This window comes from Tunturibacter psychrotolerans, from assembly GCF_040359615.1.
In the GTDB taxonomy this organism is placed as follows: domain Bacteria; phylum Acidobacteriota; class Terriglobia; order Terriglobales; family Acidobacteriaceae; genus Edaphobacter; species Edaphobacter psychrotolerans.
The window spans coordinates 173,015-230,528 of record NZ_CP132942.1 but is presented as its reverse complement, the minus strand read 5'-3'; the positions used below and the strand labels follow the sequence as shown (position 1 = coordinate 230,528).

The following is a 57,514-nucleotide window of genomic DNA, read 5'->3' as shown; positions in this document are numbered from 1 at the left end:
GCCTCGCAATGCAACGGCACGCGCTCAAGCGCAGTTTGTTGCAAAGTATTTTGTGCAGAACCATCCTGTATCGACAATGATAAACGCGCCTCGTGGTGTTTCGCCCCGCCATGCTAAAGGTACTCATGCTCTCAACCCTGCGATGAACTGCCCTATGGCTGTTGCTGCTTCCTCCGCCGGGCTTTTCTCGATGAGCGCCACCAATGCGCTGCCGATGATCGCCGCGTCCGCAAACTCACCCACCGCCCTCACGTGTGCAGCATTGGAGATCCCGAACCCCACCGCAATCGGCAACTTCGTAAACTGCCGCAGTCGCGACACCAACTCCGAAGCATCTCCGGCCACCCTCTGTTGCGTCCCGGTGATCCCAACCCTTGAGATTGCATACACAAACCCTTGCGACACCCCCGCAATCGCCTTCAGCCGAGCGTCCGGACTCGTAGGCGCCGCCAGAAAGATGGGCGCCAGCCCATTGACCTTCATCTCCGCAAGATACTCGCCCGCCTCTTCGACGATCATGTCGGTCAACAGCACGCCATCAGCGCCAGTCTCAGCAGCGCGTGCACAAAACCTCTTCATCCCCATCCGCACCACAGGGTTCAGGTAAGAAAACAGCACCAACCCCGCGGCTGGCCTTGCCGCACGCAGCTCCTTCGCCAAGTCGAGGACATCGGTCAGCCTCACTCCTCGCGCTACAGCCCGCTCACTGGCTCGCTGAATCACTGGCCCATCCGCCAGCGGATCGCTGAACGGAACACCCAACTCAATCACGTCCGCGCCGTTATCGATCGCAGCCAGCGCAATGTCCCTGGTCGTCGCCAGGTCAGGATCCCCAGCCGTCAAATAAGCAACAATTCCCGGCTTCTTTCTAAATTCAATCGCCATCGTTCTGTACTTAGCCTTTCACGCTCTCACTGCCCTTCAAATCAAGCTCCCGCGCCAGGATCCCCATATCCTTATCGCCGCGTCCCGACAGGTTCACCATCAGTACATCCGTCTTCGCCATCGTCGGAGCCAGTCGAATCGCCTCTGCCACCGCATGAGCGCTCTCGAGAGCCGGCAAAATCCCCTCAGTTCGCGACAGCGTCACCGTAGCCTTCAACGCATCATCATCCGAGCACGAGACATAGCTCGCCCGTCCCGAATCGTGGAGCATCGCATGCTCGGGCCCCACGCTCGCATAGTCCAAACCTGCAGAAACAGAATGGGTGCTGCTAACCTGTCCGGCATCATTTTGTAACACATACGAGTACGTACCCTGCAGCACGCCCGGCAAGCCACCACCAACTTTTTGGAATCGTGCCGCGTGTTCTCCTAGAGCGGTTCCGCGCCCACCTGCTTCAACGCCGATCAACTGCACATTCGTATCCGGCAAAAACTCATAAAACGCGCCAATCGCGTTCGACCCGCCACCCACGCACGCCACAACCGCAGTCGGCAGTTTTCCTTCCTGCTCGAGCATCTGCGCTCGCGCTTCACGGCTAATTACACGGTGGAAGTCCCGTACCATCGTCGGATAGGGATGCGCCCCAAGCGCACTGCCGAGAATGTAATAGGTCGTCCGAACATTCGTCACCCAATCCCGCATCGCCTCATTGATCGCGTCCTTAAGCGTCGCTGATCCAGCCGAAACGCCGCGCACCTCCGCGCCCAGCAGCCGCATGCGGTACACATTCAGTTCCTGCCGCCGCATATCCTCCTCGCCCATGTAGACAACGCACTCCAGGCCCAGCAGCGCGCAAACCGTCGCCGTCGCCACCCCATGTTGCCCCGCTCCAGTCTCGGCGATAATCCTCTGCTTTCCCATCCGCCGCGCCAGCAGCCCCTGCCCCAGTGCGTTATTGATCTTGTGCGCGCCGGTATGCAGCAGGTCTTCTCGCTTTAAATAAATCTTTGCCCCACCCATCTGTTCCGTCAGCCGCTTTGCAAAATACAGTGGAGTAGGCCTGCCGCAGTAGTGATGCAACAGATCATCTAACTCCGCCTGAAACGCCGCATCTTTCTGAGCCACGGAATACGCATGTTCAAGCTCCTCCAACGCAGCCATCAGCGTCTCCGGAACATACCTCCCGCCATACGCACCAAACCGCCCTGCCACCGTCGCCGTCGCACCTGTCGTTGAACTCGCACTCATCGGTCACTCCTGAAATCTCGCCTTACACAAAACAAAAGCCGCGACTTGGAAGGGTCGCGGCTCGTATGGATGTCGAATCAACTGAAGCTACTGCTATCTCTCAGATGAAGCTACTCCGCCGATGCCGCTATTGTGCGCCAATAGCGGAGAATAAACGAAATTCGGCTGGACTGAAGAATCATCTTGCTTTCAACCATACATCCTGCTCGTTCGCTCTGCAACCTCGCAAAGGCATTTTCAGTCCCACCTCAATCTATTTCCATCCGTCGAGCGAATCCTCTAATCAACTTTTGATTGCTTCCCCCAATTGAACCGCCGCCCCACAATCCCTTTCACAATGAGATGATCCGTTGCCGCTGTCGGCCCTATTCCCACGCCAAAATTGATCTCCCACTTCGGAGAGACATTCAGGTCCGTCACCGCAAAGATCTGCTGTTGCTGTCCATGCAGCGAGTCAAAAGATCCAATCCGACCATAGTCTGCATAGTATTCAAACCCCGCGCTGACCTGCCTCGTAAAGTCATAACTAACCTTCGCCGCCGGCGAGAACCCCAGCCCCAGCGCGACATCCGGCCCGTGGAAGGTTCTCTCTAACGCGGGATTCACCGCAAAGTACCATCGCCCAATGGACTTATCGATGATCGGCCGCAACTCCCAGGTCCATGTATCCGGCGAATACGCTGCCCTCTGATATCCGATTTCGGTCGACAAACTCACCCCAACAGGCCAGTGCCACGAGTCCGGCACCTTCACCCGCGGTCGAATATGATCGCCGACCCACTGCACTCCGTGCCCATCCTGCCAACTGGTAAAAACGTAGAACCCGATCTCGGCCCATGACGTCAACCCCTCAGTCAACTCCAAAGTCTCGTGCTGCTGATGATTGGTCGGATACACGCCATCAACAGTGCGAATCTGGCCATCCGGCGTAAAGTTCGAGTGCACCTCCACCATCAGGTTCTTCGGCGGAACAGTGTCAGCGCCATACACCTGGATCTCATAGTTCCCCTGTGCGTGGGCGCACACGTTCGAACAGACGATCACTCCAAGGCAGCAAAGAAAAATCGCCATGCGAAGCCGTCGATACCACAACAAGAGATCCAACTTCTACTCCATTCAAACGTAGCGAAACAGCATCATGAAGCCATCGTCCATATGATTCTGCTGATGACAATGAAACAGCGTCAGTCCGGGATGACTCGCCGTAAACTCGACCTCAACTTCTGTTCCTCCGGCGACAAGGACCACATCCTTCAAAATCCCACGCGTTTGCGGCTGATCCGCAATGCGTCGTAGCTCAAAGGTATGCCGATGAAGATGAACCGGATGATCGTCTGTACTTTTGTTTCGAAAAATCAGACGATATCGTTGATCGTGTGTCAGCGCTATCGTCTCAGTGTCAGGAAACGATTTGCCGTTGATGGTAAAGCGATCCATCGCTCCATGCCCCGCGAACTTCGACTCGAACACCAGCGGAATCTCAACAGCCCCCGTCTCCGCGACAGACACAGCCACCGTCGTACCAAACTGCAAATAGTCCCACACCAGATCGTTGGGCTGATCCCATCGTGGCTTCCCCTGAGCGCCGGCATACTCCACAACCACGCCCATCCCAGCAGCCATCACATGCTTTCTCACCTCACCCAGCGTCCACACGCCAGGATTGTTCATCTCCACCACTGCGCTAACCCGCTCAGCCGGAGCAAGCCGCAGCATCGAAACCGTCGCAGGATTTGGCACCTCATTACCGTCCAGCGCGATTACATGAAACGAATGTCCCGCGAACGAAATCCAGTGCACCTCCGTCGCGCTGCTGTTGAGCACATGAAAGAGCACTCGCTGTCCCTGCTTCACCCGCAGCGGCTCGCCAAAGCCCATCGTCCGCCCGTTGATCGTCGAAATGTCGTACACGGGATTCATCGACCCATCATCGCTGGCAAGCAGGCTGCCTCTCCAGTCATGCAGCGCCAGAAATATTTCCTGGTCATACCGCGCCGGATTCTCGCGCGGCTCAATCATCAAAAATCCATGCTGTCCCGTGTACTGCCCCTTGTTCAAATCTCTTCCAGCGAAGGTATGCGTGTGATACCAGCGAAAACCCGCAGGGCTTGGCGTAAAGGTGTAGCGCGTGGTCGCTCCCTTCGCGATGTGCGGAGTGCCCTCTTCCATCGCGCCGTCAACTTCAGGCGGAAGAAACATCCCATGCCAATGCACGATCTCATCGTTGCCAGAGTGATTCGTGACATCAATCGTCACCGGTCGGCCCTCTTGCATGCGCAACAAAGCGCCGGGAACCTGCTGGTTGTATGCAATTGTTTTGAGGAAGCGTCCACGCGAAACTTCAAGCGAATAGGGCGCAATGTCGATCTTGGCATCCGCCTCGCTCAGCAACTCAGCACCGACGGGCAGCGCAGCGGAAAGCGCCGCCATTCCAGCCATCTGTAAAACGTCTCGTCGGCTAACCACGTACCATTTTACCAAGAGACAACTGACCATCAGCCTCAAACAAAGTCATCTATTTGTCATTTTTAGGGATCCGATTTTTTAGATCTTTTGCACCCGCTGAACATCCCGCACCCCAGGGACCTTCCGCAGATTCTGCACCAGCTTATTCAGATGCCGCACATCCACCGTCTCCACCACAAAGTCCACCACCACCTGGCCATCTGGCATTGGCTTCGTATCTACACTGCGAATATTCGTCCCGTCGTCCGAGATGATCGCCGTAAACTCCTTCAACATCCCCGACCGGTCGTCACACAGCACCGTCAGCTTCACCGGATATGTCTGCGCCTTCGTTGTTCCTGGCTCCGTCGGAGAAGGCGACCACTCTACCTGAATCCTTCTATCCGACTCGTACAACAAATTCTGCACATTCGGACAGCTTCTCGCATGTACCGCCACCCCCTTGCCCCGCGTCACGTACCCGACAATCTCCTCACCACGAATTGGGTTACAACAACGCGCCCGGTACACCAGCAGATCGTCCTGCCCCTCCACCTGCAGCGAGTCAGATCCCTTCCCGAAGAAGACCCGCTTCACCGCCTCCGACATCTGCCCCACAGTATTGCCGACTCCACCCTCCGGCAATGCAGGCTCGGCCGACATCGTCGAACCCGGCTCCAGCTTATTCAATACCTGCCGGGCCGAAAACTTCCCAAATCCAACCCCCGCCAGCAACTCCGCCTCCGTTCCCAGACCATACTCACTGGCGACCTTGTCGTAGTCCGCCTCGTGGAACTTACCCAGCGACAGCTTGTACTTCCTCGCTTCGCGGTCCAGCAGCTTCTTGCCGATCTCGATCGCCCGTTCGCGCTGGTGTTCATTCAGCCAGTGCTTGATCTTGTTTCGTGCCCGCGAACTCTTCGTAAAGCTAAGCCAGTCGCGGCTCGGAGCATGCCCTGCCTGTGTCGTGATCTCGACGATGTCCCCATTTCGCAGCTTGGTCCGCAGCGGAACGATCCGCCCATTCACCTTTGCGCCAACCGTCGTATTCCCGACCTCGGTATGAATCGCGTAAGCAAAATCAATCGGGCTCGCATCCTTCGGCAGCACCACCACCTTCCCCTTAGGAGTAAAGGTGTAAACCTCCTCCGGGTACAGATCGATCTTCAGCGTCGACATGAACTCATTGGGATCGGTCATCTCCCGCTGCCATTCCATCAACTGCCGCACCCACGCCAGTCGCTGCTCGTCTTTGGCGCTCACATTGTCTGAGGCCTTGTACTTCCAGTGCGCCGCGATCCCTTCCTCCGCGACACGATGCATATCCTCCGTGCGAATCTGTACCTCGAACTGATGACCACCTTCTGCAATCAGCGTCGTATGCAGCGACTGATAAAGATTTGGCCGAGGCATCGCAATGAAATCTTTAATCCTCCCCGGCACCGGCCGCCAGATCGAGTGCAGCAGTCCCAGCAACGCGTAGCAATCCTGCACCGAATTACAAATCACGCGAATCGCCAAAAGATCATAGACCTGATCGACAGGAATCTTCTGGTCCACCAGCTTCTGCTGAATCGAATACAGTCGCTTAATCCGCGACTCCACCCGCCCCTCAATCTTGAACTCCTTCAGCTTCGCCTCAAGCTGTTTCACGATCTTCTGCAAAAACTCTTCACCAGCCCCGCGCAGCGCATCAACTTCCGTAGACACCTGCTCATACGCATAAGGATCGGTATACCGAAAGGCCAGATCCTCCAACTCGCCGCGCAGCTTGCCCATTCCCAGCCGATGCGCCAGCGGTGCGTAGATATCCAGCGTCTCCCGCGCAATCTTCTGCTGCTTCTCCGGCTTCAAATGCTCCAGTGTCCGCATATTATGTAACCGATCAGCGAGCTTAATAATCACCACGCGAACATCGGTCACCATCGCCAGCAGCATCTTGCGAATGTTCTCCGCCTGATGGTCCTCGCGATTGGCAAACTTGATCTTCTCCAGCTTCGTCACACCCTCGACGATGTGTGCGACCTGGTCTCCAAACCGCTTCGCAATTTCAGCAGAGGTAACATCCGTGTCTTCCACCGCATCATGCAGCAACCCCGCCGCGATCGCCGTCGAATCCATCTTCAATTCGGCCAGTACCTGCGCTACTTCGAGAGGATGAATGATGTATGGCTCGCCACTGGCCCGCTTCTGTCCCTCATGCTGCTGCAGGCAGAACGCCCACGCCTTGCGAATAATCTCCAAATCATCCGCCGGCCGGTTCTCATGCACCGTCTCCAGCAGACGATGAAACTTCGCATCCACCACATGAATATCCTTCGCCGAGCTACCCGCCAGATGGCTCGCCGAAGACTCATCCACACCGGCAATCACAAGAGCGGAGCTATCAGGTGTCACCGGCTGCTTCTTTCGTTTCGCGCGAGGGGTCGCGTCCGATGCCACCGGTGGTTCCGCGACCGGAAGAGCTGCCTCCAGCTCGATCCCCGTCTCGGTATGTTCCACATCCGGTTGGCTCTTCGGTTCTTCGTGCGGCTTCGGCTGCGGGCCAGCCTGCGAAGAGGCCGGAGGAGCGATTGCCATAGTTCATTATAGGCTGTCGCTCCAAACAAGCCCACCATCGATACGTACGGTGCAAATCCCGCACTCGTGCGTCAGGCGTATAAGACCCGTCAGATCGCCGTCCCACTAAGGCAGTGGGGCAAGAGAGATAGCTGGCACACCCGCCATCCTCTGCGTAATATGCCCGCCCAACCTATTCGCAAACGCGTCCGCGCCCTGGGTTGTGTTGCACAAAACAACCAAAGCGAAGTCTTTCTCAGGGTTGAATACAGAGTACGAGCTGTAACCTCCGGTCGCGCCGTCGTGAAAGTAATTTCCCGTCGCATCGTCTCGAAACCAGTTCAACCCAATCTTTATGCCGGGGCTGATCTCCGCATGGATGAAATGCGAAGCTTTGATCGCAGCACCCAGCGTCTTGCTCTCGACGCCAACGCCGCCAACCGGAAGATGGTCGGGATGAAGTTGTGCCTCCAGATAAGTCAACATATCCGCAGCTGTCGATCGAACCGCGCCGGCGCCCGCCAGCGCGGTAAGGTCCCAGGTCCCGACGGGTTGGCCCTTCACATCATGCCCCTGCGCAAGATGCGCCCGCATCTCCGCGCTTAATGCGATGCCGGTGCTCCGCATCTGCAGCGGACCCGTAATCTGCGCATGCAAAAGTTCGGCATACGACTCTCCCGACCGAACCGCCAGAGCTTGCCCCAGCAACCCCACCCCAAGATTGCTGTAGCCAAACGCTACACCCGGAGCGACTCCAACGCCATGCTGAGCGATATACGCATACAAAAGGCTCTCGTCATAGTCAGCATACGGATTCCGTGGGTCCGCAGGCTTCAAATTTTCCGGCAAGCGAGGCAGACCGGAGTGTTGATCGCTCAATTCCAGCAGCGTAATCTCTGCGCCCGACGTCGGCTTCGCGACCGTCCCTGGCGGCAAAAGCTCCCGTACCGGCTCGTCCAGGCGAACCTTTCCCTGTTCCACCATCTGCGCGAGTATCAGCCCCGTAAAGGTCTTCGTAATCGACCCAATCTCAAACACATCGTCCGGAGAAGCCGCGCCATAGTTGAAGATACGTTTCACCCCACGCTGCACCACACCAATTGTCACGCCGCCATGATTCTGCGGAGCCAGCATACCGTCCTTCAAAGCTGCCACGAGATCGTGATCCAGAACCGGCTTCAAATCCGTCACCGCAACCGCTGCCATCGCCGGGTCAAACACCAACGCCGCAGTCTCCGAAGGCCCAATCGCTGTCGCCTGATGCTGCATCACCAGTCGCCAGGAGCCTCCGCCCTGCATCCACGTGCCCGTCAGCGTCTTTCCATCCGCAGAGATGCGCCCGCTCCAGCTTCCGCCCACCGTTGGCACCTCGAAAGAAAGCTTCTCCCCCTTCACCTCCACGTGGTCGCAAACGATCCTGAATCCATTCTGATCAAGACTGTCCAGCGTGCAACTCCCCGTCACGCCCGTCTGAAGATGTAATTGAAGCCGAAGCGTCTGCGCTCCCACATTCAGCGTGCCCAACCACACGCCATCAAACATAGTCGAACCGGATTGAGCCAAGAGAGAAGTCTCCATCAACAGAAAAGCGCCAAAGAGCACAGCGACGCGAACGAGGCGGATTGTCATAGTCAAAACAGCGTACAACAGGCTGTGCTGTCGTCCCCGCAGCTTCACCGCACAACTACAACGCCGCGAAGCTGACGCGAAACCCCACCTCCTGCAATCCAGAAAAGCAATTGCAAAAGATATAGGACTGAAGGAGTCTGAGTTCAAGTAAAGCAAGACTCCCTAATCCATCTGTCTTTTGGCGAAGCGCTGGACCCGGGGTTGAGATCGGCAATCACGTCCCCTTCCTGGGACGCACAAAAGGATGACGCATGAGCCATAGAACGAAGTTCAAGATGCAGCGTGCCCTCGAGCTCGAACTGCCCGGCCTCGGCAAGCCAGGAGCGCTTGCTACACGAAGCTACCCACCTGGCCAGCACGGCCAAACTAAGAACAAAAAACTCTCCGAGTTCGCCTCACAACTCCGCGAAAAGCAGAAGCTCCTCTTCCACTACGGCCTCCGCGAAGAGCAACTCCGCCGCTTCGTCCGGGACGCACGCACCTTCCAGCAGTCCAATTGGATCGAAAGTCTCATCGGCCTTCTCGAGCGGCGCCTCGACAACGTCGTCTTCCGCCTCGGCTTTGCCCGCAGCATGGCCTCTGCCCGTCAGCTGGTCAACCACGGCCACGTTATGGTCAACGGCCGCATCCTCACCATTGGCTCTGCCGTTCTCCGCGTCGGCGACTTCGTCAAACTCACCGCCTTCGCCAGCGACATGCAGGCCACGCTCGAATCCCGCCAGTCACCTCGCCTAGCCCTCCCCAACTATCTCCAGTTCGCAACCGACGGAGCCACCGATCATGGCGTCCTCCGCATGCTTCCCAACTCGCAGCACGTTCCCTTCGAGCTCGACCCACGCCCGGTCGCCGAGTACTACGCAAAACAAGGAGTCTAGTCATGTGCACTGAAGACAAGCACCAAACCCTCGCCTCCTCCGCAGGACTGGGCAGCATCTCGGTCTGTGGTTGTGGAACCCTCAGCCTCCACGTCGGCGGCGTCTCTGTCCGGATGGATCTCACGGCCTTCGTCCAGACCGCCGAAATGTTTCGAATCGCTGTAGCCCATCTAGAAGCTCAGGCTCGCAACCTACAAGCATCGACGGCGAAGTTACCGAGCATGCTCACCCAGTGACTTAAAAATTGAAGATTCCGACCAACGGGAGGACCGCGGTAGATCATCCAGCCAAGACCGGTACACAAGTCACGAAGTGACCGCTCCACGCGAAGTGGGCTCGTCCGGCAGGACAAGGAGTTTCTGAAATTAAAGAGAAGAACCCCCGCAGCTGTCTTTTTGGCGAAGCGCCACGAGGGTTCCGAGATCGGCAACCTGAAAGGCTGACGAATGCAAACAGTATAGTCGCTCGGTTACGCCTTCCCGGCCAACTGCCGCAGCACATACTGCAGAATCCCGCCGTTCTGGTAGTACAGAATCTCCTGCGGCGTATCGATTCTCACCGTCGCCGAGAACTCGATCGTCTTCCCCAGGTCCGACTCCGCAAACACCGTCACCACCTTGCCATCGGCGAACTTGCTATCGAGCATCGCCTTCAACTGCCCCGGCGTCTCCCCAATCGCAAATATTTCCTCGCCCGTCAGGCGCAGCGACTCCACATTCTGTCCCGGCAAAAACTGCAGCGGCAGAATCCCCATCCCGACAAGGTTCGACCGGTGAATCCGCTCATAGCTCTCTGCGATCACAAACTTGATCCCAAGCAGCCGCGGACCCTTAGCCGCCCAGTCACGCGAAGACCCCGACCCATACTCCTTACCCGCCAGAATCGCCAACGGCGTCTTGCGCTTCGCATACTCCACGCTCGCATCGTAGATCGACATCGGCACATCATCCGGCAGCAGCCGCGTCACGCCGCCTTCAGTCCCAGGAGCGAGTTTGTTCCGCAGCCGCACATTCGCAAACGTCCCGCGCACCATCACCTCATGGTTGCCGCGTCGAGAACCATAGCTGTTGAAGTCCGAAGGCTTCACTCCATGCTCGGTCAGATACTTTCCTGCAGGCCCATTCTGTTTGATCGAACCCGCCGGCGAAATGTGATCTGTCGTCACCGAATCCCCGAGCACCGCCAGCACGCGCGCCCCATGAATATCCTCGACAGGAGCCGGCGTAGCCGGCATGCCATCGAAGTACGGGGCCTTGCGGATGTAAGTCGAATCCGGCTCCCACCCATACGTCTCCCCGTCGGGAAACTTCAGGCTCTTCCAATTGTTATCGCCATCCGAAACCGTGCTGTACTGACGCCGGAACATCTCCGAGTCGATCGAAGAGTTCACCGCCGACGAAACCTCTTCCTGCGTAGGCCATATATCCCGCAGGAAAACAGGCTTTCCATCCAGATCGCGCCCTAACGCTTCCTTCTCGAAATCATGTGTAATGTGCCCTGCCAGCGCATACGCCACCACTAGCGGAGGACTCATCAGGTAGTTCGCTCTCACCTCCGGCGAAATTCTTCCCTCAAAGTTCCGATTACCCGACAACACCGACACAGCCACCAGCCCATGGTCTTCAATCGTCTTCGAAACATCCGTGGGCAGCGGGCCCGAGTTTCCAATGCAGGTCGTACATCCATACCCCACCACTTGAAAACGCAGCTTATCGAGATAAGGCATCAGTCCAGCCTTCACGTAGTAGTCCGTTACCACACGAGAACCCGGCGCAAGCGAAGTCTTCACCCACGGTGGAGTACTCAGTCCCTTCTCCACAGCCTTCTTCGCAAGCAGACCCGCCGCCATCATCACGTAGGGGTTCGAAGTATTCGTGCAGGAAGTAATCGCCGCGATCACAATCGATCCATGATCGAGATACTGCTCCGGATCAACTCCAAACCTGGTGCGAATCGACACGTGCGGAGCCTCCAGTTGAGGCATCTTCTCATCGCTGATTGTGATCACCGAAACCACAGGCGCTTCCACGACAGGCGCCGAAACCCCCACGCTGCTGCTCAAATCGCCAGTTGCCGAAGCCGTGCCACCCTCACCCTCCCAACGCACCATTTGCCGAATCACGTGCTTGTTCCCATTCGGTCCCAGAAGTGAAGGCAACTGCTCTTTGAAGCTTGCCGCCGCGCCTGACAGCGCAACCCGATCCTGCGGCCTCTTCGGCCCCGCAACACTCGACTCCACCGTCGCCAGATCCAGCGAAATCGTCGCCGAGTAAACAGCCTCCTTCGCATCCGCCGTATGAAACAGTCCCTGCTCCCGGTAGTAAGCCTCCACTAGCGCAATCTGTTCTTCGCTGCGCCCTGTCAGTCGCAGATACTTCAGCGTCTCCGCATCCACCGGAAAGATTCCGCACGTCGCCCCGTACTCCGGAGCCATATTCGCAATCGTCGCCCGATCAGCCAGCGGCAGTTCAGTGATGCCCGACCCATAGAACTCCACAAACTTACCCACCACTCCCAGCTTGCGCAGCATCTCCGTCACAGTCAGCACGAGGTCTGTAGCAGTCGTGCCTTCCTTCAACTTGCCCGTCAGCTTGAACCCAACCACCTGTGGCACCAGCATGCTCACGGGCTGCCCGAGCATCGCTGCCTCGGCTTCAATTCCACCCACACCCCAGCCCAGCACGCCCAGTCCATTCACCATCGTCGTGTGCGAGTCAGTTCCCACCAGCGTATCCGGGTAAGCAAACACCTTGCCCTGCGCATCCGGCGTCGTCGTAAACACAACTCGCGCAAGATACTCCAGGTTCACCTGGTGACAGATTCCCATTCCCGGTGGCACTGCAGAAAAATTATTGAACGCCGTCTGTCCCCACTTCAAAAACGCATACCGCTCGCGGTTCCGCTGAAACTCCAACGCCGCATTCAGGTCATACGCCCTCTGCGTGCCAAACTCATCCACCTGCACCGAGTGATCGATCACCAGCTCCGCCGGCTGCAGCGGATTAATCTTCTCCGGATCGCCCCCCAGAGCCTTCATCGCATCGCGCATCGCAGCGAGATCGACCACAGCAGGCACGCCGGTAAAGTCCTGCATCAGCACTCGCGCCGGCATGTAGGCAATCTCGCGCGAGGGCTCCGCATTCGGATCCCAACAAGCCAGAAACTGAATGTCCTCCGCCGTCACCGTGCGGCCGTCTTCATGCCGGAGCAGATTCTCCAGCAAAATTCGCAGCGAGAAGGGAAGTCGACCGAGATCGACACCCGTCCCCTCCAGCGCTTTCAGACGAAACAGATCGTACGTAGTCTTCCCCACAGACAGGGTAGACAAGCTCTTAAACGAATCAGGATGCGATTGAGTCGGCATGGTATCTTCTCCGAGGCGCGCTCTTGGAAGCGCGATGGTTGGGGCCGTGGTCACATCTTCGAACCGCAGACGGCAACGGCTGAAGCCTATCAAGTTTTCAGGGGAGGGGTCGAACTAGCAGCAGCGTCCGCGGTCAGGGCGACCGTGGCGAAAGCGCTTCGTGTTGGGAAGGCAGCCTGCCATCAAATAATTTTACTGCGTTTCAGCCCCTCGCGGTAAAGCGCCGACCATCCCACCGATGGGTCATTGCATCCGCCACCTAAATATTCCCCAATCACTGTAACTCTTAGACTTCACAACAGAATCGCTCGCGTTGGCGCTATCGTCCTCGCCCGCGAAAACGGCAATTTATAGAAAAGTGCATCTCATTTAGGAAGTTCGTGTTTATACCAGCAGCAGGTACGAGGAGACTGGCAGTATGTACAAATCATTTCCCAAAATTTTTCTAGGTCTGGCACTTGGCACTGCATCACTTGCGGCAACGGTGACACTCTCAGGCTGTCACAAAGACGTAGAGCCCGCCGCCATCCCCGATAACTCCGGCCCCGACCCAGCCGATGCCAACATGGCTCCTGTCAGCGGCACGCAACCCGCGCCAGCTCCTCAACCCGCTCCGGCAAGGGTTCTCGGCATCCGTTCCCAGTCCACGCCCGAGCAAAGCTCCGAGCAGTACGTTCAGCAGCCTGCCGCATCGCCGCAAAACGAGGCCATCGGCGCTGCACAGACCGCTCAGCCCTCTGACCAAAACTACGATCAGAACTACGACTACAACGCCCCCACCAACTACGATGAGTCTCAGATAGACGCCGGACAGCAGGCCCTCGAAGAGGCCAACCAGCCGCCGCCGCCCCTCCCCGTCTACCAACAGCCCGAAGCCCCCGCACCCAACTATCTCTGGACCCCCGGCTACTGGGGATACGCCCCCGTCGGCTACTACTGGGTCCCCGGAGCCTGGTGCGCGCCGCCCTTCTACGGTGCTCTCTGGACCCCCGGCTACTGGGGTTTCTTCGGCGGCCGCTATCTCTTTCACCGCGGCTTCTGGGGCCAGCACATCGGCTTCTACGGCGGTGTGAACTACGGCTACGGATACACCGGCAGCGGCTATCACGGCGGCTACTGGCAGGGTCGCAACTTCTACTACAACCGCTCGGTCAACAACGTCAACGTCACGCGCATCACCAACGTCTATAACCGCACGGTCGTCGTCAACAACACCACCATCAACCGCGTCTCCTACAACGGCGGTCGTGGCGGCATCAACGTCCGTCCTCAGGCCGCCGAACTCGCAGCCAGCCGCGGCCCCCGCGTTCCGCCTATGTCCACGCAGTATCAGAACCAGCGCGAAGCCGCACAAAATCGCCAGCAGTTCTACAACGTGAACAAGGGCCGTCCTGCTCTGGTCGCCTCACCGCGTCCCATCGCAGCCGTCGCTCGTCCCGCAGTGCAGCCGATCAGCCGCCCTGGCCAGCCAGCGGTCCAACCCGGCCGCCCCGGCGAAATCAATCGCCCCGGTCAACCGGCAATTCAACCCGCTCGGCCAGGCCAACCTGAAAATCGTCCAGGTCAGCCCGCTGTGCAGCCCAACCGCCCAGGTCAGCCAGCCGTGCAACCTACCCGCCCAGGTCAGCCCACGGTTCACCCGGACAATCGCCCAGCAGTTCAGCCCACCCGTCCTACGCAACCGGAGAACCGTCCCGGCCAACCGCAAACGCGGCCTGAGCAACCTCAGGTGCGCCCGACTCAACCCGAGACAAGGCCGACCCAACCCCAGGTTCGCCCCACTCAACCCGAAACACGTCCGGTTCAGCCTCAACCACAACCTCAAAATCGTCCCGCTCAACCGCAGGTCCGCCCAGAGCAACCCCAAAATCGTCCTGCACCAGAGACTCGCCCGCAACCTCAACCGCGGCCTCAAGAGGTCCAACGGCCCGCGCCGCAACCCCAACAGCGCCCAGCCCCTCAACCTCAATCGCGTCCATCACCGCAGCCTCAGCAACGTCCCGCGCCGCAGAATGAATCGCGTCCTCAGCCCCAGCCGCGGCAGGTTTCGCAGCCAAGACCACGTCCTCAACCCCAACCAAGACAGGTTGCGCAATCAAGACCACCAGCCCAACCGCATTCCGAAGAAAAACACCGCTAACCTCAGTTCAGTGAGAGATCATTCAAAGACAAAAAGACCCGCTTCCAAGCGGGTCTTTCTCTGCTCCGAAGAAATGCTCTCAACGCTCCTGCGAAACATCATCCTCCAACCAGTCATGTCCACAGTCGTCGCAGCGCCACTGGTTCGCCGGATCCACCGCCTCCAGCAAAGTCTCATGGCTCCCGCACTTCGGACACTGCGGCACATCAAACTCTTGCGGCACGGCCTCCTCAACCTCTCTCCTGAATCTCTCAGCCAACGGCTGTGACAGCACCATCGCCGCAGCCGCCGCATCTTCAGGAGCCACCACCACGCGAGGCCCGCGCGCATCCGTCCACGATCCATCAGGTTGCACAACGATCGATTGAATTCCCGCCTCTTGAAGCGCCAACGAAGCTGCCGAAGCTCCTCTCCCAACTTCGTACACAAACACGCACTCCGCCGGTGCCAGTGTGGCAAACGCTCGCAAATCCGCCAGATCATCCTCACTCAACACCCTCGGCTCTGCACGCTCCGGCGACGACGAAGCCTTCAACCCGCGCTTTGAAATCTCCCCGCGCAAAGCCTCCTGCGCCATCTCCGTCAGATCGCTCATCCCCCGAGCCAGCGCCAACAACTCTTCATCGCCGTAGCTCGCATAGAGCGTCATCAACTCCTGATACTGTGCCGCGTCGCCCATCGTCCTCAGTCTCCCGCTCAGACAGCTTACCGCGTCCCGGTTTGACTTCACCCGCGACGATGCCTAGCCTCGAAGTTGCGAAGCAAATTCGCATCCTGTCCGCAAATCAACGAATGAAGGTCTCTGAATGAAGGTTCTGGTAATCGGTGGTGGTGGCCGCGAGCACGCCATCGTATGGGCTCTGCTCAAATCGTCTCAAGTCACAGAGGTTCTCTGCGCTCCCGGCAACGGCGGCATCGCATCCATCGCCCGCTGCATCCCTTGCGACGCCGGCAACCTCCACGAGCTCGTCAATATCGTCACCATCGAGCAGCCCGCCCTCACCGTCATCGGCCCCGAGGTCCCTCTCTCCCTCGGCCTCGTCGACGAGCTCACCAAACGCGGACATCGCGTCTTTGGCCCCACCCAGGCCGCGGCCCAGCTCGAATCGAGCAAAGCCTTCGCCAAAGAATTCATGCAGCGCCACGACCTCCCCACCGCCGAGTACGGCATCTGCACCACACTCGACCAGGTCCGCGAAGAGCTCCCCCGCTTCTCCGTCCCCATCGTTGTCAAAGCCTCAGGCCTCGCCGCAGGCAAAGGCGTCGTCATCTGCGAGACCCACCTCCAAGCCGAAACCGCCGCCGCCGAGATGTTCAGCGGTTCCCTCCTCGGCACTACAGAAGAAGCCGTCGTCCTCGAAGAGTTCCTCACCGGCGAAGAGCTGTCCTTCTTCGCTCTCTGCGACGGCACCCACGCCATCGAGATCGCCTCCGCGCAAGACCACAAGCGCGTCGGCGAAGGCGACACCGGCCTCAACACCGGCGGCATGGGCGCCTACTCCACCGACGGCATCGCCACTCCGGCCATGCGCACCTGGCTCCTCCACAACGTAGCGCAAAAAGTCGTCGACGGCATGCGCTCCGAGGGCGAACCCTTCAAAGGCATTCTCTTCTGCGGCATCATGATGTCCCCCCGCGGCCCCATGGTCCTCGAGTTCAACACCCGCTTCGGCGACCCCGAGACAGAAGCCATCCTCCTCCGCCTCGAGACCGACATCCTCGATCTCTTCAACGCCTCTATTGACGGCACCGCGAACGAACTCAGCATCAACCTGCGTCCCGGAGCCAGCGTCTGCGTCATCGCAGCCAGCGGCGGCTACCCCGGCAAATACGTCTCAGGCAAACCCATCTCCGGCCTCCCAACAGGCAACGATCAACCCGCCGAAGACGTAGTCATCTTCCACTCCGGCACTGCCCTCAAAGACGGAAGGATCGTCACCGCCGGAGGCCGTGTCCTCGCTATCTCCGCCGCAGCCCCCGACCTCCAGACCGCACTCGACAAGGCCTACGCCGAACTCGCGAAGATCTCCTTCGAAGGCATGCAATTCCGCCGCGACATAGGCCACCGCGCGCTACGCAAGTAGCCGATGCCGCGGTTATCGTTTCAGCTTTCTTCTCCTGTTGAAGCCTCCACACCTCGAGACACGTCCAATCGAACATGGACAAGAAACAACTAGGCAACTCTGATCTCCTTCTCTCCCCCATCGGCTTCGGCGCATGGGCCATCGGTGGCGGCGACTGGCCCTTCTCCTGGGGCCCTCAAGACGATAACGACTCCATCGCTGCAATCCACAAAGCCCTCGACCTCGGCATCAACTGGATCGACACCGCCGCCGTCTACGGCCTCGGCCACTCGGAAGAGATCGTCGGCAAAGCCGTAAAATCCGCCTCGCAAAAGCCCTACCTCTTCACCAAAAGCTCTATGGTCTGGGACGACAAGCGCGAGATCACCAACAACCTGAAGCAAATTCGTCGTGAGTGCGAAGACAGCCTCCGCCGTCTCCAGGTCGAAGCCATCGATCTCTACCAGGTTCACTGGCCCAAGCCCGATGAAGATATCGAAGAAGGTTGGACCGTAATGGCTGACCTGCAGCGCGAAGGAAAAGTCCGCTGGATCGGCGTCTCCAACTTCAGCGTCTCGCAGATGGAGCGCGCCCTCAAAATCGCCCCCATCACCTCCAACCAGCCGCCTTACTCCATGCTCAACCGAGCCGTAGAAGCCGAAATCCTCCCTTTCACGCACAAGCACAACATCGGCACCATCAACTACGCCCCCATGCACTCCGGCCTGCTCACCGGAGCCATGACCAAAGAGCGCGTCGCCGCTTTTCCCAAGGACGACTTCCGCCGCAACGCAAAGAACTACCAGGAGCCGTTGCTCTCCCGCAACCTCGCCGTGGCCGACTTCCTCAAAACCGTCGGCACGCGTCACAACGTCACTGCGGGAGTAGTAGCTATTGCCTGGACGCTCCATAATCCCTCCATCACCGCAGCCATCGTCGGAGGCCGCAACGCCCGTCAGGTCGAAGGCGTCATCCCCGCCATCACCTTCCGGCTCACCGAAGCCGAGTACGCGGAGATCAGCGCATTCCTCGCCGCGCATCCATAAACCAAAACATCGAGACAGGGCTGCCGCATTACAGAAGTTCGTATGCCAGCCCTGTCGAGATACCCTTGTCACGTTCGAACATTCTTATGGCATCTTTCGTAAATAGAAAGAGGGAGAAAAGACCGTGACCCAACCCGCACTCACCGCCAACGAACTCATCGCCTGGGTAGAAAAAACCTCAACCGGCTGGCGCAATCTTCTGGCTGCCCACCCCGAAGTGCTCGCTCTCCCCTGCGACATCATGAAGGTCGAATCCGTCGCACAGCTCCTGCAGCACATCGTCGCCGTGGAGCTCCGCTTCGCCGAGCGCCTATCCGATCTCCCCGCGACCGACTACACCAGTATCCCCTACGACTCAGTCGAAAAAATCTACGCTACCCACGACCACGCCTTCGCACTCGTCCACAAGGTTCTCGCCTCGAATATTGACTGGGACCATCCCATCGAGTTTTCCACTCGGGTCATGGGCCCAGCCCGTTCCACCCCCAAAACCATCCTGTTTCACCTTCTCCTGCACAGCATTCGCCACTACGCACAACTCGCCACTCTCGCCCGTCAGCAAGGCATCAAGCCCGACTGGGGGATGGACTACCTCCTCATGAACCTCGAGGCTGTTTAATTCAGTTCTGCAATCAACCCTCGCTGTACGCGGTTTTTTGACAAAGGTCGGACCACCAACTAAAGTTGTCTCCCATGCGCAGACCCGTGCCATCTATCCCGCTCCTGACGGTAGTTTGCCTCCTCCTCTCCCTCTCAATCTTCACGCGTGCCGAGCAGCGACCTGCCATCACCGGCATCGCCTTCGTCCGCATGTACACCGGCGACCCCAACGCCTCCGCAACCTTCTACGGTAAAACCCTCGGCTACGGACACGCCAACTCGGACGGCATCACACGCTACTCCGTCAACGATCTGCAATGGCTCGAAGTGGAAGCTCTCCCAACCCCGGCTCCCACTAGCCGCCTCGCCGCCGTAGCCTTCACCACCCGCGACGTCGCAGCCCTCCAGCGCTATCTCGAAGCCCACAACATCGCGATCGAGCACCCGCTATCCCACGGAGCCTTCGCGGTTCGCGACCCCGAAGGCAATCTCATCTACTTCGTTCAGGAGGGAACCAAGGTTACCGGCCTTCCCGTTGCCTCGCCCAACGCTCCCTCTCACCGAATCATCCATGCTGGCTTCCTCGTCAAAGATGCCGACGCCGAAAACCGCTTCTACCGCGACCTGCTCGGCTTTCGCCCCTACTGGCACGGAGGCATGAAAGAAGGCAAGATCGACTGGGTCAGCCAGCAGGTCCCTGACGGCACCGACTGGCTCGAGTACATGCTCGAGGGCGGACCCGACCCTTCAGCCAAAACCCTCGGCGTCCTCAACCACTTCTCGCTCGGGACTCCCCACATGCCCGACGTGATCGCAGCTCTCGCCCGCAACCAGTGCGAAGGCCCCAACTGCACCAAATCCCAGATGGGCAAAGACGGCAAGGTCCAGCTCAACCTCTTCGACCCCGATCTCACCCGCGTCGAATACATGGAGTTTCAACCCTCCGGCACCCCTTGCTGCTCCCCAATCCTCGGCAAGCCGCCCACCGAGACCGAAAATCGCTAACATCTCCGCAGCCAGTCAGAAATCAGGAGCATCGACCATGCCCACCCGCCGCGACTTCCTCCGTCTCTCCGCCCTCGCCACCGCCGCCGGCTGCACCCTCGGCCGCACCAGCTTCGCATTCGCAGCCGGCGCCCCATTCGCCTACGGCGTCCAGCTCTACATGGTCCGCAAGCAGGCCCCGCAGGATCTCGCCGGCATCCTTCAATCCATCCAGGAGATCGGTTACACCCAGATCGAACTCTTTCCCCTCGTCTACACCCACCCTGCGCCCGAGCTCCGCAAGATCGTCGCTGACTCCGGCCTCGGCCTCGTCTCCGCGCACTTCGACTACGCCAGCGTTCCCACAAAGATCGACTACGCCCACCAACTCGGCCTCGAATACATGGTCTGCCCCATGATCCCCAAAGACCAATGGAACCTCGAAGGCTTCCGCAAAGCCGCCGCTGACTTCAACACCTGGGGACAAAGCGTTCACGCGGCCGGCATGCAGTTCGCCTTTCACAACCACTGCTACGAGTGGGCTCCCCAGGGCCTCACCACCGGCTTCGACGAGCTCATGAAGCACACCGACCCAGCTTACGTGAAACTCGAGCTCGACATGTACTGGCTCGCCCAGGCCGGCCAGGACCCCCTCACCATGCTCACCCGCTACGCCAACCGCGTCCGTCTCCTCCACCTCAAAGACCGCATCGCCAACGCCCCTACCGGCTTCATCATGGGACCCGAGGCCAAGCACATCACCGAACTCGGCAAGGGAACGCTCAACTGGGCCGCCATCTTCGCTCAGGCCCACAAGCAGGGCATCCGCTACGCCTACCTCGACCAGGACGACACCGCGCTCCCCATCCTCGAAAGTCTCAAAGAAAACTTCGCCTACCTCCAAACCATCAAGGCCTAGAGAGTCACTCTCAGCGTCAACAGACGCCCGTCTCCGAGTGCGAGCACCGTCTGCACGCCTTGCAGAACGTGTGATTCATCCGGTGCGCGCAGATCATCAGAACGCTCCCCGTCATCGTCACGGCCACCTCATACCCGTGAGACGGCAGCCGTCCCCCGAAGAACGCACCCGCGAAGATAAACCCCAGCCCCAGCGCCATCAGCCCAAGAATGCGCCGCCGTCCATGCGTCCGAAATCCCTTCACCAGCGCCATCGCTCCCAGCGCAGCGACGCCCACCGCCAGCGCACGATGCGTCCTCTCCTCGCCAGGAATAAAACGAGCCATCACCACCGACATCGACACCAGCACTGGCGTCACCACACAATGCACTACACAGAGCGCAGAAGCCCACATCCCCAAATTATCCGCAGAAAAAGTTGAAGCCCGCAACGATGCACTCATTTTTCAAGGTTCTTTCCAGAAGAGATTAGACATAGGATTCCATCCGACTTATTCGCTATTGATATTCTATTATCATTTAAACAATTTAGTCTTCTCCTTGCCGCCACCACATCAGCGGAGGAAAACCTAAGCCGTAGTCACAGCAGGCAGAATCTCAGACACGTCCACCCACTGCGTCGGGTAATCCCCCGTGTAGCAAGCCGTACAGAAGCTCCCCGGCGACAGCCCATCCACCGGCTCCCCCTTCGTACACGAGTGCGTCAGCCCCACCAGGCTCAAATACGCCAGCGAATCCGCTTCGACAAAAGAGCAAATCTCCGCAACAGACTTATTAGCCGCGATCAGATCTTTCTTCGAAGGCGTATCCACTCCATAAAAACAAGGCGAAATCGTCGGCGGACAAGAGATCCGCAGATGCACCTCTGTCGCGCCCGCAGCCCGCACCATCCTTACAATCTTCCTCGAAGTCGTCCCGCGAATGATCGAGTCATCGATCAAAACGACGCGCTTGCCTTCCAGCAGGTTCCTCATCGGGTTCAGCTTCATCCTCACGCCGAAGTCCCTCACCCGCTGCTCCGGCTGAATAAACGTCCGCCCCACATAGTGGTTTCGAATCAGTCCAAAATTAAACGGAATCCCCGACTCCGCCGCGTACCCAATCGCAGCCGTCACACCCGAGTCCGGCACCGGCACAATCAAATCCGCTGGCACGCCCGACTCTCGCGCCAGCTGCCGCCCCATCTCTTCGCGCGATTCCTGCACCCACCGGCCAAAGATCTTCGAGTCCGGCCGCGCAAAATAGACATGCTCAAACACGCAGCTCGCCTGATCTGTCGTGGTGTTGAAGTAGCGGCTTGTCACGCCCTCTTCCGAGACCATCACCAGCTCGCCCGGCTTCACATCGCGTTCATACTTCGCATGCAACAGGTCGAACGCACACGTCTCGCTCGCAAACACAAAGGAATCCGGGGCTCCATCCTTGCCTTCAATTCGTCCCATCGCCAGCGGCCGAAACCCATGCGGATCCCGCGCAGCAAAGATGCGGTTCCGCGTCATCATCACGATCGAAAACGCGCCCTGCACCTGCGTCAGCGCTTCCGCCATACAGTCAATCAGCGTGTTCTTCGTCGAGTGCGCAATCAACTGAATAATGATCTCTGAGTCCGACGTCGTCTGAAAGATCGCACCATCGCGCTCCAGCCGTTCCCGCGACGTCCCCAGGTTGATGAGGTTGCCGTTGTGCGCAATCGCGATCAGTCCCTTCGTGCTCTCCACCGAAATCGGCTGCGCATTCAGCAACGCCGAATCTCCCGTCGTCGAATAACGTGTATGCCCAATCGCAATATGCCCCGGCAGCTTGCCCAGCACATCGTCGGTAAAGATCTCCGACACCAGTCCCATGCCCTTGATGTCGTTAACCTGCTGCCCATCCGCGCTGGCAATCCCCGCCGATTCTTGCCCGCGATGCTGCAGCGAATACAAGCCCCAGTACGTCATCCGCGCCGCGTCAGGATGGTTATAGATCGCCATCACGCCGCACTCTTCGCGCAGCTTATCGAACGGCGTCTCGTCTTCTTCAATCGTCAATTCATCCTCAACCAGAAGATCGCTCATGCCGTCACCACCTCTGCGGCCAACTGCTCTTCCAGCGCGCCCGTCCACGCCCCCTTCAGCGCAGCGATTGGTTCATCGATCACTTTCTTCCCATTGATTACACACTCATAGTTGCCTGCGGTCACCTCGCCCAGCGGAGCCATCCAAACCTTAGGATGCTCAGTGAGCAACGTCCGAATCGCCTCGACACAGCTCGCGTCCGCAGAGACAATCACCGAAGATGCTGTCTCGCTGAAGAAGCGCTCCTTCAACGCGAAGGGCTCGCTCTCAGAGACATTCATCGACATGCGAACCCCCAACTCGCGCGGAAAACAAGCCTTCGCAAACGCAACCGCAGAGCCGCCATCCGAGATGTCCATCGCCGAAACCAGCAGACGTTTCTCCGCAAGCGCTGCAAGCGCCTTATGCAGCGCCGCCTCTTCGGCCACGTTCAGCAACGGCGGAGCGCCCCAAAGCTCATGCATCACCGTCTTCGCATACTCGGTCGATCCAAACTCCTGTTCGATCCTTCGTCCCTCGCCCTGAAACGCAGAGAGGAACAGAACCACATCGCCCGCCTTGCGAAACGCGGAAGGCACAGCCTTCGTCACATCGTCAATAATCCCGACGATCCCAAGCACCGGCGTGGGATAAATCCCCTCGCCTTTCGTTTCGTTGTAGAGCGAAACATTTCCGCCCGTCACCGGCGTCCCCAGCGCAATACAAGCCTCGGCAATCCCGTCGATCGCCTGCGAAAGCTGCGCCATGATCTCCGGCTTCTCAGGATTTCCAAAGTTCAAACAATTCGTAGCCGACACCGGCGTCGCGCCCGTGCACGCAACCTTTCGCGCTGCCTCGGCTACTGCATGCATCGCGCCAACCTTCGGATCGAGATACGTCCATCGCCCATTGCCCGCCAGCGCCATCGCCAACCCGCGATCGCCCTTCTCCGCCTCTGTAAACTCATGCGACTCATCCGGCGAAACCACCGGATTCGTAGAGTCCAGGCTATCGGTCGAAAGCGTCGCCTCGCCTTGCGGAGTCGAGGAAGCTACCAGATCCGCTAGTTTTCCCAACAAGCCACGATGATGCGGGGCGCCCACCGACCTCCCGGTACCCTTGATCCGGATCACACCTGCCTCGCCACCCGGTCCCTGCACCGTGTTGGTCTGCACCATCGAGTCATACTGCTCATACACCCAACGCTTATCGCAGATATTGGAGCTCGCCAGCAGCAACTTCAGATCCGCCGTCAAGTCACTCGGCCTCTTCAGTTCTTCCAGAACATGCGCCGGTGGATCGAGCGGCACCGGTGCCTTCCAGACTCCCACAGGCCGGTGATACACAGGAGCGTCATCGGTCAAACTTCTATTCGGAATATCCGCCACCAGCTCCCCATGCTGCGTGATCACCATATTCGGCTTCTCCGTCACCACTCCGACGATCGAAGCATCCAGCCCCCACTTCGCGAACACATCCAGAACCTCCTGCGCCCGGGGCTTGTCGGCCACCAGCAGCATTCGCTCCTGGCTCTCGCTCAACATAATCTCGTAGCTCGACATCTTCGTCTCACGCTGCGGCACTAGGTCCAATTCCACCGTCAACCCAAGATCTCCACGCGCACCCATCTCGCAGGTCGAGCACGTCAAACCCGCCGCACCCATATCCTGAATCCCGAGCACCGCACCGGTAGCCATCGCCTCCAGGCAAGCCTCTAGCAACAGTTTCTCCAGAAACGGATCGCCCATCTGCACATTAGGCCGCTTCTGTTCCGAGCCCTCGGTAAACTCCTCAGACGCCATCGTGGCCCCGTGAATCCCATCGCGGCCCGTCTTCGCGCCAACGTAGATCACAGGATTCCCAACGCCCGTAGCCTTCGCATAAAAAATCTCATCGCTGCGAACCAGCCCCAGCGCAAACGCATTCAGCAGCGGATTGCCCGAATAACAAGCCTCGAATCGCGTCTCCCCGCCAACATTCGGAACGCCAAAGCAGTTCCCATACCCAGCCACGCCATGCACAACACCGGTCGCGATCTGGTGATTCCGTCTCCGAAGCGACTCATCCGCCTCAGCTTCATCCAGAGGCCCAAAACGCAGCGAATCCATTACAGCCAGCGGCCGCGCATTCATCGTAAAGATGTCCCGCAGAATCCCACCCACACCCGTAGCCGCACCCTGATAAGGCTCAATGTAACTTGGATGATTGTGCGACTCGATCTTGAACGCACAAGCCCACCCATCGCCCACATCGATGATCCCGGCGTTCTCCCCCGGCCCCTGCACGACGCTCCCCGGTCCGGTCTTGCGTTCACCTTTCGTCGGCAGCCGCTTCAAATGCACGCGCGAAGACTTATAAGAGCAGTGCTCCGACCACATCACAGAAAAAATCCCTAACTCAGTCAGGGAAGGGGTGCGTCCAAGCGCGGTTTCGATGCGCGCATACTCCTCCGGAGTGATACTGTGCTGCTTGAGCAGCTCCGGAGTAATGGTGGCTGGGGAGGGGACTTTGGCTTGCTGGGCTTGCAGATTTGGCATGGCTCGCTATTAAGATTGTCGCACGCTAAGCCCCCTGCTGCACCTTACTGCCGCTCCAGCGCCGCCCGGTCCCACTTCGCCACATCCGCAGCCGCCCCATACGCGCTCTCCAAAAACTCCATCAGCGCCTTCTCCGGAGCCACCAGCGCCCGCACCGCGTCGTACTTAAACACAAACTCCCCCAAAGCCTTATCCCAACCCGCCCCCCCAGGCCGAATCGTCGCCTCCGACAACCCCGCCGGCACCGGAGCCGCATAGCAGTAGAACGCCGCTGCCCCATACCCACCGTTCCCCGGCCAGAACCCCGCCGAGATCACCTCATGCGAATAAGCCTCCCGCTGAATCGAATCAGCCCCCGGTCGAGGCGGCGCGAGCCGTCCAGAGAACCGCGTCACCGCCAGATCGAAGCTCCCCCAGAAGAAATGCACCGGGCTCACCTTCCCCAGAAATCCCGTCCCCCATGCACGAAACACCTTATCCGCATGCACCAGCACCTGCCAGAACCGATGCACGTACTTCGCGTCGTACGACTTATGCTCCGTATCGATATCGAACCGAACGGGATCCGCCACCTCCACCGGCATCGGATTGATCTTCACCGAAACCCCAAGCTCCTTCATGCATCCCTGATACTCCTCGTAAAAGTCCGCCACGGTCCGCGCCTTGAGCTTCATCACCTGAGACTCCCCGGATCCCATCCTTAAGTGCAGCTCATGAGCCACAAAGTCGAACTCAATATCCAGTACATCGTCTTCATAAGGTATCGCCGAGGTCCCTAGCCCCCGTGCCGTCACATAGAGTGGCACATTCCACCAATGGTTTTGCAGCGGAGTCAGTACCATCCTTGTCTTGCCCACAATCTGCGTCCACATATGCAGCGTATCCGCCGTCGCCGCCCAATCCCCCCACGCCAACTCAGGCCACTGCGAAGCTCCACTCATAACCCTCCCGCAGACTCAAAAACCAGTAGCCGAAAGCATACGCCGCAGACCTAGCTCCCCGTACTCCCAAACCCCCTCACGCCCCGCGGAGCCTCCACCAGCTCACTCACCTCGTCAAACACCGCCTCAATCCGCCGCACAATCCGCAACTGCGCAATCCGATCCCCAGCCTTGATCTCCACCGCCGCCGAGCTCAAATTCGTCATCACCACCTTGATCTCCCCCCGGTACCCCGGATCGATCACTCCGGCCAGCGTCGTCACTCCACGCACGGCCAGCCCCGACCGATCCTCCACCAGCGCCCCATGCGTCGAAGGAAACTCCATCGCCACGCCCGTAGCCACCGCCATCGTCCCACCAGCCTCCAGCATCGCCCCCACCACAGCATAAAGATCCGCCGCCAGGTCCCCAAACTCCCCCGTATGCGCATACCGCGGCAACTGAGCCTCCGGCTGCAACTTCACCACCCGAATCCGCACCGCATCGTCCAATCTCGCCGCCATTAAGCCTCCAAAAAACTCATTCGAATTCCTATTCTCACCCGAGCCAGAATTCCGTCCCACTTATCCACATCCCCCCACAGCATCTAACGGTTTTGTATCCCACCTTTGGGGGAGAACCTCGTGCTCATTTTTCGGCTTTTCCTCGCTTTCCCAGAGTCAAATCACTAGCGAGGGACGTCTTGATATGCAAAGCCCGAAACAACAGGAGAGTCGTATCGTGGCCATCAACACCGAGCAGGCGACTGTAGCCCCTTCACGCCGAGTAACGGCACCTTCGCCCACCATCTGGCTGAAGCGCCTCATCGACAGCGGAACCCTTTACATCCCCCAGAACCTCAACCCGACCCAGTTTGCCACCCTCCAGGCGATCACCCTGCTCCTCTCGCATTCCGGCTCGTACTACGCCGCCTCCCGCCTCGATGCAACTCTCGTCACCAGCGCCGCCACAGCCCCACCCGACGCCCCCGCGCCCCCCATCGCCTTCGACTACCGCCTGGGTCTCGACGAGATCGAAACCATCACCCGCACCCGTACCGGCTACTCCTTCACCGAGCTCCACACCGACCTACAGGACGCCATCCTCAGCCTCATCGCCTCCCGCGACCTCACCAGCCGCAAGCTTGACCTCGCATACTGGCTCGAGGACCTCCACTTCCAAACCCTCGAACTCGCAGCCTGAAGCAGATAGCAGGTTCATTCTGCTATCCGCCCCCTCTAACTACTACCTAGTGAAACTCATCCGCGCTAGGGCCATAAATCGCCGGCACCTTAGCATCATTCAACCGCAGATAAACCGTAAGCTGCCCACGATGATGTGCCAGGTGGCTCAACGCACCATTTGAAATCGTGAAATACCTCGGTCCCTCCGAAAGCACCTGATCCCCCATCTTCAGCTTCCAGGTTTTCATCAGATGGTCTTCCGTCGTGTTCTCCAGCGACTTCCGCGAAGCCTTCAGCCCATCCTCAAGCAGCGAAGCCAACTCAGCTCGCGTCTCCACCGCCTTTGTCTGGAATTTCTTTCCATTCCCATTCAAATCCAGCTCATCGTGATCGATCATCAACGCCACCCAACCCGGCATCGTCGCTACCAGAGCCGCAAGCTTTCCCAACTCCATTGACTTCTCATGCGGCTTCCACGAGTTCTGCCCCTCGGGCACCCGCTCAATCGCCTTGCGTGACGCCTCTGCTTCGCTCTCCAGCTGCTCCAGAAAATATCGTTTGAACTCCATCACACTTCCTCCTCAGAAAGCCTCTGGCTCTCAATTCAGAAGTTATTCGCCCATATATGACATCTGCTGTCATATATATGAAATAGCTCTATCTAGAAAGAAAGGGGAGCAAAAGAAAGAAGCGCACACTAGCCATGAAGTCCGACCGCCTCCTCTCTACCCTCATGCTCCTTCAGGCCCACGGCCGTCTCTCCACGCGCGAGGTAGCAGAGCGCCTGGAGATCTCGCAGCGCACCGCCCATCGTGACATGGAAGCCCTATGCACCGCGGGCATTCCGCTCATCGCCCACCGCGGTTCCAGCGGCGGCTGGGAGCTGCAAAAAGGATGGCGCACCAAAGTCCCCGGCCTCGACGACGCCGAACTCCAGGCCCTTCTCATGGCCCAGCCCAGCGCTCTCGGAGATCGCAAACTCACCGCAGCCGCCCAGCGCGCCTTCGACAAACTCATGGCCTCCATGCCTACCGCCATGCGCCTTCAGGCCCACTCCATTCAGGCTCGCCTGCACATCGACCCCACCGGATGGAGACCCTCCCCCGAAGATCTCTCCATGCTTCCCATCGTGCAGGACGCCCTTGCCAGCGACTGCAAGCTCACCTTCCTCTACACCCGCGCCGACGGCGAGCTAAGCTCCCGCACCGTCGACCCTCTCGGCCTCGTCTGCAAACAAACCGTCTGGTATCTCATCGCGCAATCTGCTGTGGGCACGCGTACCTACCGCATCTCTCGCATACGCGAAGCAGTCGTGCTCGCACTCCGATCCATCAGGCCACCCGACTTCGATCTCGCTGCTCACTGGAAACAAAGCACGGCAGCGCTCAAAGAACACCCCCAGACAGTCACCACGATCCTCGCCCTCTCAGACGACGGCGTCGCATCCGTCGAACGTTGGTGTCCCATGATTCCCGAACTCAACCATCGCGCAGCACGCACTTTGCCCAAGGGCTGGCGCCTCTTTCACGTCAAGTTCGAAAACTACCAGCAAGCCCGCTTCGTTGTCCTCGGCCTTGGCTCTCGCGTAGCAGCCATCGCACCGCCGGAACTCTGTAAAGACATCAAATCCGAACTCCGCCGCATGCTTAGGCCTGCACAAAAATACGAGCGCAGCCCTATTTGAAATTTCCAGCGTCTTTGGCTGAACGTCATCGTCAAACTACCGCTTGCGCATCCGCAGACTCTGCCAGCTCCCATCCACTGTCCACCCGCCATCCACGGCCAGAGCCTGCCCATTCACAAACCCACTGCGCTCCGGCTCCGCCAGAAACAGAATCGCCTGCGCAATATCCTCCGGCGACGCAAACCGTCCCATCGGATTCACGCCTTCAATATCCGCATCGTTATACCCACCACCCACCTGGTCAGCAATATCCATCTCTGTCTTCACCCATCCCGGACAAACCGCATTGCACCGCACGCCACGCCCACCCCACTCCGCCGCCAAAGTCCGCGTCAACCCAATCAGTCCATGCTTCGAGGCGTTATACGCCGACCTGTCCGCAATCCCCACCAAACCCGCGATCGAAGCCACATTCACAATGCTCCCGCTCCTCTGTTCCAGCATCATTGCGCCAAACGCCTTCGCCAGAAGAAACGGAGCAAGCAGATTTACCTTCAACACACGTAGAAACGCTTCTCCTTCTACCGTCTCTGCCGGTGCAATAAAGCTGATCCCTGCATTGTTCACCAGCACATCCAACCGTCCCCACCGCGAGCGCGCCACCTCCACCGCACGCTTCACCACCGCCTCATCCGAGATGTCCCCCAACACCTCTTCAACCTCAACCCCGGCCTTCTTCACCGCCTCTACCGTAGCCGTACAAGCCTGCAGATCCATCAGCAACAACCCATACCCCGCCGCCGCTAAAACCTCCGCCGCCTTACGCCCAATCCCCTGCGCCGCCCCAGTAACAATCGCAATCTTCATGCAAAAAGATTACTGCGAGACATCGACGGGTTGCTACACGCAAGCCGACTTCCCGTTACCAATCTCTCGATGAGTGACTCGGCGATTTACCACTCACCGCGTAGGTCCCGGCGAGTTGTCTGGCAAAGATCACTTGCCAACAGGGCGGTGAGACACCGAGAAGGTTCCAGAGACAATCCGCATTCCTCCTGGCCCCTAATGCCAGCGCCATAGCCCTTGCCGGCTCGCCCCTCCTGCGCAGAGCATCAATCAGCGCAGGTGTCAGGGCTGAGAGATCAGGGAACAGCAATTAGAAATCGCAAAATTCATACTTGACACCGATGGAATATCCACTACCATATGGTTGTGGATCGGCTAGGTACAACATTTGCGGCTTTGTCTGATCCCACCCGTAGGGCGATGATCGAACGACTCTCGCGTGGGCCTGCCTCTGTGCATGGATTGACGGAACCGTTTGCACTGTCGCAACAGATGATTTCAAAGCATATTGCCTACCTGGTACGGGCGCGGATCGTGATCAAGACGAAGCGTGGACGAGAGAGTGTGTGCACGCTTAGGCCCGAGGCCATCAAGACAGTCAGCGACTGGGCGATTAGCTATCGCCGATTCTGGGAAGAGAGTTTCGACAAGTTGGAAGTGGTCGTAAATCAAATGAAGAAAGAGGAGGTCTGAGATGAAAGAAAACACGATTAGCGAAGTTGAGCGGATGGTCATCACAAGAATTTTTGAGGCTCCACGCAAATTGGTTTGGAAGGCGTGGACTGACCCGAAGTATGTGATGCAGTGGTGGGGTCCGAAAGGATTCACCGCGCCTGTTTGCAAGATGGATTTTCGCGTGGGAGGAAAATTCCTCTGGTGCATGAAAGGGCCAGATGGAGAAGTTGTGGGCTGGAATGGAGGCGAGTACTTCGAGATTGTTGAGCACGAGAAGATCGTTTACTCGATGTACTTTGCTGACGCGGAGGGAAACAAGCTGGACCCTGCGCAATATGGGATAGAACTTGAGGCCATGGACGATGCGCACGATGTGGTTCTCTTTGAGGATTTTGGAGACGGCCAGACGAAACTCACCTTGATTGGAAGTGAACCTATGGAGAGCGCAAGAAATAGCGGTCAGCTCGAGGGCTGGAACGAGATATTCGATAAAGTTGCCGCGGTTGTTGCTGGGCTGGCGCAAGCGAAATAGGAAGTTGACGTTTGACGATTGTCATGCGCGAGATACAGCTGAGGCTAGCGGCGGAGGCTTGCTTAGAACAGGCTTTTCGCCGCTCATCCGAAGAGTCACCTTCCGGATGAGTGACCCTTGGCTCAACTGTTGACTTCAGGGCGATGCACTCGTCTGGCAAGGTTCGAAGCAACCTCGGAATGTTTGCCCTGATAAACGCGCTTGGCGGAAGTATAAGGAGAGCAGATCCCTGCGCTTATCTTTGTTGCTGCATGCCTTTCGCACCGCGAACCCGACACTGCGTCCCAATAAATTTTGTCAAGCCCCAAACTTCACAAAACCAGCTCCAGTCGCTACTTTTCACGTGGCGTATTACCCCCCACTAACCGGGTACAATTAAAAGACGAAGCCTCTTGTAGAAAGAGACTTGGCTGGTCTGGAAGAAGAGCCGCAACCCTAAGAAAACAAGTATTTTGTGCGTAAGTTCCATGGAATCAATATTTTGCAGACATGGAGCCGTTGTAAGCTAATCAAAACAATAGACTTGCTTACAAAATACCCCGAGGGTAGAGGGGGAGGGGTAGCCGAAGTGAAAGGGAAAGAAGGGAAATCAGAACACCTTCCCGTTGACCCCCCTTCAGGAACGCGATACACTCATTAAGTTTGGCGCTGCAACCCATGTGTCTTCATCTCAAGGGTTGCAGGGACGACAGGCTTAGGCCCGGCGGTCATTGGAAATTCAGACTGCGATGGCTTGACCGGTTGGCTTACTGTAGTGCTCCTGTATGCGCCCATGCAGCACAATCTATTTCTGAAGAAAGCGGTCAGCATCACGCGACTCCGCTTGAGGTTCTAGTCATGTACGCAGTCATCCGCACCGGCGGCAAACAGTATCTGGTCTCCCCTGGCGAGAAGTTGAAGATTGAAACCACCGCCCACGAGAACGGCAACATCGAGTTCTCCGACATCCTCGCCGTCAGCGGCGAAGAGGGTAAGTTCGAGTCCGACCTCACCGGCGCCAAGGTTCTCGCCTCCGTCGTCGCACACGGCCGCGGCGAAAAAATCCTCGTCTTCAAGCTCAAGCGCAAGAAGCAGTACAAGAAGATGCAGGGCCACCGCCAGAACTTCGTCGAGGTCAAGATCAACGAGATCCTCGTCAACGGCAAGAGCTTCAAGGAAGCGTAAAAGCTTTCTGACAGATTTTTAGTTTTCAAGATTCAGTGAGCGCAAAGGCCCAGAGGGCAGCGCGAAAGAGGCAATCGAATGGCACATAAAAAAGGTTTAGGTTCTTCTAAAAACGGCCGCGACTCAAACGCTCAGCGGCTCGGAGTCAAGGTATTCGGTGGTCAGACGATCCTCGGCGGCGGCATCATCGTCCGTCAGCGTGGCACCCCGCTCAAGCCCGGCGCCAACGTCGGTCGCGGCAAGGACGACACCCTCTTCGCCAAGGTCGACGGCATCGTCCGCTTCCAGGACAAGGGCCAGCACGGTCGCTTCGTCAACGTCGATCCCGCTGAATTGACTTCAGTTCCCGTCTAAGCACCACAGGTCACTGGCAACTGACCATCAGTTACCACGAAGTCACCACATATTTGCAACAAGAAAACCCTGCCTATGCAGGGTTTTCGCATTTCAGAGATCTTTGATGGCCTAAGCATCGCCCCGAACATCGGCACTGCTCTTGGCTTATGGAACTCGAAGTCAAGAACCTGCACACTCCCAACCACTCACCTCTTAGCGTGAGGGTCATGGACAACGCACAGACTAGACTCGGGAGGCCGCCAGCAGCTCGATGCTCGCCGGAATACGCTCTCCGGGAGAGCCGGCAACCATCTCTGCCGTCGCCGCCGCGGTAACAAGAGCTCCAGTAGTGGGAGCTCGCTTGCTCTGGAAGCACTGCCGGCAAAGCACCGGGCGTCCCTGCGTTGGCTTGAACGGCACGGTAGTCTCCACGCCACACTCCGAGCACTCCGTGCGAGTCTCGGTTCGTGACAGGCCAGCCGCCGCCGGACCCGTACCTGTCTTCAAGCCGACCCCGGAACGTTTGGACTTGCATGGCTTGCAACGCTTTGGGTCGTTCTTGAACTGTTTGTCGAAAAAAAAGAGTTGTTCCCCAGCGGTGAAGATGAATTCGCCACCGCAGTCTGCACAGGTTAATAGCCGATCCAGAAATTCCATGCCGCTTCTCCCGTCCTACGGAGGAAGAACACTCAGGAGGTCGATCGTGGCTGACATCGCCGAGGGTCTACCTTTAGTGAAGATCGTTACTTTTGGATTTGAAGGGGCCCAGAACTGCGAGTTCGTGGAAAACATCTCGTTTGCCGGTCAATGTGAGCCGATGAAAAAGGCTCTCTCTGCCGGGGCTAGGCGATGGCGGGAGTCCATCTCTAGCGATTTCAGGGGGCCGTCTCTTCAAACTCTTCATCAGAGAAGGAGACGGCCCACTATGGCTACGGAGCTGAAACTAATCCTGCTCCTTACGGACTTTCTTGCGATTGCGCTTGCGTGCAAGCGCTTCTTTCACACGTTTCTTCTCACCTGGTTTTAGATAAAAAGAGTGACGCTTGACTTCCTTGATGATGTCTTCTGTCTGCACCTTGCGCTTGAAGCGCCGCAGGGCATTCTCAAGGGGTTCGCCTTCTTGTACTCGAACCTCTGCCAAGAAAAATACACCTCCAACCAGTCCCAATGGGGATATCTTCTAGAATACTCGTCTTTTCAGAGAAAATCACACAAATCGTTGGTAATTCAGAGCCGAGTACCGTCCGATGTCTTGAACTGAAGAGTTTTGCAGGTACAGCGTAAAATCTATTCCATGATCCGTGCGTTTCAAGGAATTAAACCGGTAATTTCTACTGGCTGCTACATCGATCCTTCAGCTCAGATAATCGGCGACGTTACGCTCGCAGAGCAAGCCAGCGTCTGGATGAACGCGGTCTTGCGTGGAGATGTCAACTCTATCCGAATTGGCGCCCGCAGCAATGTACAGGATTGCGCTGTTTTACACGGCATGCGCAATCTGTACCCGGTCATCGTTGGCGAGATGGTCACGATCGGCCACAATGCCACCGTACACGGCTGCGTTCTCGAAGATGCCGTCCTCATCGGCATCGGTGCGACGGTCCTCAACGATGCGAGGATTGGGGAAGGATCCATCGTTGCGGCAGGAGCGGTGATTCCGGAGCATACGTTGATCCCGCCGAACTCGTTGGTGGCTGGTGTTCCGGGAAAGGTGCGGAGGACGCTCGGCGATGCGGATCGGGAGTTGATCCTGAAGTACGCGCAGAACTACCTGGACTACACTGCGATCTACCTCGCAGAAGCGGCTGGTGCCTAAATCCAGTGTGGCTTTCGCTACACTGGATGAGATGGCTACTTTGAAGGCAGTACGCGGGACTCGGGATCTGTTACCTCCGGAGACAGCGCTTTGGAACTATGTGGAAGCTACGGCGAGAGCCGTATTCGCGCGTTACGGGTTTGGGGAGATTCGGACACCGATCTTCGAGGACACGGCTCTGTTCGCGCGTGGTGTTGGCGAGGAGACGGATATTGTCTCCAAGGAGATGTACACGTGGCAAGATCGTACGCGTGCTGATAGCGATAGTGCGCAGAGCTTGACGCTGAGGCCCGAGAACACGGCTGGGGTTGTGCGCGCGTATATCGAGCACAAGCTTGGTGATACTGGAATGCTGCAGAAGCTGTTCTATATCGGGCCTCAGTTCCGGCGCGAGCGGCCGCAGCGTGGAAGATATCGGCAGTTCTGGCAGATCGGGGCTGAGGTGCTTGGACCAGCTTGGTCGGGTGCTGATAGTGCGCTGCGTGATGCCGAGGTTCTGGAGATGCTTGCTACCTTCCTGAACGAGCTTGGCGTGAAGGGATGGAAGCTGGAGGTGAATTCGGTTGGTTCGTCGACCGATCGGCCGAAGTATATCGCTGCCCTGCGTGATGCTTTAGCTCCTGTGAAGGACAAGATGAGTGCGGACAATCAGCGCAGAGCGGAGACGAATCCGCTGCGTGTGCTGGACTCGAAGGATGCTGGCGATCAGGAGATCATCAACGGTCTGCCGAAGATCGCGGACTTCCTGGATGATGCGAGCAAGGAGCACTTTGCTCAGGTGCTTGCTGCGCTTGATGCCTGTGGTGTTGCTTATACGGTGAATCCGCGGTTGGTGCGTGGTTTGGACTACTACACGCGGACGACGTTCGAGTTCACTGTCCCTGATGGAAGTGGTTTGGGAACGCAGAACGCGCTGCTTGGTGGTGGAAGATACGACGGATTGTCGGAGTTGCTTGGTGGTCCGAAAGCTCCTGGAATCGGGTTCGCGATTGGGGAAGATCGGTTGATCCTTACGCTTCAGGCTCAGGAAGCTGTGGCGAAGGAGCGGAAGCTCGATGCGTTCGTTGCTCCTATGGGAGTTGAGCGGAATGCTGCTGCGCTTGCGCTTGCGCAGGAGCTTCGTCGAGCAGGACTTTCGGTAGAGGTTGGAGATGGAAGTTTCCGCCTGAAGAAGTCCTTCGAAGCTGCCGATAAGCTCGCTCGGAGAATGGTGATTGTCGGCGAAGATGAGGTTTCGTCGGGTATTCTGACGGTTAAAGACTTTAGTGCTGGAGATCAGACGAAGGTTCCTCGCGCTGAACTTGCGGGTTTTCTGCGCGCTTAGTGAATCTGCTTCCTGATTAGCTCCTTGCGAGCGACTTCGATTTGAAAGTGAATGAGATCATGTTGGATTTTTTAGGTAGTTTGCAGCGGACCCATATGTGTGGCGAGCTTCGCGTGGAGCAGGATGGGCAGCCGGTGGTGTTGATGGGTTGGGTGAATCGCCGGCGGGACCATGGAAACCTGATCTTTCTCGATGTGAGGGACCGGAGTGGGATTACTCAGGTCGTGCTCGATAAAGAGGTGTCCGGTGATGCGCATGCGAAGGCTGAGGCTGCGCGATCGGAGTACGTTGTTGCCGTGAAGGGCAAGGTTCGGCGGCGTGGCGCGGGGCTTGAGAACCCCAACATGCCTACTGGCGCGATCGAGGTTGTGGCGAGTGAGTTGCTGCTGCTGAACGAGGCGAAGACTCCTCCGTTTTCTCCGGCGGATGATGCGATTGCGAACGAAGAGGTTCGGTTGAAGTATCGCTATCTTGATCTGCGACGCACGGAGATGCAGCATAACTTCGCGCTGCGCAGCAAGGTTGCGATGGCGATTCGCAACTTCCTTGTCGAGCAGGGCTTTCTTGAGATTGAAACTCCTTTCATGACGCGGTCTACGCCTGAGGGAGCGCGTGATTATCTTGTTCCGAGCAGAGTTCATGCGGGGAGCTTCTATGCGCTGCCGCAGTCGCCGCAGATCTTCAAGCAGATCCTTATGATCTCGGGGTTTGATAAGTACTTTCAAATCGCTCGCTGCTTCCGTGATGAGGATCTTCGTGCGGACCGGCAGCCGGAGTTTACCCAGATCGACCTTGAGATGAGCTTCCCCCAGCAGGAGAAGGTGTTTCGTGTGGTCGAGGGTTTTCTGACGGCTGCGTTCAAGACGGCTTCGATTTCGTTGACGACTCCTTTTGTGCAGATGACTTATGACGATGCGATCAGGAACTATGGGATCGACAAGCCGGATATGCGGCTGCCGGCGATGGTTTCGCTGACTGATGTGCTGACGCCCGAGTTGCGTGAGACGTTGAAGATTGAGAAGGAGCTGCCGGTGCTTGGGTTTGTGATTCCCAAGGCGGGTACGCTGAGTGGGACGCAGAAGCGTGCGCTGGTGGAGGAGATTCGCGCCGCGTTTGGTGACTGCGGACTCGACTTTCTGGATGTGGCTCGGTTGAAGACGAACGATGCGTTTGCTCCGCTTGCTTCTGTCATTGAGGCGAAGCTGAGTTCTGTAGATCCCACCCTTTCCGATAAGGCCGGAAAGGATGGGGCACCCGTAGGTGCTGCTTCGAGTACTGGTGACGATTTGGTCATCGTGATAACTCCTAAGATTGGTACTCCGGCGAAGTGGAACTTCGATCCGCAGTGGATCTATAAGCGGGTTGGTGCTTTGCGGTTGCAGCTTGCCGCGAAGTTTGCCGACAAGCATGGGCGGTTTGTGAAGACTGGTACTGAGGCCGATTACAAGTTTCTTTGGGTAACCGACTTCCCGATGTACGAGTGGGATGAGGAGAGCAAGGTTTGGAATGCGGCGCATCATCCGTTTACCTCTCCGCATGAGGAGGACATCAAGGCGGGGCGGTTGACGAACGATAAGGGTGCGGTGCGTGCGCTTGCTTATGACATCGTGCTGAATGGAACGGAGCTTGGTTCGGGCTCGATTCGTATTCACCGGCAGGATGTGCAGGCGGAGATCTTCCGGTCGCTGGGCATGTCGGATGCAGAGGCCAAGGAGCGGTTTGGCTTCTTCCTGGATGCGCTGGAGTATGGCACGCCTCCGCATGGTGGCATTGCTTTGGGACTGGATCGGATTGTGATGATTCTTGCTGGAGCGACTAGCCTCCGTGAGGTGATTGCGTTTCCGAAGACGGCGAAGGCGATCGATTTGATGGTCGATGCGCCTACGCCGGTGAGCGATCAGCAGATGCGGGAACTGCATTTGAAGACTGTGGTTCGAAGCTAACTGCCCACTGCGCGTGGGGCGGTCACTTCGTGACTTGTATACCCCTTCGGTTGGCGCTCCCGTTGGTCGCGAGGGGATGTTTTGCGCCGACCAACGGGAGGCCGGTGGCGAAGCCGGTATGCGCGTCACGAAGTGACCGCTGCCCGCGTAGGGCGCTTTAATCGTCTTCGTTTGCCTCTTCTTCTTTGTCGTCATCGAGGGCGACGTCAGCCTTTTCATCGTATTGTTCGTTGATCTCTACCGTGGCTCCGGGTTGCGCGAGGTCAAGGCCCTCCGTGCTGGATTCGACATCGCGCACGACTTTGGGTGCGTACGGTTTGGTGTTGAGGCTGGTGGCGTTTTGCGAGGCCAGCTGCAGCCCGTAGAGCAAAGCAGTGGCGCGACGGATGTCGAGGTTGCCGGTAGCAAGAGCGTTGATGACAGTCGAGAGTGCAACCTGAACAGACTCGCGGTCTTCGAGTGTCGACAACTCGATGTGCTGGCCGGGCAGGAGGTAACCACGGGCGGCGCCGGTGTAGCGATACTTCTGGTGGCTTTGGTGCAGGCGGGAGTGGAAGTAGCACCACTGTTGCTCGGTGAGAGCTGGGGCCTGGCACTGAAGGCCGGTGGTCTTGATGTGACGGCAGAGCGGGTACTGCATGGTCGTCTCCTTGGGGGGGTGGCCCCCCGGGGTTACCCCCTAAAAGTCCAATGGTTGCAGGAACTTAGCGAAATGTGCCTCGCTAAATTCGTGCAACCATTGGGGTTATAGCTAAATTCGTCTATCTAAAGGAGAAAGCCCCAGCGGGTCGCGCTGAGGCCTTCTTTTGCATTCCTGTATTCATTATAGAGAAGTGTGTGGAACTAATACGCCACGCGAATCTCCTTGATTGGCGCGGGTTTGAGGCGTTTGGGGGCTTGACAAGATTTTCGCCAGGCGCGGAGAAGCAGCGGTCGATCTGACAAAACTCTTGAAGTTGTCGGGACATAAGTTGTCGGGGAGGGAGATTTGTAGGGATATGCTTCTGTTTGTAACGACCCGGGTTTAAGATTTGTGCTCGATTCATCGCAGGTGGGCCCCGCAGTACGTAGAGATCAAAGGGAGGGGATCATGACCGAAGAGCAGAGCAGACTTGTTGAGGCTAAAACGAAAACCGTCCCATGGAAGAAGTGGGGCCCTTACCTGAGCGAGAGGCAATGGGGGACGGTTCGCGAAGACTATAGCGCGGATGGAAATGCGTGGGATTACTTTACGCATGATCAGGCAAGGTCGCGGGCGTATCGGTGGGGCGAGGACGGGCTTGCTGGATTGAGCGACGACCACCAGGTGCTGTGTTTCGCGCTGGCGCTGTGGAACGGCAAGGATCCGATTTTGAAGGAGCGGCTGTTTGGATTGACCAACAGCGAAGGCAATCACGGCGAGGATGTGAAGGAGTACTACTTCTATTTGGATAGCACGCCTACGCACTCGTACATGAAGTACCTGTACAAGTATCCGCAGGCTGCTTATCCGTATGACGATTTGGTAAAGACCAATCGGGAGCGTGGGCGTGCGGGGGCGGAGTATGAGTTGCTCGACACGGGCGTGTTCAACGAGGACCGGTACTTCGATGTGTTTGTGGAGTATGCGAAGGCGGGTGCGGAGGATCTGGGGATCAAGATCAGCGTTGCGAATCGCGGGCCGGAGGAGGCGGTGTTGCATGTGCTGCCGACGGTTTGGTTTCGGAATACGTGGATGTGGTCGGATCATGGTGGGAAGCCGGAGTTGAAGGGGTCGCAGGGGAAGGGATACGGCGCGATCTCGGCGCACCATACGGACCCGATCTTTCAGGAGTCGCTGCCGGATTACACGCTGTATTGCGAGGGAGACGCTCCGCTGCTGTTTACGGAGAATGAGAGCAATAACAAAAAACTGTTTGGGTCGGAGAACGCTTCGCCTTATGTGAAGGATGGTTTTCATAATTATGTGATCCATGGGGAGAAGGGCGCGGTGAATTCGGCGATGGTGGGAACGAAGGCGGCTCCTTACTATGTACTGAAGGTGGGGGCGGGCGAGACGAAGGTGGTGCGGCTGCGGTTGGCGCGGACGAGTGCTGAGTTGGAATCGAAGCCGTTCAAGGATTTCGATCAGTTGTTTGTGACGCGGCTGAAAGAGGCGGATGCATTTTATGCGTCGGTTACGCCGGATAGGGTGATGGCGGATCCGGATCGCGCGATGGTGATGCGGCAGGCGATGGCGGGGATGTTGTGGAGCAAACAGTACTTTTATTACGACTTGAATTTGTGGTTGAGGGAACACAAGGTGGGGCCGTGGTGTACGCCGGAGACGCGGCAGAAGGTGCGTAATGGCGAGTGGTTTCATATGTACAACGACGACATTATTTCGATGCCGGATAAGTGGGAGTATCCGTGGTATGCGGCGTGGGACCTGGCGTTTCATATGCTGGCGTTTCAGTCGGTGGACTCGGACTTTGCGAAGGCACAGCTGGAACTGATTCTGCGGAATGATTATCTGCACCCGAATGGACAGATACCGGCGTATGAGTGGAACTTCGGGGACACGAATCCGCCGGTGCATGCGTATGCGACGATTCAGATTTATATGAGCGATAAGGAACGGAATGGCGGGAAGGGGGATCTGGAGTTTCTGTCGTATGCGTTCTCGAAGCTGCTGGTGAACTTTACGTGGTGGCTGAATCGGAAGGACCGCTCGGGGAATAATTTGTTCGAGGGCGGATTTCTGGGGCTGGACAATATTGGGGTGTTCGACCGGAGCGCGCCGCTGCCGAATGGCGGGTATCTGGAGCAGGCGGATGGAACGGCCTGGATGGTGTTCTTTAGCCAGCAGATGCTGCGGATTGCGGTGGAGCTGGCGTTGAACTACCCGGTCTACGAGGAGTTTGTGGTGAAGTTCTTCGAGCACACGATGTGGATTGCGGGTGCGATGGATCGGATGGGGAAACAGCAGGACACGATGTGGGACGACGAAGATGGATTCTTCTACGACGTGCTGCGGCTGCCGGATGGCGAGGCGTTTCGGATGAAGGTGCGATCGATGGTGGGGCTGTTGCCGTTGACTGCGGTGGCGATCTTCGAAGAAGACCTGATGGAGAAGCTGCCGACGTTCCGGAAGCATGCGCAGCAATTTCTGGCGCGGCACCCTGAGCTGGCGGAGAATCTGCATATGCCGGGGACGCCTGGATTGGCGGGGCGGCGGCTGCTGGCTACGGTGAACGAAGACAAGCTACGACGGATCCTGACGAAGATGCTGGACGAGAACGAGTTTTTTGGTCCGCATGGCATTCGGGCGCTGTCGCGCTATCACATTGATCATCCGTTTAAGTTCACTTTGGCAGGGCATGAGTCTCAGGTTTCGTATGTGCCGGGGGATTCGGATAGCGGGATGTTTGGAGGGAACTCGAACTGGCGCGGGCCGGTGTGGATGCCGGTGAACTTTTTGCTGTATGTGTCGTTGCTGCGGATGGGAGCGTACTACGGCGATACGTTCAAGATTGAGTGCCCGACGGGATCGGGGAAGGAGATGAATCTGTTTGAGGTGGCGCAGGAGTTGGGAGAGCGGCTGATCAGCACGTTTACCAAAGACAGCACGGGGAGGCGGGCGGTATTTGGGAGTGCGGAGAAGTTTCAGACGGATCCGCTTTGGCGTGACAATGTTCTTTTCTATGAGTACTTCCATGGCGATACCGGTGCGGGTGTGGGAGCAAGCCACCAGACGGGCTGGACGGGATGCATTGCGCGGGTCATCCAGGCGAATGGGGCATTTGAGGTGAAGGATCTCGCGGACAAAAACGTCGAAGAGAAGGCGGTCAAGCTGGGACTGGGCGAGAAGGCTGTAGAGGCGGCAGTGGTTGCGGCGGTCACGAAGTAGGGAGTTTTCCGGGATTTCTTTTGAGTGTAGCGGCTTGTTTCTTCAGCGCTGGTTGGGGCTGTTGCGACGCTCGTTGCGTTCAAAAAAATCTCTGGGAATTCGTTCGTGCGGCGTAGGCAGAGCTGGGCGCGCTTCGATATAAGGATTTAATGGTTGGGCTGGTCGAGCTGGAGGGATGACGATGCGGCATCGGAGTTTCGTTGCGGTTTCGATTGTCTTTGGGGGACTGCTGGTTGGGTGCAGGCGGGTTGCGCCGATGAGGATGGATTCGTCGGTTCCGGTGTCGCTTGCGATCTCGCCGGATGGTGGACTTGGGCAGAGGTTTACGGCGACGTTTGAGGACCCGAAGGGTGGGTCGCACATACGGGAGGTTACCGTGTCGGTGATGTCTGGTGGGCTTCGGCCGGGTGATCGGAAGAAGTGGTCCGCGAAGGAGTGTCTGATGCGGTACGACGTGCAGGCACAGAAGATTTTTTTGGTGCCGAACGTGGGCGGTATGTATGGGACGCATGCAGCGAAGGCAGGGAGTTCTGCGACGTTGGAGAATTCGCAGTGTACGGTAATGGCGGCGCAGGCTTCGTCCGAGATCTCGGGGAAGACTTTGACGGTAAAGCTTACGGTAGAGTTTGCGCCGGAGTTTGCCGGGGAGAAGCGGGTGTATCTGTCGAGTGGGGATCTGGATGGGGTTTGGAGCGCCAACTATCAGCAGGCGTTCGGCAGTTTGACGGTGGCTGATTTGAAGATGCCGCAGAACTTGTCTAAGAACTAAGGCTGATTCAAAACAGGCAACAATAATGGCCAATACAGGGATCTGTCCGCTTCGGTTGAGATGACGATTCTTTGAAATTTGGATTAGATCAAGAAAACTGCAAGAGCAGAAGAAGCTGCTGGTTGGGAAGAGTTCTACATTCCCACCCATCGCATAGAGCGCGATGGATGGGGCACCCTGGCGTGTTTGCTTGGGCTGGGGTTTACAAAAGCAGATCCCCTTCGGGGATGACAACAAAAAGAACAGACAACGGCAAAAGAACAGACCACGGCAAAAGAACAGACCACGGCAAAAGAACAGACCACGGCAAAAGACAGACACTGCAAACGCAGTTTCGATCTGTCAAGGAGAGATGATTCTCTATGCGGCGTTGTCTTAGTTCATCCAACGCTTGTCGTTTGGGTTCTTGCGGAGCTCGTCGGGGTCGACGTAGCGGCCATCTTTGTCGAAGTGGACTTCGCGATTCTGCTTGCGCATGTAGACCTCGAACTTGCGCGCGGCGCGGCGGCGCTTCCAGCGGTAGTAGCGGTTGCGGACGCCGAAGTATTGTTCGGAGAGGCCGAAGGCGAGACCGCGGCGTGGAGCGAATTTGACGTACAGCGCGCCGCAGAGGGCTCCGGAGAGCTGGATGAGGGCGTTGAAGGTGTCGGCCTGCTTGAGCAGGAGGGCGACCGCGATGAGGATGTAGATCGCGACCATGTACTTGGCCTTGATGCGGAGGACGAACCAGAGGAGGAATTCCTGGTCGCCGAAGATCATGGCGATGGCGACCATGAGGCCGAAGATGCCGGACCAGGCTCCGGCGGCGCCTACGTCGGGACGCAGGCCGAGGATGTGGGTGAAGGAGATGGCGGAGGCGAGGATCGCGCCGCCGATTACTGAGGTGAGGTAGAGCTCGGCTAACCAGCGGCCGCCGAAGGAGGGTTCGAGGAGAGAGCCCGTGAACCAGAGGGTGAGCATGCCGAAGAGGATGCCGAGGATGCCCTGTTCGACGAAGGAGTAGGTGAGGAGCTGCCAGATTTCGCCGTGGACGACGGCGAGGGGCTCGAGGATGAGGTGGCTGTGGAGGACCGCTTCGAGTTGCGGGGCGAGCCAACGGAGGATGAGGAGGCCGAAGAAGGCGCCGACATTCAGAAGGATGAGTTTGCGGGTGGTGCCTTCGAAGGCTGGGAGCGCAAGCGAGATGGGGCCGGATCGGGGCATGCTTTTCTTATTTGATCATAGGCGTTGGAGATGAAAAGACATACCGCGTAGACGCTGTTTTTCGAGGCTGTGTCCTGCCGGACGGGCCCACTGCGCGTGGGGCGGTCACTTCGTGACGGGTATACCTTGTTGTGGCGGCATCATTTGCTTGGTCCTCCCGTTGGTCGGGCTTTGCATTCCGATGTGGCCCGTCCGGCAAAAAAATCACTGCTTTGCCGGAGGTGGGGTGCGCTGGCCGCGTTCGGGGATGGGGAGGACGGCGATGCTGCGGTGGCCGGCGGGGTCGACGGAGCGGACTGCGAAGACTACGTTGTCTTTGGAGACGGCCAGCTTGAGAGTGAGGGCTGATCCGGCGGTGGCAGAGTCGGTCCAGGTGGGCTGGTCGGTTTCGCGCCAGACGACCTCGTAGGTGGTGTTGGCGGGGGCGCCGGTGGGAGGCTGCCAGGTGAGCTCGGTGGTGTTGTCGAGGGCCGTGGTGAGGATGTGGACGTTTTGCGGTTCGCCAGGTGCGGAAGCGAGAGTGGCGAGGGTGGCGGCGTTGAGGCGGGCTACGTTGGCGACGTAGTTGAAGTCGACGTACTGGAGGAGGTCGCCGAACTGAGTGCCGTTTTCTACGCGAACGTTCTGGTGCTGGTGGTCGAAGTTCTCGGCCCACTCGGTGAAGCGGACGGCGGCGAAGCCCTCCTGGTTGAAGGAGGTGTGGTCGCCGCCGCGGAGGAAGCGGTCGCGACGGAAGATGAGGACGGGGTGGAAGGCAGGGATCATGCGCATGAGGTTGTTGTGGACGCGGCTGCCTGGGGGGCTGGGTGCGTGCTGGGAAGCGGGATGGAAGTAGGTGGCGCCGACGTCGACGACGGTACGGGCGAGTTCTCGGGAGGGGGAGTCTCCTTCGGCGCCGAGGGTTTCGATGGCGTGGAGCTGATCGGGGGTGGCGTTGGCGGGGATGCCTTCGGAGAAGACGCGGACGGTGGTCTTGTCCTGGATGTTGGGGGGCGTGGTGTTGCCGGGGGTGGTGTCGCCGCCTACGATGTCGTTGTTGAGGACGGCTTCGAGCTGCCAGTTTTCTTCGTGGGCGAGTTTGGCTAGGTGGGCACTGCCGTTGAGGCCTTGTTCTTCTCCGGCTACGGCTACGAACACGATGGTGCTGGGGAATTTGAGTTTGCTGAGGACGCGGGCGGATTCGAGGGAGACGGCGACTCCGCTGGCGTCGTCGTTGGCTCCGGGGGCGGGGTCGTGGGTGTTGGCGTTGGTGGAGTTGCGGGAGTCGTAGTGGCCGGTGACGAGGACCATGCGGGCGGCCTGGGCGGGGTCGGTGCCGCGGAGGACGGCGTAGACGTTGCTGATTTTGGTGGGCCTGGTGATGCGGGCGTTGGGTGCGGTGCTGGCGGCCTCGGTGAAGGTGTCGCGCTTTACTTCGAGGCAGTTGTTGCAGGCGGAGGCGATGGATTTGAATTCGGACTCGATCCAGTCGGCGGCGGCGTTTACGCCGGTGTTGGGGGAGAGGTCGGTGTCCATGCTGGAGAGGGTGTTGCGGTTGTTGAAGGAGACGAGCTTGGTGATGGTGGCTTTGATGTGGTCGGGGGAGACTTGCGCGAGGGCGGCGGCGATGGCGGGGTCGGCTGGGGCGGCGGTGATGGGGCGGCCAGTGGTGAGGGGTTGTTGAGTTTGTTGGGCGTGGAGCAGGGTGCACGAGAGGACGGCGGCGGTTGCGAGGAGGGTGAGGGCCGGGCGTGCGGGGCGGTTGGGTGCAGCGATCACGAAATTTCTCCTTGTGCAAAACCGAAGTGGCAGGTGAATCGTATGCTTGACGAATGGGCGGGAGGGCCGCTAAATAAATAACGAGGGCGTCCGCGGGGATGTTCCTATAATCCTATAGACGGGCGAGTGGGCCCAAAGACCCTGGAGGCAAGATCATGGCTGTTGTTTGTCCGGAGTGCGATAACCCGATTGTGGTGGACGCCGATGAAGTGGAGGAGGGCGAGACGGTTCAGTGCGATGAGTGCGGGATCGATCTTGAGGTGGTCTCAGTAGATCCGCTGGAGCTGGCGGCTGTCGACGATGCGGGTTATGACGATGAGGATGTGACGCATACCAACGAAGAGGACGAAGAGTAACGGCTGGTCTGGATGGAGATAGCCGTATACTGAGAGCATATGAAGAGTACTGATCGCTGGGTCCGTTCGTTTGCCGGTAAGGTGATTCTCGCGTCTTGTTCGGTGGTGATTTTGGCTGTAGGTGTGCGGGCTGTGTCTGCGGTTGCGGAGCAGCGTGGGCCTGTACAGCGGGTGGTTCAGGGTAAGGTCATCGATGGTGGTGGGGCGATTGTGAAGGGCGCGGTGGTGTACTTGAAGGACGACCATAGCCTTGCGGTGAAGAGCTACTTTTCCGATGACGCGGGTGAATATCGGTTTGGGCAGTTGGCCCAGAATACGGATTATGAGATCTGGGCTGAGAGCAACGGGAAGAAGAGCCCGGTGAAGACGATCAGCTCGTTCGATAACAAGAATCAGTTTTATATCGATTTGAAGATTGGGAAGTAGGAAAGCCGCCCGATACGACGTCCCCGTGGCAATCGCGGAAGCTGAATGAGCCGCTTCCGCGATATCGAGCTGCTACTCCTTTGTCTTCAGCTTCGCCTCGTTCTCATGGATGAATGCTTCGATTTGAGGGGCGCTGTCGAGGATGCGGAGCCACTGTTCCTTGTACAAAGTGACCGGAAAACGCCCCATACCATAGAGCGACACTGCGCCCTTTTCGCTCACCTTGAGGCTGATGCCGCTTTTCTCTTTGGTCTTGAGTTGGGCGTTTTCGGCCCGGAGGCGCTCGAGTTCCGCCTTCATCGCTTCTTCGTTCATTTGCTTCCTCCTGTTTTCGGTTGTTCAAAGCCGTCGATGCGATTCACGGCGAAGCAAACACAGTGACCCTTTTCCTTCGACTACGCTCAGGATCAGGATAACGAAATTTTTGTGAAGCGTAACTTAGTCGGCGATGCCGGGGTTGGGTGGGTCGATGCCGAGCGCGGTGGCGAGGGCGATGAGGTGGTCCTGCTCCTGCATGAGGATCTCGCGGATGGATTCGCCGATGGCGAACTCGTTGAGCTCGTCGCACTGCTTGATGCGGCGGCGATAGTTGGCGATGGTTTCCTTCTCGTTTTCGAGGTCGAAGCGGAGCATTTCTTCGTTCTTTTCGGAGGTTTTGACGAGCTTCGGGGTCGCGGTGGGCATGCCGCCGAGATAGTCGATGTGATTGGCGATGGCGATGGCGTGGGCGAGCTCTTCGGTGGCGTGGACGGCGAGCTCGTCAGCGATGTTCATGTACTGTGCGCCCTTGAGGACCTGCGAGTAATTCACGTAGGCGATGATGGCTTGGTACTCGCGGGAGAGATCTTCGTTGAGAAGGTCTATGAGTTTTTCTCGAGTGAGGGCGGCAGTGGGTGCGCTTGCTTTTTGGGCGGACATGTCTTCTCCAGTAATTTTTTCGGTGCGTAGTCTTTGGTTTGAGATGCAGAAACTATTGGTGGAGTTTGTGACGGAGTGATTGCTGGAAATAAAGGCGAACAGCAGAATCCTCCACTCCGCAGCCTTTCGGTCGGAATGACAAGTTCAGGTGACAGGTGCGAAGGCTTTGCTCCCCCTACGGCTCACGGTGACGCTGTGAGCCGTAAGGGGGAGATGAATGTAACTTTTCGGCGGTGCGGTTTGGGATGAATGGTTACAGCGGGAGAGATTTTAGCCAGGTGCGGAAGCTGGGGCCGAGGTCTTTGTTTTTGAGGGCGAATTCGACGGTGGCGCGGAGGAAGCCTTGCTTGTCTCCGGCGTCGTGGCGAGTGCCTTCGTAGACGAAGCCGTAGACTTTTTCGTGCTGCAGGAGGGCTTTGATGCCGTCGGTGAGTTGTAATTCGCCGCCTGCGCCGGGGGTGATGTGCTCGAGCATGTCGAAGATGCGCGGGGTGAGGATGTAGCGGCCGATGATGGCGTTTTGCGAGGGCGCGTCCTGGGGTTTGGGTTTTTCGACGAGGTCTTTGACGGCGAGCAGGCGCGGGTTTTTGGGGTCGGGCGTGCAGTCGAGGCAGCCGTAGTTTTGTATGGCTGCGCCTTCGACGACCTCGGAGCCGAGGATGCTGGATTGGATTTCGTTGAAGGCCTCGACCATCTGCTTCATGCAGGGAGTGGTGGCGTCGACGATGTCGTCGGGGAGGAGGACGGCGAAGGGTTCGTCGCCGACGAGTTCTTTTGCCATGAGGACGGCGTGGCCGAGGCCGAGGGGTTCGGGCTGGCGGGTGTAGGTGATCTTGGCGAGCTTGGAGACGGAGCGGGCGACCTCCAGGAGGGCAGTTTTATTTTTTGCGGCGAGGGAGGCTTCGAGCTCGGGACTGATGTCGAAGTGGTCTTCCATGGTGGATTTGCCGCGACCGGTGACGAAGATGATCTCGGTGCAGCCGGCGGCTACGGCTTCTTCGACGCCGTACTGGATCAGAGGCTTATCGACGAGGCAGAGCATCTCCTTGGGCATGGCCTTGGTGGCGGGAAGGAAGCGTGTGCCCATTCCTGCGGCAGGAAAGACGGCTTTGCGGATTTTCTGGTGAGTCATGGATTGAGTCATCAATTCCTTGGATGCGAACAGTGTTACAGAAATGCTAGCAGGGCAAGGTCAAAATTTGGATGACACAATTTGATTGAGTAGAACGGCTCAGTGGAGTTCATCGCGAGAGTCCGCTCACGGCTTGAATGCCCCATCTTTCTAACACAGGCGAATCGCCATGTCTCGAAATATAGCGTGTTCACTTGTCAAAAGGAAATGGGTCCGCAGTCGGCAGCAAATCTCTTGCGTCTTTACATCCCTTGTATTTCCAGAAACAACTGTGTCGAAAGCGGTGTAGCGCCGCCGGTCCTCAGCCGAGGCTTCGGGGGTCATGTCCACGGAAAACCACCAATAATGAAACAACTCAGTGGTATACCAACTGGCCTGGACGGGCTCTCGGGTATTTCCCCTTCCCCAGTGCTCCTGCTCGTCGAACGATACCCGAGAGGGATGGACCGATCCATCCTCTATCCCAGTGCCAAACGTAGCTTCTTTCCTGACAACTACTGAGTCCTTCACATCGAATACCACGCCGAAAGTTTCGCCTGAACCTCTCCACCATCGCGGAAGTCGTGCATTGTCTATTCTTTTGTGCCATTCGCATTTGGAGGGATCGCAGGGACCATACGGCTCTGCGTTAATTTTTCCAGCTAAGCGTTGTGCGTCTTCGAAAGTGGATGCCCGAGTTGAAGCGTTTTGAGTTCGCTGAAGAGATAGCGGGCATGAATCGATGGAAAGAACAAATAAGCACTACATAGGAGCATCAACAGACCGCAAAAAAGACTAGCCAGCCTCTCGATCCGTTACCGAAACGAGAGGCTCCAAGGTTGGTAGAAGGCATCTCTAGAGGACCGGCGAGTCGTCGTGGAGCATGGCTTTGCGGACGATTTTGATTGGAGCGAAGCCCTGACGCATGAAGTCGTCGTGGAAGGTCTGGAGGTTGAAGGCTGCGCCTTGTTTCTTCATCATGTCGGCGCGGAGCTTCATGATCTCGAGCTTGCCTAAGGTGTAGTAGAGGTAGGTGGCGTCGGCGGTGCCACGTTTGGTTTCTACGAGGCCGACGGAGTGGGACTGGTAGCCGTCGGTGACGAAGAAGTTGACGGCCTGATCGAAGGTGAACTGGCCGGTGTGGAGCTTGATGGAGTTGACGAAGCGGGCGTCGCGGAGGAGCGCGTCCTGGATCTGGCCGAGGCGAATGAGTTTGGCTTCGCGCTCGTTCTGGGCTCCGGTGCCGGGTTGGCCGTACCCCTGGTCGAGCATCATCTGCTCGGTGTAGTGGGCCCAGCCTTCAATGTTGGTCGCGGCTCCGAGGACCTTGCGAATGGTGGAGGGGAACTGCGGGGTCCAAAGGAACTGGACGTAGTGGCCGGGGTAGGCCTCGTGGACGCTGGTGGAGATGATGGTGCCGACGTTGAACTCGGCCATGTGTTCGGCGATGTGCTCGGGTGTCCAGGTTTTTTCAGGCAGCGTGACATTGAAGTAGGCCTTGGTGGAGTGGGTCTCGAAGGGGCCCGGAGGGTCCATGGAGGCAGAGGTGGTGGCGCGCTCGAAGGGTGGGGTCTCTTCGAGGGTGGGCTCGACCTTGGAAGGGATGGTGATGATGTGGTGGGTGTTGATGAAGTCTATGAGGCTAGCGAAGGTGTCGTTGAAGGTGCTGAGGAGTTTATCGGGAGCAGGGTGGATGGTGGCTAGCTCAGCTAGGACCTGCTGCGGGGTTTTGGTGGGGTCGACCTCTTTGGCTACGCGGGCGAACTCGGCCTGGTTTTTGTGCAGGTCGGCGTAGGCGATTTCGAGGAGGTGATCGAGGGGGATGTCGACCATCTCGTCGTAGGCGAGTTTTTTTGCGAAGGTGTCGGCGCCGAATTTGTAGTCGCCGTTGGAGCGGGGGAGGAGATCGGATTTGAGCCAGGCCTCGTAGGATTGGAGGGCTTCGATGACGGCTGTGTTGGATTTGGCGAAGGCGGCTTTGGTGTCGGCGTCGGTGGCGTCGGTGAAGGCGGAGGGGACGTCGGTCTGGAAGAAACTGATGTCGCCGTCGATTTGTTCGAGGGCTATTTCGGTGTAGATGTGGGGTGGGTTCTTTAGATTTTTGCGGGCTTCGAGAAGGGCCTGTGGCATCTGCTTTTCGCGCTCGACCAAGGATTTGAGACGCGTGTCGGCGGGGGCGTAGGGACGCTCCATGATGACGAAGGCAGAGGCGGTGATGCCGGTGGAGTAGCTATCGGGATTCTTCTCCCAGGGGCGAATGACTTCGAGGGAGAGGAGGGTGCTGCGGATGCTGTTGAGGAGGATGGAGCGGTCGCCGGCTACGGAGGCGTCGAGGGTGGATGGGTCGATGGCTTCGACCTTCTTCTCGTAGTTGTGGAGGGCGGCGATTTGCTTTTGGATGTTTGCGGCGGAGTAGTCTTCGAGCTGGGTGTCGTACTGGTGGAGTCCGTTGGCGGTGCCGTTGGTGGGGGTGAAGTGGAAGTAGACGTCGGAGAAGTACTGGTCGGCGAGGCTATTGAAGGTCTGGGCGCCGCCGTCGGCGGAGACGTGCTGGGCGTGGGCGGCCCGCATGCCGGGGAGGAGGGCGAGAACGGCGACGAAGAGGGCTTTGGGGGCGAAGATGCGGCTGGCCATAAGTGCGACCAGTTTACGGCACGGCGAAGAGGACTGCTCCTTGATTTGGGAGGGAGGGGGATGGAACAGCGGCCGGAATGATGTCGTAGCGCGCCATGACGCTGCCGATATAGGCGAGGTTGGGAGGGTCTTCGGCGTGGAGGGCGGCGGCGAGTTCGCGGAAGTACTCGGGACCGAGGAGGCCTGGGGTGAGCAGGCAGATGATGCGTGCGGTGGTCTGCTGGTCGTTGAGGCAGGAGTGGACCGTGCCGTGCGGGATGTCGAGTTGCTCGCCCGGGTGAAGGGCGATGCGGCGCTCATCGACTATCCAGGTGGTGATGCCGTTCATGCCGAGGATGGTCTCGTCGGAGATGCGATGCAAGTGCGGGATGTTGAGATGGGCGTGTGGCGGGATGATGACTTCGAAGAGATCCGCGGCTCCATGGGTTTGATGACGGCTGTGGAGAAAGGTGATGCTGAGTTTGCCGATCTGGATGGGTGTGTGCATAAGACCCCTTTCCCGTCTCGATGAGAGACCGCCTTCGGTGACCTACTTGTTAGGACACGGAGTTGGGGAAAAGGTTACGGTGAAGTCTGGGGCTGGCGTCACGAACAAGGACGTGTCGATATCTTTGAATGCTATTCTTCTGAGCGCTGCACTGCCGGGGTTCGGGAGAGTATCGTGCAAGCAGGCGTATTCTGGCTGATCGGGTTCTGGGTTCTGGGATCTCCTTCGATTTGGGGACAGGGGGCCAGTGTGGCTTTGGCTCCTGCATCGGGGGAGGCGCACATCGCAGTGCAGGTGCGGGATACGTCGGGAGAGCCGGTGAGGAGGCTCGAGGCAAGGAATTTCGAAGTGAAACTTGTGGCGGGAGGCATCTCGACTGTTACGCAAGTGAAGGTAGAGGGCGTGCGTGATCGGAGGAGCCGCGGGAGTGCTGGAGTTCCGACGAAACTGCTGCTGGTACTTTTGACGAGCGACGCTGAGGTGGTTCGCCAGTTGCCAGACAAGCTGGATGCGCTGTGGAAGGCCAACTGGAGAGTGAGCGTGTTGGATGCAGGGGGTATTCAGACGCCCTATGTCTCCTCTTCCTCGCAGCTCAAGTTAGAACTGGCTCATAAGGGACAGACGCATCGCAGTATCAATTTGGCTACAGCGAGGTTGACGCGGTTCACAGGGCGACGCGTTGTTTTTCTGGTGACACAGCCTGGCGTTCAGCTGAGCGATTTTCAACGTGCGGTCGCATTATTGCCGGGGATCTCGGTGTATCACGTGGGAGGAGATCCCTGGAAGCAGGTTTACGCAGCCGGGGCCTATGACGCTGGCAGCAGCTTTATCTCCGCTACTTCCTCGAACGATGCGGTGAGCAGTGTGGCTGGAGGCTCTGGAGCACCGGTGTTTCAAAGAGTGCGAGGTCGCGAGACTGAGGATAGAACTTTGGGGGGCGCGATTCGCGACGCGCTGCGCGACGGATATGGCTATTACGACCTTACGGTGACTATGCCAGTGGATGTTCCACGGTTAGAGATGGCTGTCGATATTTCGGTGCCTGGGGAGTCGTACTCAATCTATGCCCAGCCATATGTCACGCAGGGGAGAGCTCCGCAGCTGAGTTTAGTTCGGGCGAAGCGCTAAGGGACGTTGAGGGAGTCGAGGAGAGCGCGGGTTTCCGAGAGCACGTCTTCGGCTTTGGCGGAGGGGAGGGGCCAGCGTAAGGTGCCGTTTGGGCTAAATTGGGCGCCGCGCTTGGTGTTGCGGCTGACTAGCTTCATGAGGGTGCCGGGGTCTACGGTTTTGTTGTTGCCGTTGGTGAAGTGGGAGGGGTCGGCGTTGACGGCGGCGAATTTTACGTGGAGCATCTCGACGAAGGTCTTGATGGGGGTCTTCTTGTTGCCGTTGGGGTTGGGGAGTTCGACCTGCGTGCGCTTGCGATCGAGCTGGGAGATTCCGAGTTGTTCGCAGTGGAGACGGATTTCGCCTGCGGCTAAAAGGTTGAGGACGGTTTCGGGTGGTGTGCCGTAGCGGTCTTGCAGTTCAGCACGGACGTCGGTGAGGTCGGCCTGGGTTTGGGCGCCGGCGATGCGCTTGTACATGCGGAGGCGTTGGTTTTCTTCGGCGATGTAGTCGCTGTCGATGCGGACGGAGATACCGAGGTTGATGACGGTGTTGGCGTGGGCGGGTTTGTCTTCTTCGCCCTTCATCTTGCGGACGGCCTCTTCGAGCATGGTGGTGTACATCTCGAAGCCGATGGCTTCGATGTGGCCAGATTGCTCGCCGCCGAGCATGTTGCCTGCGCCGCGTAGCTCGAGGTCTAGAGCGGCAATTTTGAATCCTGCGCCTAGGTCGGAAAATTCTTTCAATGCGGCCAAGCGGCGGCGAGCGATTTCGGTTAGTTCGGTTTCGGGTGGGATGAGTAGGTAGGAGTAGGCGCGGCGATTGCTGCGGCCTACGCGGCCGCGGAGCTGGTAGAGCTCGGAGAGGCCGTGGCGGTCGGCGCGGTTGATGATGATGGTGTTGGCGAGAGGGATGTCGAGGCCGTTTTCGATGATGCTGGTGGCAACGAGGACGTCGTACTCGTGGTTCATGAAGGCGAGCATGACGCGCTCGAGCTCGGCTTCGGGGAGTTGGCCGTGGCCTATGACGATTCTTGCTTGCGGGACTAGTTCGCGGATCTTGGAGGCGAGGTCGTAGATGGTTTCTACGCGGTTGTGGACGAAGTAGATCTGACCGCCGCGTTCGAGCTCCATCTCGATTGCGGTGCGGATTAGTTTTTCGTCGAACTTGGCTACGATGGTCTGGATGGCCATGCGGTCTTTGGGGGGAGTCTCGATGACGGACATGTCGCGGAGACCGATGAGCGACATGTGAAGGGTGCGCGGGATGGGCGTGGCGGACATAGAGAGCACGTCGATTTGAGCGCGCATTTGTTTGAGGCGCTCTTTGTGGCGGACGCCGAAGCGCTGCTCTTCGTCCACTACGAGGAGGCCGAGGTCCTGGAACTTTAAGTCTTTGGAGAGGACCGCGTGGGTGCCGATGAGGATGTCGATCTTTCCGGCTTCGGCTTTTTCGAGGATGATCTTTTTTTCTTTCGCAGTGCGGAAGCGGGAGATCATTTCGATGTTGACGGGGAAGTTGGCGAAGCGTTTTTTGAAGGACTCGAAGTGTTGGAAACTTAGGACTGTTGTCGGTGTCAGGACCGCTACTTGTTTGGAGTCCTGCACGGCTTTGAAGGCGGCGCGCATGGCCACTTCGGTTTTGCCGTAGCCGACGTCGCCGCAGAGGAGGCGGTCCATGGGGCGGGTGGACTCCATGTCGGCCTTGATGTCGGCGATGGCGGTGAGTTGGTCGTCGGTCTCGTTGAAGTCGAAGGCGTCTTCGAACTCGTGCTGCATGTTGGTGTCGGGCGAGAAGGGCGTGCCGACGGCGGCCTGACGCTGCGCGTAGAGCTTGAGCAGCTCTGCAGTCATGTCGGCCATCGCTTTTTTTACGCGGGCTTTGGTCTTCTGCCAGGACTGGGTGCCGAGTTTATTTAACTCTGGCGGTGGGCCGGTTTCGCTGGAGCGGTACTTCTGGATGAGGTCGAGGCGCGTGAGGGGGACGTAGAGTTTTGCTTCGTCGGCGAACTCGAGGATCATGAGCTCGAGTGGGGGCTGATCGTTCTCTTCGATGACACGGAGGCCGCAGTAGCGGGAGATGCCGTGTTCGACGTGGACGACGTAGTCTCCGACGGCGAGGTCGCGGAAGTCGGAGATGAAGGCAGCGGCTTTAGATTTGCCGCGGCGGACGGGGCGGGTGGTAACGTCCGCGTCGTCGATGAGGTCTTGTGCGCCGAAGATGATGATCTGGCGGGCGGTCGCCTTGTCGAGATCGAGGATCTGGACGCCAGCAGCGATGGGGGTTTTGACGATGACCGGAATGCGAAGGTCGATGGTGTTGCCGCCGAGGTAGCTCGATTCGGTGTAGACGGTGGAGCTGCCGTGTTGTTCGCTGCGGGAGCCCAGGCGGTAGGGGAGTTGATACTCCTGGAGCAGACCGGCGAGGCGTTCGACTTCGCCTTGATTGGGTGCGGTGAGGAGGATGCGGGCTTCCTGCTTGATGAGCGAGTTGAGATTGTCGATCAGCGCGGGGATGGAGCCGTGGAAGCGCATGGTGGGGCGGGTGGCGAAGTCGACTTCGGAGAGGTCGCTGCGGTCGGCGTCGAGGACATCGACTGCGCCAAGTTGGTCGAGTTCGACGCCGGAGAACTTGTGGAGTCGGTCGTCGAGGTCCCAGGGAGAGAGGTATATGTCTTCAGGGCGGACGAGGTTGCCGATGCCGGAGCGCTCGTGGCGCTGCTCGATCTTGTTCCACCAGCGCTCGCCTTGATTTTTGACCATGGCGGGCTCTTCTAGGAAGACGCGGGGGGCGGTGGGGCTGGATGCGCTGAGGAGGTCGAGGAGGGTGAGGTTGGCTCCGGCTACGGGGGCGAAGAACTCCCATCCGGGGAAGATGGTGGCTTCGCCTGTGCGCGTGCTGACGTGTGTTAAGAGCTCGGTGGGCTCTTCGCCGCCTTCGATGGCTGCGCCTGCTGTGCCTGCGCGGGTGAGGCGGGCGTTGATGGCGGTGAGGAGCTTATCGGTGACTGGGGTTTCGGTGAGTGGGAGGAGGAGAGCGCTGTCGAGAGTGCTGGCGGAGCGTTGGGTGTCGGGGTCGAATCGGCGCATGGATTCGATTTCGTCGCCGAAGAAGTCGATACGGACGGGACGGTCCATCTCGGGGGAGTAGACGTCGAGGATGCCGCCACGGAGGGTGACCTGGCCGGGCATCTCGACTACGTCTACTTTGGTGTAGCCGACGGAGAGGAGGTGCTCGACGAGCATGTCGGGCATGTACTCTTCGCCGACTTTGAGATGGAGGGTGAGGGCGCGGTAGTAGTCGCGCGGGAAGAGACGCATGCAGGCGGCTTCGACGGGTGCGATGACGAGTTTGGCTTGGCCGGTGGCTATCTTCCAGAGTGTGGCGGCGCGGGTCTCCTGGATTTCAGGGTGGGGGGAGAGGTTTTCGAAGGGGAGGACGTCGTGAGCGGGGAGGCGGAGGACGGATTCGGCGGAGAGGGCGCCGGTGAGCTCGCAGGCGCTGATGACTGCGGCCTGGAGGGCTTCGGCGGCTTTGTTGTCGGCGACGATGATGACGCAGGGTGCTTGTGCGGCGCGAACGAAGAAGGGGAGATAGAGGGCGCGGGCGGTGAAGGTGAGTCCAGAGACACGTCTGCGCCCCGTGCCTCCGCTGAGGTGGCGGCGTACACGCTCGAATGCTTCAGAGTGCTCCAGGTCAGCGAGGAGCTCGCGGACGAAGGGTAAGACCATGCTGTACTAAGTTTATCTCGAAGGTGCGGGTAGGGCAGAATCGCCTTCAGATGGCTCATCTGCGTTCGAGAGCGCTGGCTGAGTCGGGGTCTGTAACGATTCGTGGGCGGCGTGGAGGAGATCGGATGCGGCGTTGTCTTCGCCGAGCTCCCAGATCATGAGACCGCCGAGCTGATGGTCGAGCACGTAGCGAGCTTTGTGGGTGATGGAGAGCGGATCGTCGTAGGTCCAGAAGATGTCGCCGTCGAAGAGCCAGGGTGTCTGCGAATCGGGATCGCGGTAGACGGTGGAGGTTGGGATGACAGTGGCGATGTAACTGTAGGGGCGATCGCCGTGGATGGGGGAGCCCTCCTGGGCTAGTCCGTTGTCGTCTTCAGGGACCTGATTCCAGCCGTAGCCGTAGAAGGGAACTCCCATGAGGAGTTTTTCGGCGGGGACGCCAGCCTCGAGGTAGGCCTCGACGGAGTGGGCGACGGTGCCGCCGTTGTAGTTGGGGCTTGCGGTAAGAGGGGCGATGAAGCCTGTGGTGTCGCTCCAGGGGCCGCTCATGTCGTAGGTCATGAGACCGATGCGATCGACGAGGCGGCCGATCTCGGCCATGTCGGTGCCTTCGTACATGCGGGGACTAGGTCCGACGGCAACGTTGAGGAGAAGGCCGGGACGGAGGGCGTCCATCTGACGGCGGAACTCCTGGAGGAGCGCGACATAGTTGGCGGCGTCAGGCTGATGGGGGTATTCCCAGTCAAGGTCAATACCGTCGAGGAGATTGGGGATGGTGATTCCGGGGGCGAATTGACCTTTGAGGAAGGTGTCGATGCAAGAGGTGACGAAAGCTGCGCGGTTCGCGGGTTGAGCATCGTCGGCGAAGTCGGTGGCGTGGCCTTCGAGTGAGATAAGAATGCGTAGGTTCGGGAATTTGCGTTTGAGCTTCTGAAGCTGATGGAGGTTGCCGCGAAAGGGTTGAGTTGGGGTGTCAGGTTTGCCGTCGACGCTTTGCTCGGCGGTGAAGGTGTAGTTGAGATCGGCGTTGGGATCGGCGATAGAGCAGTGCCCGTTTGTGACAAAGCCCTGTGCGTAATTGATCTGATCGACCAAAGGAGTGGTACCTGTGGCGAGGTTTTTGACGAGATATTGCGGCTGATTGTAGATGCCCCATTGGGGGAAGTAGCCGACTAGTGCTGGTATTGAGGCCGGTTTCAGAGCTGGTTGATGACCGATTTTCGCATTGGATTGTGCGTGTGCGGCGTTGGGCTGAGAGGCAAGCGCGGCCAGCGTGAGGAGCAGGAGGAGTCGGGCTCTATGTAAGAACGTCTGCACAATTTGACAGACGAAACGCGGAAGGAAACGCTTCATGTCCTAGTTGAGTATTCGAGGCAGTGCCCGACGGCGTCAATGAATGGAGTATGTTACCGGCCAAAGTGAGTTGGAGAGGAAGATCCCCCAGAGTTTACT

At 58.4% G+C, this 57,514-nt stretch carries 49 protein-coding genes; 22 read left to right on the top strand and 27 right to left on the bottom strand.

Annotated elements, in window-relative coordinates; translation table 11 throughout:
- Positions 1-123: 123 nt before the first annotated feature.
- The 6 genes from trpA to RBB77_RS00790 all read right to left on the bottom strand — a co-directional run bounded on the left by trpA (position 124) and on the right by RBB77_RS00790 (position 8,767).
- Complete coding sequence (gene trpA / locus RBB77_RS00815) at positions 124-885, bottom strand: tryptophan synthase subunit alpha (RefSeq protein ID WP_353064285.1); 762 nt, start codon at positions 883-885, stop codon at positions 124-126.
- 10 nt (positions 886-895) lie between these two features.
- Positions 896-2,134 (bottom strand): tryptophan synthase subunit beta, encoded by a 1,239-nt coding sequence (gene trpB, locus RBB77_RS00810; RefSeq protein WP_353064284.1) that lies wholly within the window; start codon positions 2,132-2,134, stop codon positions 896-898.
- Positions 2,135-2,413: 279 nt separating this feature from the next.
- Entirely contained in the window at positions 2,414-3,238 is an 825-nt protein-coding gene (locus RBB77_RS00805; RefSeq protein ID WP_353064283.1) for a hypothetical protein, read from the bottom strand.
- 12 nt (positions 3,239-3,250) lie between these two features.
- Positions 3,251-4,573, bottom strand: a complete 1,323-nt coding sequence (locus tag RBB77_RS00800) for a multicopper oxidase family protein (protein WP_353064282.1) — start codon at positions 4,571-4,573, stop codon at positions 3,251-3,253.
- 105 nt (positions 4,574-4,678) lie between these two features.
- Positions 4,679-7,159, bottom strand: coding sequence for a RelA/SpoT family protein (locus RBB77_RS00795; protein WP_353064281.1), 2,481 nt, complete (start codon positions 7,157-7,159; stop codon positions 4,679-4,681).
- Between the two features lie 105 nt (positions 7,160-7,264).
- Positions 7,265-8,767: a serine hydrolase domain-containing protein gene (locus tag RBB77_RS00790; protein ID WP_353064280.1), complete on the bottom strand. Its 1,503-nt coding sequence runs from the start codon at positions 8,765-8,767 to the stop codon at positions 7,265-7,267.
- 251 nt (positions 8,768-9,018) lie between these two features.
- Here RBB77_RS00790 and rpsD point away from each other — a divergent pair, with 251 nt between their 5' ends.
- Together rpsD and RBB77_RS00780 are read left to right on the top strand one after the other, a co-directional pair.
- Positions 9,019-9,642, top strand: a complete 624-nt coding sequence (gene rpsD, locus RBB77_RS00785) for a 30S ribosomal protein S4 (RefSeq protein WP_353064279.1) — start codon at positions 9,019-9,021, stop codon at positions 9,640-9,642.
- Between the two features lie 2 nt (positions 9,643-9,644).
- Positions 9,645-9,878, top strand: a complete 234-nt coding sequence (locus tag RBB77_RS00780) for a hypothetical protein (RefSeq protein ID WP_353064278.1) — start codon at positions 9,645-9,647, stop codon at positions 9,876-9,878.
- Positions 9,879-10,111: 233 nt separating this feature from the next.
- On the opposite strand, the gene RBB77_RS00775 is transcribed toward RBB77_RS00780, so the two are convergent.
- Positions 10,112-13,006 carry an aconitate hydratase gene (locus RBB77_RS00775; protein WP_353064277.1) on the bottom strand — a complete coding sequence of 965 codons (2,895 nt, stop codon included), beginning with the start codon at positions 13,004-13,006 and terminating at the stop codon, positions 10,112-10,114.
- 418 nt (positions 13,007-13,424) lie between these two features.
- Here RBB77_RS00775 and RBB77_RS00770 point away from each other — a divergent pair, with 418 nt between their 5' ends.
- Complete coding sequence (locus RBB77_RS00770) at positions 13,425-15,146, top strand: YXWGXW repeat-containing protein (RefSeq protein WP_353064276.1); 1,722 nt, start codon at positions 13,425-13,427, stop codon at positions 15,144-15,146.
- A gap of 79 nt (positions 15,147-15,225) precedes the next feature.
- On the opposite strand, the gene RBB77_RS00765 is transcribed toward RBB77_RS00770, so the two are convergent.
- Entirely contained in the window at positions 15,226-15,825 is a 600-nt protein-coding gene (locus tag RBB77_RS00765) for a hypothetical protein (protein ID WP_353064275.1), read from the bottom strand.
- A 127-nt stretch (positions 15,826-15,952) separates the two neighbouring features.
- On the opposite strand from RBB77_RS00765, the gene purD reads away from it, so the two are divergent.
- The 5 genes from purD (at position 15,953) to RBB77_RS00740 (ending at position 20,758) form a co-directional block, all read left to right on the top strand.
- A complete protein-coding gene (gene purD / locus RBB77_RS00760) occupies positions 15,953-17,230 on the top strand; it encodes a phosphoribosylamine--glycine ligase (protein WP_353064274.1) in 1,278 nt (425 codons plus the stop codon).
- A 74-nt stretch (positions 17,231-17,304) separates the two neighbouring features.
- Positions 17,305-18,255, top strand: coding sequence for an aldo/keto reductase (locus RBB77_RS00755; RefSeq protein WP_353064273.1), 951 nt, complete (start codon positions 17,305-17,307; stop codon positions 18,253-18,255).
- A gap of 124 nt (positions 18,256-18,379) precedes the next feature.
- Complete coding sequence (locus RBB77_RS00750; RefSeq protein WP_353064272.1) at positions 18,380-18,874, top strand: DinB family protein; 495 nt, start codon at positions 18,380-18,382, stop codon at positions 18,872-18,874.
- A 74-nt stretch (positions 18,875-18,948) separates the two neighbouring features.
- Positions 18,949-19,860: a VOC family protein gene (locus RBB77_RS00745; RefSeq protein ID WP_353064271.1), complete on the top strand. Its 912-nt coding sequence runs from the start codon at positions 18,949-18,951 to the stop codon at positions 19,858-19,860.
- A 37-nt stretch (positions 19,861-19,897) separates the two neighbouring features.
- A complete protein-coding gene (locus RBB77_RS00740; RefSeq protein WP_353064270.1) occupies positions 19,898-20,758 on the top strand; it encodes a sugar phosphate isomerase/epimerase family protein in 861 nt (286 codons plus the stop codon).
- Positions 20,759-20,774: 16 nt separating this feature from the next.
- Here RBB77_RS00740 and RBB77_RS00735 read toward each other — a convergent pair whose 3' ends face one another.
- The 5 genes from RBB77_RS00735 to dut all read right to left on the bottom strand — a co-directional run bounded on the left by RBB77_RS00735 (position 20,775) and on the right by dut (position 26,774).
- Positions 20,775-21,152: a MerC domain-containing protein gene (locus RBB77_RS00735; RefSeq protein ID WP_353064269.1), complete on the bottom strand. Its 378-nt coding sequence runs from the start codon at positions 21,150-21,152 to the stop codon at positions 20,775-20,777.
- A 174-nt stretch (positions 21,153-21,326) separates the two neighbouring features.
- Positions 21,327-22,814, bottom strand: a complete 1,488-nt coding sequence (gene purF / locus RBB77_RS00730) for an amidophosphoribosyltransferase (RefSeq protein WP_353064268.1) — start codon at positions 22,812-22,814, stop codon at positions 21,327-21,329.
- On the bottom strand, positions 22,811-25,330 hold the full coding sequence (purL, locus tag RBB77_RS00725) for a phosphoribosylformylglycinamidine synthase subunit PurL (RefSeq protein WP_353064267.1): 2,520 nt from the start codon (positions 25,328-25,330) through the stop codon (positions 22,811-22,813). Before purL ends, purF begins: the two co-directional genes overlap by 4 nt.
- 44 nt (positions 25,331-25,374) lie before the next feature.
- Positions 25,375-26,271 (bottom strand): DUF5996 family protein, encoded by an 897-nt coding sequence (locus RBB77_RS00720; protein WP_353064266.1) that lies wholly within the window; start codon positions 26,269-26,271, stop codon positions 25,375-25,377.
- Positions 26,272-26,321: 50 nt separating this feature from the next.
- Positions 26,322-26,774, bottom strand: coding sequence for a dUTP diphosphatase (dut, locus tag RBB77_RS00715; protein WP_353064265.1), 453 nt, complete (start codon positions 26,772-26,774; stop codon positions 26,322-26,324).
- Positions 26,775-26,991: 217 nt separating this feature from the next.
- Between dut and RBB77_RS00710 the strand changes: the two genes are divergently transcribed.
- Positions 26,992-27,453 (top strand): hypothetical protein, encoded by a 462-nt coding sequence (locus RBB77_RS00710; RefSeq protein ID WP_353064264.1) that lies wholly within the window; start codon positions 26,992-26,994, stop codon positions 27,451-27,453.
- Between the two features lie 46 nt (positions 27,454-27,499).
- On the opposite strand, the gene RBB77_RS00705 is transcribed toward RBB77_RS00710, so the two are convergent.
- Positions 27,500-28,003, bottom strand: coding sequence for a DinB family protein (locus RBB77_RS00705; protein WP_353064263.1), 504 nt, complete (start codon positions 28,001-28,003; stop codon positions 27,500-27,502).
- Positions 28,004-28,137: 134 nt separating this feature from the next.
- On the opposite strand from RBB77_RS00705, the gene RBB77_RS00700 reads away from it, so the two are divergent.
- A complete protein-coding gene (locus RBB77_RS00700; RefSeq protein ID WP_353064262.1) occupies positions 28,138-29,118 on the top strand; it encodes a helix-turn-helix transcriptional regulator in 981 nt (326 codons plus the stop codon).
- Positions 29,119-29,154: 36 nt separating this feature from the next.
- On the opposite strand, the gene RBB77_RS00695 is transcribed toward RBB77_RS00700, so the two are convergent.
- On the bottom strand, positions 29,155-29,925 hold the full coding sequence (locus tag RBB77_RS00695; protein WP_353064261.1) for an SDR family NAD(P)-dependent oxidoreductase: 771 nt from the start codon (positions 29,923-29,925) through the stop codon (positions 29,155-29,157).
- A gap of 339 nt (positions 29,926-30,264) precedes the next feature.
- Between RBB77_RS00695 and RBB77_RS00690 the strand changes: the two genes are divergently transcribed.
- The 4 genes from RBB77_RS00690 to rpmA all read left to right on the top strand — a co-directional run bounded on the left by RBB77_RS00690 (position 30,265) and on the right by rpmA (position 32,629).
- Positions 30,265-30,597, top strand: coding sequence for an ArsR/SmtB family transcription factor (locus RBB77_RS00690; protein ID WP_353064260.1), 333 nt, complete (start codon positions 30,265-30,267; stop codon positions 30,595-30,597).
- Position 30,598: 1 nt separating this feature from the next.
- Positions 30,599-31,111: an SRPBCC domain-containing protein gene (locus RBB77_RS00685; RefSeq protein ID WP_353064259.1), complete on the top strand. Its 513-nt coding sequence runs from the start codon at positions 30,599-30,601 to the stop codon at positions 31,109-31,111.
- An 837-nt stretch (positions 31,112-31,948) separates the two neighbouring features.
- Entirely contained in the window at positions 31,949-32,275 is a 327-nt protein-coding gene (gene rplU, locus RBB77_RS00680; protein WP_183974659.1) for a 50S ribosomal protein L21, read from the top strand.
- Positions 32,276-32,353: 78 nt separating this feature from the next.
- The gene (rpmA, locus tag RBB77_RS00675) at positions 32,354-32,629 is read left to right on the top strand and encodes a 50S ribosomal protein L27 (RefSeq protein WP_179580270.1); all 276 of its coding nucleotides are present in this window, start codon (positions 32,354-32,356) and stop codon (positions 32,627-32,629) included.
- A 225-nt stretch (positions 32,630-32,854) separates the two neighbouring features.
- On the opposite strand, the gene RBB77_RS00670 is transcribed toward rpmA, so the two are convergent.
- Both RBB77_RS00670 and rpsU read right to left on the bottom strand, forming a co-directional pair.
- Complete coding sequence (locus RBB77_RS00670; protein ID WP_353064258.1) at positions 32,855-33,268, bottom strand: zinc-ribbon domain containing protein; 414 nt, start codon at positions 33,266-33,268, stop codon at positions 32,855-32,857.
- 286 nt (positions 33,269-33,554) lie between these two features.
- The gene (gene rpsU, locus RBB77_RS00665) at positions 33,555-33,752 is read right to left on the bottom strand and encodes a 30S ribosomal protein S21 (RefSeq protein ID WP_014267628.1); all 198 of its coding nucleotides are present in this window, start codon (positions 33,750-33,752) and stop codon (positions 33,555-33,557) included.
- Positions 33,753-33,905: 153 nt separating this feature from the next.
- Between rpsU and RBB77_RS00660 the strand changes: the two genes are divergently transcribed.
- The 3 genes from RBB77_RS00660 to aspS are packed head-to-tail and all read left to right on the top strand — an operon-like array spanning position 33,906 to position 37,694.
- The gene (locus RBB77_RS00660; protein WP_353064257.1) at positions 33,906-34,427 is read left to right on the top strand and encodes a gamma carbonic anhydrase family protein; all 522 of its coding nucleotides are present in this window, start codon (positions 33,906-33,908) and stop codon (positions 34,425-34,427) included.
- Between the two features lie 31 nt (positions 34,428-34,458).
- Positions 34,459-35,751: a histidine--tRNA ligase gene (gene hisS, locus RBB77_RS00655; protein WP_353067707.1), complete on the top strand. Its 1,293-nt coding sequence runs from the start codon at positions 34,459-34,461 to the stop codon at positions 35,749-35,751.
- Between the two features lie 59 nt (positions 35,752-35,810).
- Complete coding sequence (gene aspS, locus RBB77_RS00650) at positions 35,811-37,694, top strand: aspartate--tRNA ligase (protein WP_353064256.1); 1,884 nt, start codon at positions 35,811-35,813, stop codon at positions 37,692-37,694.
- A 157-nt stretch (positions 37,695-37,851) separates the two neighbouring features.
- On the opposite strand, the gene RBB77_RS00645 is transcribed toward aspS, so the two are convergent.
- Positions 37,852-38,334, bottom strand: coding sequence for a hypothetical protein (locus tag RBB77_RS00645; RefSeq protein WP_353064255.1), 483 nt, complete (start codon positions 38,332-38,334; stop codon positions 37,852-37,854).
- 450 nt (positions 38,335-38,784) lie between these two features.
- Between RBB77_RS00645 and RBB77_RS00640 the strand changes: the two genes are divergently transcribed.
- Positions 38,785-41,562, top strand: a complete 2,778-nt coding sequence (locus RBB77_RS00640) for an MGH1-like glycoside hydrolase domain-containing protein (RefSeq protein ID WP_353064254.1) — start codon at positions 38,785-38,787, stop codon at positions 41,560-41,562.
- Positions 41,563-41,743: 181 nt separating this feature from the next.
- The gene (locus RBB77_RS00635; protein ID WP_353064253.1) at positions 41,744-42,331 is read left to right on the top strand and encodes a hypothetical protein; all 588 of its coding nucleotides are present in this window, start codon (positions 41,744-41,746) and stop codon (positions 42,329-42,331) included.
- 375 nt (positions 42,332-42,706) lie between these two features.
- On the opposite strand, the gene RBB77_RS00630 is transcribed toward RBB77_RS00635, so the two are convergent.
- The gene (locus tag RBB77_RS00630; RefSeq protein WP_353064252.1) at positions 42,707-43,534 is read right to left on the bottom strand and encodes a rhomboid family intramembrane serine protease; all 828 of its coding nucleotides are present in this window, start codon (positions 43,532-43,534) and stop codon (positions 42,707-42,709) included.
- Between the two features lie 204 nt (positions 43,535-43,738).
- Positions 43,739-45,292 (bottom strand): M28 family metallopeptidase, encoded by a 1,554-nt coding sequence (locus tag RBB77_RS00625; protein ID WP_353064251.1) that lies wholly within the window; start codon positions 45,290-45,292, stop codon positions 43,739-43,741.
- Positions 45,293-45,447: 155 nt separating this feature from the next.
- Between RBB77_RS00625 and RBB77_RS00620 the strand changes: the two genes are divergently transcribed.
- Positions 45,448-45,648, top strand: coding sequence for a hypothetical protein (locus tag RBB77_RS00620; RefSeq protein ID WP_353064250.1), 201 nt, complete (start codon positions 45,448-45,450; stop codon positions 45,646-45,648).
- A gap of 39 nt (positions 45,649-45,687) precedes the next feature.
- Positions 45,688-46,074, top strand: a complete 387-nt coding sequence (locus RBB77_RS00615; RefSeq protein WP_353064249.1) for a carboxypeptidase-like regulatory domain-containing protein — start codon at positions 45,688-45,690, stop codon at positions 46,072-46,074.
- A 72-nt stretch (positions 46,075-46,146) separates the two neighbouring features.
- On the opposite strand, the gene RBB77_RS00610 is transcribed toward RBB77_RS00615, so the two are convergent.
- From RBB77_RS00610 to RBB77_RS00590, 5 genes are all read right to left on the bottom strand, one after another.
- Positions 46,147-46,389 carry a hypothetical protein gene (locus RBB77_RS00610; protein WP_353064248.1) on the bottom strand — a complete coding sequence of 81 codons (243 nt, stop codon included), beginning with the start codon at positions 46,387-46,389 and terminating at the stop codon, positions 46,147-46,149.
- Positions 46,390-46,512: 123 nt separating this feature from the next.
- The gene (locus RBB77_RS00605) at positions 46,513-46,992 is read right to left on the bottom strand and encodes a ferritin-like domain-containing protein (RefSeq protein ID WP_353064247.1); all 480 of its coding nucleotides are present in this window, start codon (positions 46,990-46,992) and stop codon (positions 46,513-46,515) included.
- A gap of 253 nt (positions 46,993-47,245) precedes the next feature.
- Complete coding sequence (galU, locus tag RBB77_RS00600) at positions 47,246-48,124, bottom strand: UTP--glucose-1-phosphate uridylyltransferase GalU (RefSeq protein ID WP_353064246.1); 879 nt, start codon at positions 48,122-48,124, stop codon at positions 47,246-47,248.
- A gap of 834 nt (positions 48,125-48,958) precedes the next feature.
- Positions 48,959-50,737, bottom strand: coding sequence for a DUF885 domain-containing protein (locus RBB77_RS00595; protein ID WP_353064245.1), 1,779 nt, complete (start codon positions 50,735-50,737; stop codon positions 48,959-48,961).
- Between the two features lie 13 nt (positions 50,738-50,750).
- Positions 50,751-51,224: a cupin domain-containing protein gene (locus RBB77_RS00590; protein ID WP_353064244.1), complete on the bottom strand. Its 474-nt coding sequence runs from the start codon at positions 51,222-51,224 to the stop codon at positions 50,751-50,753.
- Between the two features lie 174 nt (positions 51,225-51,398).
- Here RBB77_RS00590 and RBB77_RS00585 point away from each other — a divergent pair, with 174 nt between their 5' ends.
- Complete coding sequence (locus RBB77_RS00585) at positions 51,399-52,352, top strand: hypothetical protein (protein WP_353064243.1); 954 nt, start codon at positions 51,399-51,401, stop codon at positions 52,350-52,352.
- Here RBB77_RS00585 and mfd read toward each other — a convergent pair.
- Positions 52,349-56,062 (bottom strand): transcription-repair coupling factor, encoded by a 3,714-nt coding sequence (gene mfd, locus RBB77_RS00580; RefSeq protein WP_353064242.1) that lies wholly within the window; start codon positions 56,060-56,062, stop codon positions 52,349-52,351. The two genes, RBB77_RS00585 and mfd, sit on opposite strands and share 4 nt — an antisense overlap.
- A gap of 12 nt (positions 56,063-56,074) precedes the next feature.
- A complete protein-coding gene (locus RBB77_RS00575; protein WP_353064241.1) occupies positions 56,075-57,415 on the bottom strand; it encodes a glycoside hydrolase family 18 protein in 1,341 nt (446 codons plus the stop codon).
- Positions 57,416-57,514: the final 99 nt, after the last annotated feature.

What these genes read in the sequence shown, in the direction of transcription:
- RBB77_RS00695 (WP_353064261.1), bottom strand. Translation starts at nt 29,925, where the DNA reads ATGAAGATTGCGATTGTTACTGGGGCGGCGCAGGGGATTGGGCGTAAG.
- RBB77_RS00575 (WP_353064241.1), bottom strand. Translation starts at nt 57,415, where the DNA reads ATGAAGCGTTTCCTTCCGCGTTTCGTCTGTCAAATTGTGCAGACGTTC.
- RBB77_RS00615 (WP_353064249.1), top strand. Translation starts at nt 45,688, where the DNA reads ATGAAGAGTACTGATCGCTGGGTCCGTTCGTTTGCCGGTAAGGTGATT.
- RBB77_RS00690 (WP_353064260.1), top strand. Translation starts at nt 30,265, where the DNA reads ATGGTTGTGGATCGGCTAGGTACAACATTTGCGGCTTTGTCTGATCCC.
- RBB77_RS00685 (WP_353064259.1), top strand. Translation starts at nt 30,599, where the DNA reads ATGAAAGAAAACACGATTAGCGAAGTTGAGCGGATGGTCATCACAAGA.
- purL (WP_353064267.1), bottom strand. Translation starts at nt 25,330, where the DNA reads ATGCCAAATCTGCAAGCCCAGCAAGCCAAAGTCCCCTCCCCAGCCACC.
- RBB77_RS00645 (WP_353064255.1), bottom strand. Translation starts at nt 38,334, where the DNA reads ATGCAGTACCCGCTCTGCCGTCACATCAAGACCACCGGCCTTCAGTGC.
- trpB (WP_353064284.1), bottom strand. Translation starts at nt 2,134, where the DNA reads ATGAGTGCGAGTTCAACGACAGGTGCGACGGCGACGGTGGCAGGGCGG.
- RBB77_RS00640 (WP_353064254.1), top strand. Translation starts at nt 38,785, where the DNA reads ATGACCGAAGAGCAGAGCAGACTTGTTGAGGCTAAAACGAAAACCGTC.
- RBB77_RS00595 (WP_353064245.1), bottom strand. Translation starts at nt 50,737, where the DNA reads ATGGCCAGCCGCATCTTCGCCCCCAAAGCCCTCTTCGTCGCCGTTCTC.
- RBB77_RS00705 (WP_353064263.1), bottom strand. Translation starts at nt 28,003, where the DNA reads ATGGAGTTCAAACGATATTTTCTGGAGCAGCTGGAGAGCGAAGCAGAG.
- mfd (WP_353064242.1), bottom strand. Translation starts at nt 56,062, where the DNA reads ATGGTCTTACCCTTCGTCCGCGAGCTCCTCGCTGACCTGGAGCACTCT.
- RBB77_RS00700 (WP_353064262.1), top strand. Translation starts at nt 28,138, where the DNA reads ATGAAGTCCGACCGCCTCCTCTCTACCCTCATGCTCCTTCAGGCCCAC.
- hisS (WP_353067707.1), top strand. Translation starts at nt 34,459, where the DNA reads ATGGCTACTTTGAAGGCAGTACGCGGGACTCGGGATCTGTTACCTCCG.
- rplU (WP_183974659.1), top strand. Translation starts at nt 31,949, where the DNA reads ATGTACGCAGTCATCCGCACCGGCGGCAAACAGTATCTGGTCTCCCCT.
- RBB77_RS00775 (WP_353064277.1), bottom strand. Translation starts at nt 13,006, where the DNA reads ATGCCGACTCAATCGCATCCTGATTCGTTTAAGAGCTTGTCTACCCTG.
- galU (WP_353064246.1), bottom strand. Translation starts at nt 48,124, where the DNA reads ATGACTCACCAGAAAATCCGCAAAGCCGTCTTTCCTGCCGCAGGAATG.
- aspS (WP_353064256.1), top strand. Translation starts at nt 35,811, where the DNA reads ATGTTGGATTTTTTAGGTAGTTTGCAGCGGACCCATATGTGTGGCGAG.
- RBB77_RS00740 (WP_353064270.1), top strand. Translation starts at nt 19,898, where the DNA reads ATGCCCACCCGCCGCGACTTCCTCCGTCTCTCCGCCCTCGCCACCGCC.
- RBB77_RS00590 (WP_353064244.1), bottom strand. Translation starts at nt 51,224, where the DNA reads ATGCACACACCCATCCAGATCGGCAAACTCAGCATCACCTTTCTCCAC.
- RBB77_RS00770 (WP_353064276.1), top strand. Translation starts at nt 13,425, where the DNA reads ATGTACAAATCATTTCCCAAAATTTTTCTAGGTCTGGCACTTGGCACT.
- RBB77_RS00790 (WP_353064280.1), bottom strand. Translation starts at nt 8,767, where the DNA reads ATGACAATCCGCCTCGTTCGCGTCGCTGTGCTCTTTGGCGCTTTTCTG.
- rpsD (WP_353064279.1), top strand. Translation starts at nt 9,019, where the DNA reads ATGAGCCATAGAACGAAGTTCAAGATGCAGCGTGCCCTCGAGCTCGAA.
- RBB77_RS00670 (WP_353064258.1), bottom strand. Translation starts at nt 33,268, where the DNA reads ATGGAATTTCTGGATCGGCTATTAACCTGTGCAGACTGCGGTGGCGAA.
- RBB77_RS00605 (WP_353064247.1), bottom strand. Translation starts at nt 46,992, where the DNA reads ATGTCCGCCCAAAAAGCAAGCGCACCCACTGCCGCCCTCACTCGAGAA.
- purD (WP_353064274.1), top strand. Translation starts at nt 15,953, where the DNA reads ATGAAGGTTCTGGTAATCGGTGGTGGTGGCCGCGAGCACGCCATCGTA.
- trpA (WP_353064285.1), bottom strand. Translation starts at nt 885, where the DNA reads ATGGCGATTGAATTTAGAAAGAAGCCGGGAATTGTTGCTTATTTGACG.
- RBB77_RS00800 (WP_353064282.1), bottom strand. Translation starts at nt 4,573, where the DNA reads ATGGCTGGAATGGCGGCGCTTTCCGCTGCGCTGCCCGTCGGTGCTGAG.
- RBB77_RS00745 (WP_353064271.1), top strand. Translation starts at nt 18,949, where the DNA reads ATGCGCAGACCCGTGCCATCTATCCCGCTCCTGACGGTAGTTTGCCTC.
- RBB77_RS00735 (WP_353064269.1), bottom strand. Translation starts at nt 21,152, where the DNA reads ATGTGGGCTTCTGCGCTCTGTGTAGTGCATTGTGTGGTGACGCCAGTG.
- RBB77_RS00660 (WP_353064257.1), top strand. Translation starts at nt 33,906, where the DNA reads ATGATCCGTGCGTTTCAAGGAATTAAACCGGTAATTTCTACTGGCTGC.
- rpmA (WP_179580270.1), top strand. Translation starts at nt 32,354, where the DNA reads ATGGCACATAAAAAAGGTTTAGGTTCTTCTAAAAACGGCCGCGACTCA.
- RBB77_RS00620 (WP_353064250.1), top strand. Translation starts at nt 45,448, where the DNA reads ATGGCTGTTGTTTGTCCGGAGTGCGATAACCCGATTGTGGTGGACGCC.
- RBB77_RS00635 (WP_353064253.1), top strand. Translation starts at nt 41,744, where the DNA reads ATGCGGCATCGGAGTTTCGTTGCGGTTTCGATTGTCTTTGGGGGACTG.
- purF (WP_353064268.1), bottom strand. Translation starts at nt 22,814, where the DNA reads ATGAGCGATCTTCTGGTTGAGGATGAATTGACGATTGAAGAAGACGAG.
- RBB77_RS00720 (WP_353064266.1), bottom strand. Translation starts at nt 26,271, where the DNA reads ATGAGTGGAGCTTCGCAGTGGCCTGAGTTGGCGTGGGGGGATTGGGCG.
- dut (WP_353064265.1), bottom strand. Translation starts at nt 26,774, where the DNA reads ATGGCGGCGAGATTGGACGATGCGGTGCGGATTCGGGTGGTGAAGTTG.
- RBB77_RS00780 (WP_353064278.1), top strand. Translation starts at nt 9,645, where the DNA reads ATGTGCACTGAAGACAAGCACCAAACCCTCGCCTCCTCCGCAGGACTG.
- RBB77_RS00610 (WP_353064248.1), bottom strand. Translation starts at nt 46,389, where the DNA reads ATGAACGAAGAAGCGATGAAGGCGGAACTCGAGCGCCTCCGGGCCGAA.
- RBB77_RS00630 (WP_353064252.1), bottom strand. Translation starts at nt 43,534, where the DNA reads ATGCCCCGATCCGGCCCCATCTCGCTTGCGCTCCCAGCCTTCGAAGGC.
- RBB77_RS00755 (WP_353064273.1), top strand. Translation starts at nt 17,305, where the DNA reads ATGGACAAGAAACAACTAGGCAACTCTGATCTCCTTCTCTCCCCCATC.
- RBB77_RS00765 (WP_353064275.1), bottom strand. Translation starts at nt 15,825, where the DNA reads ATGGGCGACGCGGCACAGTATCAGGAGTTGATGACGCTCTATGCGAGC.
- RBB77_RS00795 (WP_353064281.1), bottom strand. Translation starts at nt 7,159, where the DNA reads ATGGCAATCGCTCCTCCGGCCTCTTCGCAGGCTGGCCCGCAGCCGAAG.